Here is a 53,997-nt window from a genome sequence, read left to right on the forward strand (position 1 = left end):
GGCGGCGGGTTTGGCCAGCCCGGGCAGCGCGCCCGCCGCCGCGTCGGTCAGCACGATGGCGACGTCGAGGCCGTCGAACACCTCGTGCACGTGGGCGACGGCCTGCTCGATGCTGCGGTCAGGCGCGAACCGGAAGTTGACGGTCACCGCTGCGGCGTCGGGGATGACGTTGCCGGCGATGCCGCCGTCGATACGCACCGCCGACAGCCCTTCCCGGTACACGCAGCCGTCGATGTCGACGTTGCGGGGCTGGTAGCTGCTCAACCGGTCCAGCACCGCGCCGAGTTTGTGAATGGCGTTGTCGCCCAGCCAGGAACGCGCCGAGTGAGCGCGGGTGCCGGCGGCGCTGACGACGACACGGATGGTGCCCTGGCAACCCGCTTCGATGAATCCGCCCGAAGGTTCGCCGAGGATCGCGACGTCGGCCTGCAGCCAGTCGGGCAGCTCGCGCTCGATACGGCCGAGGCCGTTGGCGCTCGACTCGATCTCCTCGCAGTCGTACATCACCAGGGTGAGGTCGTGGCTGGGTTCGGCGATGGTGGCGGCCAGGTGCAGGAACACCGCATCGCCGGACTTCATGTCCGAGGTGCCGCAACCCCAGATCTCGCCGCCTTCCATGCGGCTCGGCAGGTTCTCGGCGGCGGGCACCGTATCGATGTGGCCGGCCAACATCACCCGCGACGGGCGGCCGAGGTGGGTCCGGGCCAGCACCGCATCGCCGTTGCGGATCACCTCGAAGTGCGGGGCCTGAATTCGCAGCGCGGTCTCGATCTCGTCGGCGATGCGTTGTTCGTGCCGCGATTCGCTGGGGATGTCCACCAAAGCAGCGGTCAGCGCGATCGGATCGGCTCGCAGGTCTAGCCCCATGGTGTCCGAGGCTAGTCCAGTAACCTTGGCCAACGTGACTGCAGCATCTGGCGTCGGCCTGGCCACCATCACCGCCGACGGGACCGTCCTGGACACCTGGTTTCCCGCCCCCGAGCTGAGCGCCGCCGGCGAGGCCGGCACGGTGAAGCTGACCGGCGAGGATGTTCCTGCCGAGTTCTCCGACGTGATCGGCTCCGACGCAGACCGCGGTGTCGAGGTGGTGGCGGTGCGTACCACGATCACCGACCTCGCGGACAAACCGGCCGACACGCACGACGTGTGGCTGCGGCTGCACCTGCTTTCCCACCGGCTGACCAAGCCGCACGAGGCCAACCTCGACGGCATCTTCGGCCTGCTGACCAACGTGGTGTGGACGAACTTCGGCCCGTGCGCGGTCGAGGGCTTCGAGTCCGTGCGGGCGAGGTTGCGTCGCCGCGGGGCCGTCGCCGTCTACGGCGTGGACAAGTTCCCGCGGATGGTCGACTACGTGCTGCCGTCGGGCGTCCGGATCGCCGATGCCGACCGGGTCCGTCTGGGCGCGCACCTGGCGGCGGGGACGACGGTCATGCACGAGGGCTTCGTGAACTTCAACGCAGGCACGCTGGGCACCTCGATGGTCGAGGGCCGGATCTCGGCCGGTGTCGTGGTCGACGACGGCTCCGACGTCGGTGGCGGCGCATCGATCATGGGCACGCTGTCCGGCGGCGGCAAAGAGGTGATCAAGGTGGGCAAGCGCTGCCTGCTGGGCGCCAACTCCGGCCTGGGCATCTCGCTCGGCGATGACTGCGTGATCGAGGCCGGGCTCTATGTCACCGGCGGCACCAAGGTCACCACGGCCGACGGGCAGACCACCAAGGCCATCGAACTCTCCGGGGCCAGCAACCTGCTGTTCCGCCGCAACTCGCTGTCAGGCGCGGTCGAGGTCGTCAAGCGCGACGGCACCGGCATCACGCTCAACGAGGCGCTGCACGCCAACTAATCCAGACAGCCGAACGTTGGCTTGTGTGTCAAAGTTCGAGGAAATCTGACACACAAGCCAACGTTCGAGCTGGCTCAGGCCGGCTCAGGTGCAGGGAATCCCACCCGGGCCACCGATCCAGTGACCAGGCGGGGATGGCCAGGGGCACCACTTCTTGACCTGCCCGGGCGGCAGGATAGGGCCCGGCTTCCAATCGACCCAGCCCGGACCCGGAACCCACGGAATGCGGGGGCCGGGGTCAGCCTGCGCTGAGGCCGCACCCAACCCGAGGGATCCGGCACCCAGCGCACCGGCGATCACTGCTGTTCCCGCGATCTTCTTGAGATTCACGTGTGGCCTCCAAACATCGGCAGGTTGACGTGCACTTTTCTAATCCCTCTATCGCCCAACGTACGCCTTTTGTTAACGCGCCGACGGAGCCGAGTATTTCGGGCGAACGCGGCATGTTGACCGGCAGACCCGCACGCTCGCGGGCTAACGGGCGGCCAGGATGCAGAACTCGTTGCCCTCGGGGTCGGCGAGCACGACCCAGGTCTGTTCGCCTTGCCCGACGTCGACGCTGCGGGCACCCAGGCCGATCAGTCGGTCGACCTCGGCCTGCTGATCGTCGGGAGTGAAGTCGAGGTGGACGCGGTTCTTGACCACCTTGTCGTCGGGCACCGCGGCGAACAGCCAGGTCGGTCCGGTGCCGGCGGGCGGGGTCAGCACCACATCGCCCTCGGCGTCGGTTTCCCACGGCCAGCCGAGCACCTCCGACCACCAGGCACCCAATGCCGCCGGGTCGTGCGCGTCGATGCAGATTTCGGAGAACCTCAACCCCATTGGGCCAGCTCCTTTTTCATCACCTTGCCCATCGCGTTGCGGGGCAGGCTGTCGACGAGCCGCACCTCACGCGGGCGCTTGTGTGCTGAAAGCTGTTGGGCGACAAACTCGATCAAGATGTCGGGGGCGGCACTACCGACGACGAACGCCACGATGCGCTGCCCGAGGTCATCGTCTGGCACGCCGACCACTGCCACCTCGTCGACACCGTCGTGGCCCAGCAGCACGGTTTCGATCTCACCGGCACCGATGCGGTATCCGCCGGATTTGATCAGGTCCACCGACTCACGGCCGACGATGCGGTGCATGCCGGCCGAGTCGATGACCGCGACGTCTCCGGTGCGGTACCAACCGTCCGCGTCGAACGCCTCCGCGGTGGCCTCCGGCCGGTTCAGATAACCGTCGAACACCATGGGGCCCTTGATCTGCAGCCGCCCGATGGATTCCCCGTCGTGCGGCACGGGGGCGCCTTCGTCGTCGACGAGCCGGGTCTCCACCCCGGCCAGTGGCAACCCCACCCAGCCGGGCCTGCGGTCCCCGTCCACCCGAGTGCTCAGGGTGATCAGCGACTCGGTGCTGCCATAGCGCTCCACCGGCGCATGCCCGGTCAACCGCACCAGCTCGTCGAACACCGGAACCGGAAGCGGCGCGCTGCCGGAGACCAGGAGTCGCGCCGTGGACAACGCCAGCGCGGAGTCGAGATCCTTGACCACCCGGGACCACACCGTCGGCACGCCGAAGTACAGCGTGCCCTGAGCCTCCGCGTAGGCAGCCGGGGTGGGTTTCCCGGTGTGTACGAAGCGGTTTCCGATCCGCAGCGATCCGAGCAGGCCGAGCACCAGGCCGTGCACATGGAACAGCGGAAGCCCGTGCACCAGGGTGTCGTCCGCGGTCCATTGCCAGGCGGCAGCCAGCGCATCGATATCGGCGGCGATCGCCTGGCGGCTGATCGGTACGCCCTTGGGCGCCCCGGTGGTACCGGAGGTGTACATGATGATCGCGGTCGATGCCGGCGACGGCTCGGGATAGCGGTGCCAGGACCGGGCGTGCAGCCGGACCGGGATGTGCGGCAATCCCTCGGTCTCCTCGGGCCGCTCCCCCAGCCAGGCCTGGGCACCCGAGTCGGTGAGGATGTGACGACGCTCGGCCGCGCCCACATCGGCGGGGACCGGGACGACGGGCACGCCCGCGATCAGGCAGCCGATGATGGCGAGGACGGTCGTCGCACTCGGTGTCGCCAGGACCGCGACGCGCTGCGCGACGGCGACGCGCTCGGCGACCGATGTGGCGGCACCGATCAGGTCGCTGCGGCTCAGGACGGCACCGTCGATGCGGACCGCGTCATCGATATCGGCACCGGCGGCGACGGCAGCGGGGTTCAGGGAAGCCAGCAACACGCATGTGAGGCTACCGGCGAACCGCCCACCGTTCGGCACGTGCGCTCGACAGGCGGCGAAGTTGTCGACACGCTGGTTCCCATGGGGACCACAGCGGAGCGCGACCGCGATGACGCCGGCCGGCCACGCAGTACACGTCCGCGCGATGCCCTCGGCAGGCCCTTGCCCTACGGAAGTGCGGGCGTTGCCCGGATTCCCGACGATCTGGAGCTCGCTCCGGCCGACACTCTGGCTTACGCCCAACGTCTGCTCGACCGTGGCCAGGCGTTCAGCGCACACGAGGTTCTCGAGGCGGCGTGGAAGAACGGCCCGGAGCACGAACGTTCGCTCTGGCAGGGGCTGGCGCAGCTGGCTGTCGGTATCACCCACGTACAGCGGGGCAACCGGGTCGGGGCCGCGGCACTGCTGCGGCGGGCATCGACGCGGCTGTCGGCCGTCGGTTCGCCCGCGCCGTACGACGTCGACGTGGCCGGCCTGGTCACCTACGCCGACGATCTCGCCGCACACCTCGACAACGACCTCGACCGCACCGCAGACGTCCCCGAACAGCGCCTACGTCCCCGTCTCGTCGGAAACCCGGCGGGATAATGGGGCGATGGGAACGATCCGGCAGACTGCCACCCGCGAGGTGTACCGGAACGACTGGCTGACGCTGCGCGAGGACGCCATCGTTCGCCCCGACGGCAGCACCGGCATCTACGCGGTGGTGGACAAACCGACCTATGCCCTGGTGATCCCGTGCGACGGCGATCGGTTCCACCTCGTCGAACAGTTCCGGTATCCACTGGGCCTGCGGCGCTGGGAGTTTCCCCAGGGCACCGCACCCGAACGGCAACACCTCGATCCGGAAGCCCTGGCTCACCGCGAGTTACGTGAGGAGACCGGGCTACGGGCCGAGCGCATGGAGCGTCTCGGCCAACTCGACGTGGCGGCGGGCATGAGCAGCCAGCGCGGCTGGGTGTTCCTGGCCACCGGGCTCAGCGAGGGGGCTCACGAACGCGAGCTCGAGGAGCAGGACATGCACAGCGCGTGGTTCTCCGGCGACGAGGTGGAACGCATGATGCGAGACGGTGAGATCACCGACGCCCAGACCATCGCCGCGTGGGCATTTCTCATGTTGCGCACGAGCGAAATTCGCGATTGACATCAACTGCGGTTGAGGTTCTACGGTCGAGCGCGTGACCCAATCAGAGGTAATCGTCGACCAGGTCGTTCTTCGGGACGGCTTCGTTCCGCTGATCGATATCAGCAGCGCCCGCAATGGCGACCAGCGCCAACGCCAGGCGGTGGCCGACGCCATCGGCCGGTGCTGTGAGACCAGCGGCTTCCTACTGCTCGTCGGCCACGGCGTGCCCGACGATGTAATCGCCGACGTCAAGCGCGAATTGCGCGAGTTCTTCTACCTACCGCAGGCCACCAAGGATCAGCTGAGGGCGGATCCCACCGACCCACTGGCCCGCGGATACAGCAGCGCGGGCAACCTGGCGGCCACGAATGACGGCGCCGATATCGAGGCGGAGCACCAAACACCGGACCAGGTAGAGAAATTCGTCCACTTCCCACTCGGCAACCCCGAAGAAGGCATGTACGGTCCGGGCTGGACCGACGAACGCGTCTTCATCGAAGAGCGCTGGCCCGACACCGGCTTCCGAGCCGCCTACGAACGCTATTACGCCGAGATGTCCACACTTGCCACTGAGTTGTCCCGGTTGTTCGCCCTGGCGCTCGGCCTGCGTGAGGACTGGTTCGACGGGTTGATCGACCGCCACAACTCCAACCTGATGGCCAATTACTACCCGGCTGATGACCAGCCCGCGGGACACGTCCGGCTGAGCCAGCACAGTGACTGGGGAAACCTCACGATCCTGCTCCAGGACGAGTCCCAGCGCGGGCTGCAGGTTCTCGATGACGACGGCGAATGGCTTGACGTGCCGTTGGTTTCGGGGGCGTTCGTCATCAACATAGGGGATCTGCTGGCGCGGTGGACCAACGACCGGTGGGTCAGCACGGTGCACCGGGTGGTGAGCACGGGAGCCCCCACCGCCGAACGGTTCAGCCTTCCGTTCTTCCATCAGCCCAACTTCGACGCCGTCATCGAATGCATCCCGACGTGCGCGACACCGGACAACCCGCCGCGCTACGAGCCGGTGGTTTCCGGGCCGTATCTGCTGAACAAGTTCAAGATCGCCTATGACCTGAAGCCTGAGTAGGGTTGCGGTTCAGCGCCGTTCGGCCAGGGCACGCAGGAAGAACATGAGGTTGGCGGGACGTTCGGCCAAGCGCCGGACGAAGTAGCCGTACCACTCGTCACCGAAGGGCACGTACACCCGGACGTGGTTGCCCGCCTCGGCCAGGCGGCGCTGTTCGGCATCGCGGATGTTGTAGAGCATCTGGTACTCGAAACCGTCTACCCCGCGACCGAATTCGCGGGCCAGGGCCGGCACCGCGTCGATGATCACCGGGTCGTGCGAGGCCACCATCGGGTAGCCCGATCCGGCCATCAGGACCCGTAGGCAGCGCAGATAGGAGTCGGTGACGTCGGCGGCGTCCCGGTAGGCCACCGAGGCCGGCTCGTCGTAGGCGCCCTTGCACAACCGGATGCGGGCTCCGGACGCCGCGAACTCGCGGCAGTCTGCTTCGGTCCGGTGTAGGTAGGCCTGCAGAACCGTGCCCAGCCAGTCGAACTCGGTGCGCAGGTCACGCACGATCGCCAGGGTCGAGTCGGTGGTGGTGTGGTCTTCGGCGTCCACCGTCACCCAAGCCCCCACCTCCCGAGCCTTGGCGCAGATGGTGTGCGCGTTCTCGTAGGCGATCTTCTCGCCGTCGCGGGGCAGCGCCTGGCCCAGGGCCGAGAGTTTCAACGAAACCTCGAGCGGTCGCACCGTCGTGTCGGCGTCGCCACGTCGCGCCAAGCCGTCGAGCAGGGCCAGGTACGCCTGCACAGTCCGCTCGGCGTCGTCGACACTGGACGTGTCCTCACCGAGATAGTCCACGGTGACGAACCGTCCCGAATCTCGCAGTGCACCAACGGTGTAGAGCGCATCGGGAATCGTCTCCCCGGCGACGAACCGGTCCACGACCTTTCGGGTGACCGGCAGACGCTCGGCCGTGCGGCGCAGCCGCGGCGATCGGGACGCGGCCAGGATCGCCGGGCGGCCAACCCGCTGAAAGATTCCCATCGTCAGGCCTCCATGTGCGGGTAGGTGTGGTTGGTGGGCGGCACGAAGGTCTCCTTGATGGAGCGGGCCGAGGTCCAGCGCAGCAGGTTCTGCGCCGAGCCGGCCTTGTCATTGGTGCCCGAGGCGCGCGACCCGCCGAACGGCTGCTGACCGACCACCGCACCGGTCGGCTTGTCGTTGACGTAGAAGTTGCCTGCCGCATTGCGCAGCCGGTCGGCGGCGGTGAGCACCGCCTCCCGATCATCGGCGATCACCGCGCCGGTCAGGGCGTAGCGCGCGCCGGTGTCGACGACGTCGAGGATCCGGTCGTATTCGGCGTCGGGATAGACGTGCACGGCCAGGATCGGACCGAAGTACTCGGTGGAGAACGCCTCGTCGGTCGGGTCGTCGGACAGCAGCACGGTGGGCCGCACGAAATAGCCTTCGCTGTCGTCGTATTCACCGCCTGCGACGATGGTGACACCCGCGGCGCCCTTGGCCCGCTCGATGGCGTCCACATTCTTGGTGAAGGCACGCTCGTCGATCACCGCGCCGCCGTAGTTGGTGAGGTCGGTGACGTCCCCGTAGGGCAGTTCGGAGGTGGCCGAGAGGAAGTCGTCACCCATCTGGTTCCACACCGACCGCGGGATGAAGGCCCGCGACGCCGCCGAGCATTTCTGCCCCTGATAGTCGAAGGCGCCGCGAATCAGGGCGGTGCGCAGCACATCCGGGCGGGCCGAGGCGTGTGCGACGACGAAGTCCTTGCCTCCGGTCTCGCCCACCAGCCGCGGATAGGTGTGGTAGCGGTCGATGTTGTTGCCGACCTCGCGCCACAGGTGCTGGAAGGTGGCGGTCGATCCGGTGAAGTGGATACCGGCCAGGCGCGGATCGGCCAGCGCCACATCCGAAACGGCGATCCCGTCGCCGGTCACCAGGTTGATCACCCCGGGCGGCAACCCGGCGGCCTCCAGTAGCTGCATGGTCAGATAGGCGGCGAATGTCTGCGTGGGCGACGGCTTCCACACCACGGTATTGCCCATCAGGGCGGGAGCGGTGGGCAGATTGCCCGCGATGGCGGTGAAGTTGAACGGCGTGATGGCGTAGACGAAGCCTTCCAGCGGCCGGTGGTCGGTGCGGTTCCAGACGCCGGGACTGCTGATCGGCTGCTGGGCCAGGATCTGGCGCGCGAAGGCGACGTTGAACCGCCAGAAGTCGATCAGCTCGCACGGGGCGTCGATTTCGGCCTGGTAGGCGGTCTTGGACTGCCCGAGCATGGTGGCCGCGGCGATCTTCTCCCGCCACGGCCCCGACAACAGGTCGGCCGCCCGCAGGAACACGGCCGCGCGCTCGTCGAACGGCAGCCGAGCCCAGTCGTGCTTGGCGGCCAGCGCGGCGTCGATGGCCGCCCTCGCGTCGGAGTGTTCGGCGTTGGTCAGGATCCCGAGCCGCGCTGAGTGGCGGTGCGGCTGCACCACGTCGATGCGGGAGCCGCCACCCATGGCGTGTTTGCCACCGATGACGTGAGGCAGGTCGATCGGGGCGCCGGCGAGGTCGCCGAGCGCGGTGGTCAGGCGGGCGCGTTCGCCCGAACCGGGTGCGTAGTCATGAACCGGCTCGTTGGCCGGCAACGGCACGTTGGTGATGGCATCCATGCCTCCAGAATCCCCGAAGTGACCCACACAACACTTGTCTGAACGGACAACACTCTACGCTCCTGCTAGTAGCATCCGACAACATGCGGGTAACCGGGGTCAGCCTGGGCCAACTACTGTTGGCCCTGGACGCCACGCTGGTCCGGCTGGTACAGGCGCCTCGTGGCCTGGACCTCCCGGTGGCCTCGGCCGCCCTCATCGATTCCGACGACGTGCGGCTGGGGCTGGCGCCGTCCGCCGGATCGGCCGACGTGTTCTTCCTGCTCGGGGTGTCCGAATCGGACGCGCTGCGCTGGGTCGAACAACAGAGCGCGCGTCGGCCGCNCGGCGGGTGCGCGCGCCGACGTGGACCGGGTGCTGGACAGCGCCGAACGCCATCCGGGGACGCTCGCCGCCGTCACCTCTCTGGCCGAGGCCCGCACCACGGTGCTGCTCGACGAAATCGTCACCGCGATCGCCGCCGACGAGAGGCTGATCGACCCTCGGGTGCGGACACTGCGGACCGACGAGCCGGTGCTGGCCGAAACCCTTGGCGTGTACCTGGATTGCTTCGGTGATGTCGCGACGGCCGCCCAGCACCTGCACGTGCACCCCAACACTGTGCGGTACCGAATCCGTCGGGTCGAGCAGTTGCTCGGCGCCTCGCTCAACGAGGCCGACGTGCGGCTGCTGCTGGCGTTGAGCCTGCGGGCCACCGCCTGAGGCCACCGAAATTGGTGCGCCGGGCCGCGGTGCGCGTCGCCCAGAATGGCAGCGGAGACCGTTCGACGTTCGGGAGGAGCCGCCATGCTGCTGCTGGGCATCCTGTGTTTTCTCATCGCCGCCGCGCTGGTCTACTTCGCCCTGCGCCCCGAGCTCGCTTTCCATCTCGATGAGGGCTGGAAGTTTCGCGGTAAGACCGAGCCGTCGGAGGCCTACATCGCGGTCAACGGTGTCGGCCGGATCATCGCGGCCATCGTCGCGGTGGTGGTGGGTATCGCCTGCATCGGGCAGTACTTCAGCGAGAAGAGCCAGGCGCGCGAGGAGAAGCAGCAGGCCGACCTCTATGCCGTGGCCGAGCAGCGGTGTGAATCCGAGGTGAAACCCAGGTTCAACGAGGCCATCAAGTGGGACAACGGGAAGATCGCCAATCCCGATGAGCTGCACGCGCTGGCGCAGACCCTCAACGTCGAGATCGAGATCAAGTCGAGTTCCGCACCCGGGCTCAACCGCACGAGCATCCCGACCAGCAACATGTTTGTGCGTGACCCGACGTTGCCGAAGTACCACGACACGCTGCTGTATTACAGCGGGTTGCCGTCGCATCTCAGGGTGATGGCAGAGCCCGTAGAGTGCTCCGTCGCTCCTCCGCGCTGACCGCCCGTGCTGTCCATCGTTCGGTTGACAGACGAATCAGCCGTGAAGTCGTCGCGCGCGGGCGCCCGGAGGAGCACCGTAGCGGTATGACTACCGCAGCGATTCAGCAAGAATCCGAGCATCCGTTTCTGAGTGGAAACTTCGCTCCGGTGCACGACGAGGTCACGGTCACCGACCTCAAGGTCACCGGAACCATTCCGGATTACCTCGATGGGCGTTACCTGCGTATCGGCCCCAATCCGTTGCGGGCGCCTGACCCGCGGCACTACCACTGGTTCCTCGGCGACGGAATGGCACACGGGATCCGGCTGCGCGACGGCATGGCGACTTGGTATCGCAACCGGTGGGTGCGCTCGTCGTCGGTGGCGCGCGAACTCGGCGAGCAGTGGGCGGGCGGTGCGCATTCGGCCGGCTTCGATTTCGCGACCAACACCAACATCATCGGGCATGCCGGTAAGACCTTGGCACTGACCGAGGCCGGTGTGCGGCCCTACGAGCTCACCGAGGAGCTCGATACCGTCGGCCCGACCGATTTCTGCGGAACCCTGTTCGGCGGCTACACCGCCCATCCCAAGCACGACCCGAAAACCGGTGAGCTGCACGCGGTCTCATACAACCCACTGCGCGGCAACCTGATGCGCTACACGGTGACCGGGGTGGACGGCCGGGTACGGCGCGCGGTCGACATCCCGCTGCCGGCGCAGACGATGATGCACGACTTCACGCTTACCGAGAAGTACGTGGTGATCTATGACCTGCCGGTGATCCTCGACCTGACCACCGCGGTCAAGCACGCTCCGGCGCGCGCGGTTGCCCGGCTGCTCACTCGATTGGCCACCCGCCACGCGACGCCGGGCTTCGTGCTGCGTGCGGCGATGCGCGGATCCGAACGCTCCGCACTGCCGCCGACGGGAATGCCCTATCGCTGGACACCCGAGCACGGTGCCCGCGTCGGGGTGATGCCGCGGGAGGGCTCGGCCGCAGACATCCGGTGGTTCGAGGTGGAGCCGTGCTACGTATTCCACGCGCTCAACGGCTATGACCTCACCGGCCCGGACGGTGCACAGATCGTGCTCGACGTGGTCCGCCACCCGTCGGTGTTCACCACCGGCGACCAGCTGTTCACCGACTCGATCACGTTGGACCGCTGGACGATTGACCTGGGTACGGGTCGAGTACACGAGCAGCGCCTGCACGACCAGGCGCAGGAGTTCCCGCGGGTGGACGAACGGCTGGTCGGCCGCGAGCACCGGTACGGCTACACCGTCGGCCTCGCCGCGGGACCGGGCGCCGCCCCGGGCGGCATCCTGCGCCACGATCTGCGCGAGGGCAGCGCCGAGCGGGTCGAGTTCGGGGCCGGCCGCGAACCCGGTGAGTTCGTCTTCGTCCCGTCGTCACCGGACGCCGACGAGAACGACGGTGTGGTGATGGGTTTCGTCTACGACCACGCCGAGAATCGCAGCGATCTCGTGTTGCTCGACGGACAGACCCTGGCACCCGTTGCGACCGTGCACATTCCGGTGCGGGTTCCCCATGGGTTCCACGGCAATTGGGTGCCATCGGACGGTTAGCATCGGCAGATGACCGAAAACGGTCCGTCCACCACCGGCAGGCCGGCTCTGCGCGAGCCGTCGGACTGGCACTGGATGTGGGAGGTCTACGTCTGCGGGTTGTGTGGCGCAGCGATCGTCGCGGTAGTGGTGCTGCACGACCGCTTCGGCGGGAACATCCCGGTGGCCTGCGGCGCGCTCGCGGCCATCATCGCGATCGTCCTGACCTTCGGACGCAATGTCATTCGCGTCGCCGATCCGATCGTCGGTCCCGTTCGGGTACGNCCGCGCGCGGCAAGACCGTGTTGGCCCCCGGGGTCGCCGACCGGCTGGTCAACGCGGTCCGCGCCCCGGCGGTGACGCTGTCGGTACGGGAGGCGGAGGTGCTGGCGCTGGTGTCCACGGGCGCCACCAATGCCGATATCGGCCGCGCCCTGCACATCAGCGAGGCCACGGTGAAGACGCATCTGCTGCGGGCGTTCCACAAACTCGGGGTGTCCGACCGCACCGCGGCGGTCACCACGGCGATGTCGCTGGGGTTGCTCGGGTAGCGCGCTTCTTGCCGCTAGGCCAGCCGTGCCACGGCGGCGGCGATCCGCTCGTCCGTCGCCGTCAACGCCACCCGCACATAGAGCGAACCGGTGGGACCGTAGAACTCCCCTGGCGCGACCAGGATCCCGCGCTCGGCCAACCACGTGAGGGTGTCGCGGCACGGTTCGCCGCGGGTGGCCCACAGGTACAGGCCGGCCTCGGAGTGCTCCACAGTGAATCCGGCCGCCTGCAGGGCGGGCAACAGCACCGCACGGCGCCGCGCATAGCGCTCACGCTGCACGGCCTCGTGCTCGTCGTCGTCGAGGGCGGCCACCATCGCGGCCTGCACCGCTGTCGGCACCATCATCCCGGCGTGCTTGCGCACCGCCAGCAACTCGGCCACCACGGCGGGATCCCCCGCGACGAAACCGGCGCGGTACCCGGCCAGTGACGAGGTCTTGGACAGGGAGTGCACCGCCAGCAGCCCGGTGTGGTCGCCGTCGCAGACCGCCGGGTGCAGCACGCTGAACGGCTCGGCCTCCCAGCTCAATCCCAGATAGCACTCGTCGGAGGCGATCAGCACGCCGCGGTCGCGAGCCCAGGACACCACCTTGCGCAGGTGGTCCACCCCGAGCACGCGGCCGGTGGGGTTGCTCGGCGAGTTCAGGTAGATCAGCGCCGGCACCTGCGGCCCGAGCTGGGTCAGCGAATCGGCACGCAGCACCTGGGCCCCCGCCAGCAGGGCACCCACCTCGTAGGTGGGATACGCCAGTTCCGGGACGACGACGGCGTCGCTCGGGCCGATCGCGAGCAACGTCGGCAGCCAGGCGATCAGCTCCTTGGTGCCGATCACCGGCAGCACGGCGTCCGGCGCCAGATCGGTGATGCCGTACCGGCGCCGCAGGGCGGCCTCGGCCGAAGCACGCAGCGCCGGGGTGCCTGCCGTCGTCGGATAGCCGGGGGCCGAACTGGCCGCGGCCAGGGCGTCGCGGATCACCGGCGCGACCGGGTCTACCGGAGTACCTACCNATGTCGCTGGGGTTGCTCGGGTAGCGCGCTTCTTGCCGCTAGGCCAGCCGTGCCACGGCGGCGGCGATCCGCTCGTCCGTCGCCGTCAACGCCACCCGCACATAGAGCGAACCGGTGGGACCGTAGAACTCCCCTGGCGCGACCAGGATCCCGCGCTCGGCCAACCACGTGAGGGTGTCGCGGCACGGTTCGCCGCGGGTGGCCCACAGGTACAGGCCGGCCTCGGAGTGCTCCACAGTGAATCCGGCCGCCTGCAGGGCGGGCAACAGCACCGCACGGCGCCGCGCATAGCGCTCACGCTGCACGGCCTCGTGCTCGTCGTCGTCGAGGGCGGCCACCATCGCGGCCTGCACCGCTGTCGGCACCATCATCCCGGCGTGCTTGCGCACCGCCAGCAACTCGGCCACCACGGCGGGATCCCCCGCGACGAAACCGGCGCGGTACCCGGCCAGTGACGAGGTCTTGGACAGGGAGTGCACCGCCAGCAGCCCGGTGTGGTCGCCGTCGCAGACCGCCGGGTGCAGCACGCTGAACGGCTCGGCCTCCCAGCTCAATCCCAGATAGCACTCGTCGGAGGCGATCAGCACGCCGCGGTCGCGAGCCCAGGACACCACCTTGCGCAGGTGGTCCACCCCGAGCACGCGGCCGGTGGGGTTGCTCGGCGAGTTCAGGTAGATCAGCGCCGGCACCTGCGGCCCGAGCTGGGTCAGCGAATCGGCACGCAGCACCTGGGCCCCCGCCAGCAGGGCACCCACCTCGTAGGTGGGATACGCCAGTTCCGGGACGACGACGGCGTCGCTCGGGCCGATCGCGAGCAACGTCGGCAGCCAGGCGATCAGCTCCTTGGTGCCGATCACCGGCAGCACGGCGTCCGGCGCCAGATCGGTGATGCCGTACCGGCGCCGCAGGGCGGCCTCGGCCGAAGCACGCAGCGCCGGGGTGCCTGCCGTCGTCGGATAGCCGGGGGCCGAACTGGCCGCGGCCAGGGCGTCGCGGATCACCGGCGCGACCGGGTCTACCGGAGTACCTACCGAAAGGTCGACGATCCCGTCGGGGTGCGAGCGCGCCAGGGCCGTGACGTCGGCCAGGGTGTCCCATGGGAACTCTGGCAGAACCGCCGAACGACGCTGTCGCACCACGTCAGTCTCGAAGCCGGATTCGACCGCGCTCAGTCCTCGGCCTTGGCCGGCAGATCCTTGATGACCTGCGGATCATTGTCGGTCTGGCCGACCTTGGAGGCACCGCCCGGCGAGCCCAGCTCCGCGAAGAAGTCGGCGTTGGCCTGCGCGTAGTTGCTCCACTGGTCCGGCACATCGTCTTCGTAGTAGATGGCCTCGACAGGGCAGACCGGTTCGCATGCGCCGCAGTCCACACACTCGTCGGGGTGGATGTACAACATGCGTCCGCCCTCGTAGATGCAATCGACGGGGCATTCCTCGATGCATGCCTTGTCTTTGACGTCGACGCAGGGTTCGGCAATGACGTACGTCACTGATGTCTCTCCTGTCCAGTGGGCTGCTGGGCTCGGTGGTCGGGACTCTGATGAGTTCGACGTCACAGTATGCGTTGCCCATACTTGGACGCTCGTCTCAGTGTGCCCTAACTTCACGCGCCGCCCATTTATGAGTGGCGCGTAGTAACTGATACTAAACGTTGCAGATACACCTCGCCTAGTCGCCACGTCGAATACCGAGCCACTCACGAGATTCAGTCAATTAGTTGCATAGGACCGTCGGTCCCACCTACTCTGCGGACATGGGGCTGGCGTATCCGAACCTTCTGTCACCGTTGGACCTTGGCTTCACCACGCTGCGCAACCGGGTGGTGATGGGCTCGATGCACACCGGCCTCGAGGACCGCGCCGGCGACACCGCGAAATTGGCCGAGTACTTCGCCGAGCGGGCCCGCGGCGGCGTCGGGCTGATCATCACCGGCGGCTACGCGCCGAACAAGACCGGATGGCTGCTGCCGTTCGCCTCGCAGCTGGTGTCCTCCGCTGAGGCCCGCCGCCACCGCCGCATCACCGGCGCCGTGCACGAGGCCGACGGCAAGATCCTGCTGCAGATCCTGCACGCCGGACGCTATGCCTATCACCCACTTTCGGTCAGCGCCTCGTCGATCAAGGCGCCGATCAACCCATTTCGTCCGCGCGCCTTGTCGCCCCGCGGCGTGCGATCCACCATCGATGACTTCGTCCGCTGCGCCCTGCTGGCCCGCGAGGCCGGTTACGACGGTGTCGAGATCATGGGCAGCGAGGGCTATCTGATCAACCAGTTCCTGGCGCCGCGCACCAACAAGCGAACCGACGCATGGGGTGGCACGCCGGAAAAGCGCAGGCGCTTCCCGGTCGAGATCGTGCGCCGGGTCCGCGAGGCCGTCGGCTCCGATTTCGTCATCTGCTATCGCATGTCGATGGCCGACTACGTCGAGGACGGCCAGAGCTGGGACGAAATCGTCGCACTGGCAACGGAAGTCGAGGCCGCCGGGGCGACCGTCATCAACTCCGGTTTCGGCTGGCACGAGGCCCGGGTGCCGACGATCGTCACGTCGGTGCCCAACAGCGCGTTCGTCGATATCAGCAGCGCGCTGGCCGAACACGTGAACATCCCGGTGGTGGCGTCCAACCGCATCAACATGCCGCAGACCGCCGAACAAATCCTCGCCGAGACGCACGTGCAGTTGATCTCGATGGCGCGGCCATTGTTGAGCGATCCGGACTGGGTGCTCAAGGCCGCCGAGGAGCGCACCGATGAGATCAACACGTGCATTGCCTGCAATCAGGCCTGCCTCGACCACGCNACCATGAGGTGGCGGACCGAAAAGTTGATCGATGAATGCACACGGTCGATGGCCCAGGTGCCCGCGGTCAGGTCGGTGGCTACTGCGACGGTCATGGTGTCTCCTTGGTTCGTGAGCCGGTCGGTCCGGCACCTTCACCACAGATTAACCGGACCGTGGTCCGATTCAATTCCCGAGTTTCGCGATTTTTCTGCCGATCTCCGAAATCAGGGCGCATCATGCTCTGATCCGCAATTTGCGTCACTGTCAATTCGACGATCGGATCCCCAGGTATGCGCATTCTCATCGCCGCCGTGGCATGTGCCGCAGCAACGGCCGGCCTCACCACGGCCCCCATCGCCGGTGCCTATCCGAATTGCGCTGCGGCCCGCGCCGCCGGCGCCGCTCCCCTCTACGCGGGCCAACCCGGCTACAGCTCGAAGCTGGACCGTGACGGCGACGGCGTCGCATGTGAGACCGGTGGCGGCGGGAGTGGGTCCGTATCGAGCAGCGGCGGCCTCCCGCTGTACGGCAGCCCTCCGGCGCCGGTCGCGACGGGCCCGGCCACTCAGGCCCCGTCAGCCCCCGCCGCCGCCGGCCTCGGCTACACCACGGTCGTCACGTGGACGGGCGCGGATTGCATCGACATCACCGCGCCGTCTGGTGCGGCGGGCACGCTGCAGACCGTGTCGCACTGCGGCGGCCGGGCCGAGTTGGTCAGCAATGGCGTCGGTGACCAGATGGTGGGTGCCGATCCGGTCATCGACGCCGGCAGTCTGTCCTGCGAGATTCTCGACGGGCGGTTGATGGACTCCGGTATCGCGGGCGACGGGCACGACGTCAACTGCCTGACCCGCGCGAGCGCGCTGTCGTAGCCCGCCGCAGGGCCGGCAGAGACGGGTCAGGCGGCCAGCGGCGAGTAATCGGTCGTGCGCTGGCGGGCCGGGCGGCCGATGCCCTCGGCGATCGCGACGAGTTCGGCCACCGTCTTGGCCGAGCCGTTCTCCGAGCCGGCCATCCGGGAGATGGTCTCCTCCATCAACGTGCCGCCGAGATCGTTGGCACCGCCGCGCAGCATCACCTGGGTGCGCTCGGTGCCGAGCTTGACCCACGACGTCTGGATGTGAGAGATCCTGCCGTGCAGCATGATTCGGGCCAGCGCGTGCACGGCCCGGTTGTCACGGTGCGTCGGCCCGGGACGCGCGCCTCCGGCCAGGTACAGCGGCGAGGACTGGTGCACGAACGGCAGCGGCACGAACTCGGTGAAGCCCCCGGTCCGGTCCTGGATCGACCGCAGCACGTTGAGGTGCCCGACCCAGTGCTTCGGGGTGTCCACGTGGCCGTACATCATCGTCGAGGATGACCGCAGCCCGACTTCGTGCGCGGTGGTCACCACGTTGATCCACTCCGACGTCGGCAGCTTGCCCTTGGTGAGCACCCAGCGCACCTCGTCGTCGAGGATCTCGGCGGCCGTGCCGGGAATGGTGTCCAGCCCGGCCTCACGCAGCGAGGTCAGCCACTCGCGCACCGACAGCCCGCTGCGGGTGACACCGTTGGCGATCTCCATGGGCGAGAAGGCGTGCACGTGCATCGACGGCACCCGTGCCTTGACCGCGCGCACCAGGTCGGCATAGCCGGTGACGGGCAGTTCCGGGTCGATGCCGCCCTGCATGCACACCTCGGTCGCCCCGGCGACGTGCGCCTCCCAGGCCCGGTCGGCGACCTCGTCGGTGGACAGCGAGTAGGCGTCGGCGTCACCCTTGCGCTGCGCGAACGCGCAGAACCGGCAACCGGTGTAGCAGATGTTGGTGAAGTTGATGTTGCGGTTGACGACGAACGTGACGTCATCGCCGACGGCGTCGCGACGCAGCGAATCGGCCAGTGCGGTAACGGCTTCCAGCGCGGGCCCGTCGGCGGTGGCCAGGGCGAGATACTCGTCGTCGCTGCAGCCACCCGGATCGCGTTCGGCGGATCGCAGCGCGGCCAGCACGTCGGTGTCGATACGTTCGGGCGCCCGCGCGGCCAGCTCGTGCACCTTGGCGCGGATCGACTCCCAATCGCCGAATGCGCTGTCCAGGTCACTGCGGGTCTCGGTGAGCCGGCCCTCGGAGTCGATCGCGGCGTGCAGATCGATGCGGCCCAGCGAACCGGCTTCGTCGGGTTCTTGCCACTGCAGGCCCACCGGGTTCACGTCGAGGGCGAATCCGGTGTCCGGATCGGCCAGCGCGTCGACATGGCCACGCACCCGCGGATCGATCCACGCCGCACCGGCCTGCACGTACTGCGGTTGCGCGGTGAGTCGCTGGACCAGGTCATAACCCGCCTCGGCGGTGACGTCGGCCAGATCGTCCAACGCGGGCCAGGGCCGCTCGGGGTTGACGTGATCGGGGGTCAACGGTGACACTCCACCCCAGTCGTCGACGCCGGCACCGATGAGGGCCAGGCACTCGTCACGCGACACCAGATTCGGCGGCGCCTGGATGCGCATCTTGGGGCCGAGCACCAGGCGCGTCACCGCGATCGTCGCCAGGAAATCGTCGATCCCGGCGTCGGGCGTCGACGCCATCGCCGTGTGGTCCTTGGCCCGGAAGTTCTGCACGATGACTTCCTGCACGTGCCCGAACTCTTTGTGCGACTTGCGAATCGCGTGCATGGTCTCGGCACGTTCGGTCAGCGTCTCGCCGATGCCCACCAGTAGGCCGGTGGTGAACGGAATCGAGAGCCGGCCGGCGTCGTCGAGGGTGCGCAGTCGCACCGCCGGATCCTTGTCCGGGCTGCCGTAGTGCGCCTCACCCTTGACCTCGAACAGGCGCCGTGAGGTGGTCTCCAGCATCATGCCCATCGACGGAGCCACCGGCTTGAGGCGAGACAGCTCCGACCAGCTCATCACGCCGGGGTTCAGGTGCGGCAGTAGCCCGGTCTCTTCGAGCACCCGGATGGCCATGGCCCGCACGTAATCCAGCGTGGAGTCGTACCCTCGCTCGTCGAGCCACTGCCGGGCCTCGTCCCAGCGAGCTTCCGGCCGGTCGCCGAGGGTGAAAAGCGCTTCCTTGCAACCGAGCTCGGCGCCGCGGCGGGCGACCTCGAGGATCTCGTCGGGCTCCATGTACATACCCATGCCCTGCGCGCGCAGCTTGCCGGGCACGGTGACGAAGGTGCAGTAGTGGCAGGTGTCGCGGCACAGGTGTGTCACCGGGATGAACACCTTGCGCGAATAGCTGACCGGAAGCCGTCCGGTGGCCCCGCGCCGGCCCGCGGATTCCAGTCCGGCGTCGCGCACCCGGGCGGCACTGGCACATAAGTCGGCCAGATCGTCGCCGCGGGCCGTCATCGCGATGGCGGCTTCGTCGACATTGAGCGCCACGCCGTCACGAGCCCGGCGCAAGACCCGCCGTAAGGCCCCCGGAGTGGTCGGCGCACTCGGCACCGTGGATCTCGGTGGGACGGCCGGGATGGGCAGATCGGCGCCGCGCTGGGGGTTCAGAGCCACTCCCGTGTAACCCCGTCGTTGTGCACAATCATCCACGCGTCTCACATTCTGAAATCAATGCGCCCGACATACCGGCCACAGTAGACCCAGCACGTCAACGGAGTGCGCGGCCCATCCGGGACACAGGCGATAAAGATGCGGCGATCAGGTTTCCGACCGCGTAAGTTATTTCCGTCGGGAAAGGAGAGACCGGAGGAGCCGTGATGTCCACATCTGTTCGTACGTATCTGGTGGCCGGCGCCGCCGCAGCCACTGCCACCGCCATCGCCCTCACCCCGGTACAGGCAGCCCCGGCCGATATCGCGGTCCCCGCGCAACCGACCTCCACCCAGCCGCAACTGACCCAGGCGATGGTCGACCTGCTGGCCGCGGCGAGCCGGATGACGGCCGCCGTCGCTCCCAGGATCTCGAGCCAGACCGGTGACGCACCCGCATCGGCTCTTGCCCCGGCGGCCACGGTCACCGGCGATGTCGGGGTGCAGAACGCCGCGAGCGATTGGCTGACGTCGGGATACGAGTTCATCCAGTACTGGGTGGATTATGGCGTCGAGCTCGCCGAATGGGCGGTCGACTGGGTTCCCTACGGCTATCTCATCGGTGACCAGATCGACATCTTCTACTGGGATCTGATCCGGCCGATCGCCAACGCCATCTTCTACCAAGCGGTCGTGCCGATCGTGAACGATCCGCTGAACCTCAGCGTGTGGTGGGACGGCATCGGCAGTGCGATCGGGACCTCGATCAACGCCGGCATCAACTTCGGCCTCGCCGAACTCGACTACTTCTTCGGCTGGATCCTGCCGCCGCTGCCGCCGCTGCCCGGGCTCGCCACCGAAGCCACCACCCTCGCGGCTACCCAGTCGTTGTTCCCGAACCTGCGCAACGTGATCGGCGATGTCGTGCTGCCGCCGGCGGACTTCGTGACCGATGCGGCGGTGAACACCATCAACGGCGCGTACGGCGTCGTGCACAACGCGGCCAACTTCGTGGTCGACGGCGCCGATGACGTGCTGAACGCCCTGCGCCTCGGTTTCGTCAGCCGGCAGCTCGACATCAACTACGACTTGATCAGCGCACTGTCCAGCCAAGGCGTCGGCCTCACCACTGATCTGATCCAGGTTCCGGACCGCTACCTCAACGACGTGCTGGCCAATGGTGAGGGTCTCCTCGAGGCCCTCGGCACCGAGGCCCGGTTCGTCAGCAACAGCATCACGAGCCATGGCAGCGCGGCGCTCAACGCGTTCGGCAAGTACGTCGACGATCAGATCGACTACTTCACGCCCAGGCTCGCGGCGACCGAAGCCACCACCACCGCCGAGCTGACGAAGGTGCCGACGTCGGTGCGCGCGTCGCTGCAGGAGACCGTGGACCCGACGACGACGGAAGAGACCGAGACCGCGCCGAAGCCGGCGAGCCCGCTCTCCGGCAGCAGTCGCCAGGTCAGGGCCGGCGAGGTCCAGGAGCGGGTTCAGGAAGGGATCCAGAACGCGGTCGACGGGGCGAAGAAGGCCGGCGACGAGGCCCGCGAAGCGGCCAAGACCGTGGTGAACAACCTGACGCCGAAGGCCACGAGCAAGGAAAAGGCCAAGGACACCAAGGACGCCAAGGACGCCAAGGACGCCGAAGACAAGGCCACCCCGGTGTCGTCGAAGAAGTCGACCGACTCGGCTGACTCGAAGCCTTCGACTGAGAAGCCGTCGAAGGAAACCAAGCCGTCCAAGCCCAAGCAGTCCAAGGACAGCGGCAGCGACAAGTCGGGTAGCGACAAGTCGGGTAGCGATAAGTCGGGCGGCGACAAGAAGTGAGTCAGCCGCGGTAATGCCGCCGCAGCATCGCCGCCGGTGGTAACGCGCCGGCGGCGATGAATATCAGCGACCCGTAGGCCATCAGGCCGTTCCCGGCGAAGATGAGGTCGCCCCCGGGCCCGCCGAAGGTCATGGCCACCACGGTGGCCAGCCAGGTCCACAGAGGCAACGCGGCGATCCGCATCGAATCGGTCCAGTGGATGGCCGCCCACACCAGCGCGGTATTGAGCGCACCGGCGGCCAGCGCGCTGACCGGAAACGGGATCGGCCCGAGGTATGAAGGCAGCAGCAGTGCGCCTACGACGGCAGAGATGACGCCGTCAATCGCGAGAAGTGCCAGGACGACGCCGCCCGGCACGGGGTCTGAGCGCGGGGTCAGGTCGGGATGCTGTCGAGCAGACCGACCAGCGAACCCACCACCCACTGGAAGTTGTCCGCGCGGTCCTGCCAGTGCTGCAGATTCGGATCCAGATCGGGGTCCATGCATGTCCCTTCGACGCCTCTTTGTCCGGAGCTTACCGTGTCCGGTTTCGGCTATTGCAGATTCAGCCCGGCCAGCAGGTCGGTTTCCCACCCGCGCTGGTCGCGCTCACCGGCGTTGCCCGAAACCAGCACGTAGTGCTCTTCGCCGAGGATGGGCAGCGCGAGATTGTTGGACAGCGCGAAGGCACCGCCGTGATCGGCGACGGTGACCTGGGTGGCGTGGGCGCGCATCGCCGCGACCTTGGCCGGCAGCTGGGCCGTGGCGTCGACGACGGCGTCGATGCGATCGTCGCTGTAACCGAACGGCACATCGCCGACGTCGATTCGGATCCAGTCCTCGGGCACGTCCCGGATCGCTTGCAGGCCGGCGCGCATCGCGCTGCTGGCCATGACGGTCCAATAGAACTTCGGGACGGCCCAGCCGCCGTCCGCGGCAGCGGACACGGCCGCGGTCGTCACGCGGTGGGCTTGTTTGTGGTCGGGATGCCCGTAGCCGCCGTCGGGGTCGTACGTGACGACGACGTGCGGCCGCAGCTCCTCGATGATCGCCACCAGCTCGCCGACGGCTTCCCCTAGGTCCGCGTCGATGAACCGGCGGTACCTGCGGGCGGGCGAACCATCCATGCCCGAATCGCGCCAATGACCGGGGCCGCCGAGAAACCGTGGGGCGCCGATGCCGAGGGCACGCAGCGCCGCGGTCAGCTCGCTGATGCGGTACCCGCCGAGTTGGTCGGCGTGGTCGACGGCCAGCTGTGCGTAGTGGTCACCGATCACCTCGCCCTCCTCGCCGAGGGTGCACGTCACCACGTGCACGTCGGCGCCGAGCGCGGCGTAATGCGCGATGGTGCCGCCGGTGGTGAGGGTTTCGTCGTCCGGATGGGCGTGGACAAACAGCAGGCGCGGGGCTTCGTTGGGCATCGCCAGTGACGATAGCCGCGCGCGGGCGGCCGCGCAGAAAGACACCCGTCGCCGAAAAACGGCACATACATTCACGGGGTGAACCGGCGGGAGCTCGAGTTCGGCTGCAGCGTCATCGTCATCGGATTGTTGGCCGGCCTGGCCGGGATGGCGACCACCCTGCTGCTGCACCTCGTCGAACACCTCACCTACGCCTACTCTTTCGGCTCGCTGCTCGACGGGGTCACCGGTAGCAGCCCGGCGCGGCGCGCGGTCGGACCGATGATCGGCGGGGCGCTGGCCGGGTTCGGCTGGTGGCTGCTGCGCCGGCACTATCAGGTAACGGCCCTGGCATCGGCGATCGCCGATGACCGGTCGGTCGCGCGACTCCCGCTGACGCTCGATGCCGTGCTGCAGGTCCTCGTGGTGGGCTCGGGCGCCTCGTTGGGCCGCGAGGGTGCACCGCGCCAGATGGCCGTCGTTCTCGGCGACACCGGAACGTCGCGGTGGTCACTGACGCCACACGACCGCCAGATCCTGCTTGCCTGTGCCGCCGGCGCGGGCCTGGGCGCGGTATACGCCGTACCGGTCGGTGGCGCACTGTTCGCGATCCGGATCATGCTGCACACCTGGCACCCGAGGGCCGTCGGCGCGGCCCTGATCACGTCGTCGCTCGCGGTCGCGGTCGCCGCTCCCGTGACACACGTCCGTGCGCCGCTCGACTGGCCGGAACCCGAGTTGTCCTATCTGCTCACCGCTTTCGCGTTGATTCTGGCGCCGCTGGCTGTGGCCGTCGGCACCGCCTTCAACCGGATCATGTCGATGGTCCGTCCGGCCACACCGGTCACCTCGTGGCTGATCATTCCCGGCGTCGCCGGGGCCGGCCTGCTGGTCGGCCTGGCGTCCGTGTGGTGGCCCGAGCTGCCGGGCAACGGTAAGAGCATCCTGACGGTAAGCCTGAACAGCACGCTGACGCTCGGCTCGGCGGCAGCCATCCTGCTGCTGAAGCCCCTTCTCACCGCGATCTTCCTCCGCGCGGGAGCGGTGGGCGGCATGCTGACCCCGGCGCTGGCCACCGGCGCCGCACTGGGCTCCATCATCGCGCTGGCGATCAATACCTGGACCGGGCAGATCGTCAGCATCGCCGCGGTGTCGTTGACGTGTGCCGCCGGAGTGCTCGCCGTGACGCAGCAGGCACCGATCTGGGCGGCGCTGTTCGTCTGGGAACTCGCTCGCCCGCCGTGGTGGGTTTTGCTGCCGTTCCTGGCCGCCGCACTGGCCGCGCACGGGCTCCAATCACTCGCCGAGCGGCGCAACCAGGTGGTGGTGGACGGGGCGATGTCGGCCGAGAGGCACAACGAAATCCGTCGTCTTAGGAAGTGACCGAGACTGCCACTTAGTTGCTAACGCAAGCAGTACGGCGAATACCGGGACCGGTGGTCCCATTAGTGTCGCACGCCGCTTTTAGGCAGGGTTGTTTTACAGATCACACAGCAATGTCCACTGTGTGCGCGCTAACTCCACGGCCGGCGCCGCGCCGACATTACCGCTGGGTAACGTAACCGCGCTTATCTCTGGAGCCTTCGCTGGCAATCTAGTGGCAGCCACTGTCAAAAATTTGCTACCAGGGCTGTCCAACCAAGCCAGTTATCGCTACCGAGGGTAGCGCAACCCTGTGATATGACCTGCCAAAATGGGCACTACCAGCTACGTTCTACAACGGCCAGCTTCATTTGCGGGGCGATGTACGCGTTCCGGCTAGCTGAAAATTACTTGAGAAAATTTGCAGACAGCTGAACTTACTTTGGGGTAACTTCTGCGCCGACCTTAGTTACGCTCCCGTAAGGAGATTCAATGCAACTCGCTGCCCGGTCGTATCTGGCCGCAGGAGTGGCACTCGTCGGTGCCAGCGCCATCGCAGTCAGCCCCGTGGCGCCATCCACCCCCCAGGTGCACGCGCCCGTCGTGCTGACCGCGGCCATCGACAATCCGGTGACCGTTTTTGCACCGGTGGCCACCGCGACGCAGGAACTGATCTCCAGCGTCATCGAACGCCAGACCAGCAATCCGGCCCCGATCCTGCGTCAACTCGGCGCCAATGCGGTGGCCGGCTACCAGTCCTTCATGTCCACTCCTCCGGCGTGGCTGGTCGCGTACGCACTCACCGACGTCGTCGTCGGCGCCCAGGAGTTCGGTCCCAACCTGAACAACTTCGGGACGGTCACGCAAGAGTCGTTGACCGCGCTCGCCACCATCCTGGGCGATATGGGCGAGGGATTGCCCGCGATGCTGCAGGCGGCCGGTGCTCAGCTCGCCGCGGGTAACCCCAACGGCGCGATCGACGCGATCATGCTGGCGGGTCTGCAGCCGGGCGTCGATCTGCTGATGAAGGTGCTGACGCCCGAGATGAACGCGATCGGCAAGTTGCTCGGCGTTCCGCAGCCGATCACCGACGCGGCGGCCAATGCCGTCATCGGCGTGGCACTCGGAGCGATCATCTCCACGGTCGGCATCGGATTCGACCTCGGCGACCCGCAGCCGGTGGTCAAGGGGTTCATCGCCGGTGTGCAGACCGTGCTGGACGGTGCGGCGTCCGGCGATCCGGCCACGTTCGTGAACGCCGTCCAGCACGGGGTCGCGAAGTTCGCCCTCGACGTCATCGGCCAGGCCGGCCAGATGCATGATTCGATCAACTACGCCGTCGACGGATTCGTCGATGCGCTCAAGCAGATCGCTCCCAAGCCGTTCACTCCTCCGGACGTCACCATCCCGACCGCCAAGGCGCTGGTTGCCCCGGCCCCGTCGGCACTGGCAGCCGGCTCCGTGGTCGACGAGCCGGCCACATCGGCTCCGGTTGCCAACGCGGACACCGCTTCTGATGCCGAAGCCATCGCCACCGAGGCAGACACCGCAACCGATACGCCGAAGGCCGAGGGCGACGACACCGGTGCAGCTGCGGGCGCCGTCACCAAGGTGTCGACCAAGGCCCCGGTGAAGGCTTCACCCAAGGCGCAGGTCAAGGCGGACAGCCCCGCCAAGACCGTTCGGGACCAGGTGAAGTCAGCCGTCAAGAAGGTGACCGGCGGGCTGAAGAAGGACAAGCCCGGCACCGAGAAGACCGGGGCGGAAAAGACCGGCGCCACAAAGAAGGCGGAATCCTCCAACGACTCCGCGAAGGGCTCCGACGCCGAGTAAACCCGCTGTACCTGGGCAGGCACCCTCCACCCCGAGGGCGCCTGCCCGCCCCTCATATAGGGGCATCCCAGTTCGCAAACACCCACTCCCGTAAGGAGATCCCATGCAACTTGCTGCTCGGTCGTATCTGACCGCGGGCGTGGCACTCGTCGGTGCCGGCGCCATCGCGGTCAGCCCCCTGGCGCCTCCCGCCCCCGATGTCCAGGTTCCGGCAATCGACGCGTCGTCCGCGGCGGTGAATCTCACCGCCGCCGCCAATCCCCTGCAGCTGTGGGCCGACGTCATCGGCGCCACCGTCGAGAACCTGGGCGGACTGGGCGAACAGTTCTCCGCGGATCCCGCCCCGATCTTGCGGCAGATCATTGCCAATCAGTTGCACAGTGCGAATATCCTGGCGACCTCCACGCAGAAGCTGGCTGAGGGCCTCGCCCTGGCACTCGACCCCAATTACTTCATGAGTTTTCCTGCGGCGCTCAAGCAGTCGTTCGAACTCATCGCCGCCGGTGATCTCCAGGGCGGTCTCTCCACTCTGCCAACGAGCATCCTCATGCTCGGCCTCCCACTCCTCGATTTCGTCGGCAATCAGTGGGCGCCGGGCGCTTGGTCGGTGATCGCTCAGCCGTTCACCAACTTGGCGAACCTGGTGACCAAGCTCCCCGAGGGAACGCCTGCACTGCTGTTGAACGGGCTCATCTCTCCCCTGGCGGCAACCGCGGCAGCCAGCGGGTACACCCTCGAGAACCTCGTGTCCGCAGCGACCGACGGCGACGCAATCGGATTCGTCAGTGCCTTGGTGAATTCTCCGGCCACGATCACCGGCGCTCTACTCAACGGGTTCGAGATCGACAACGGCGACGGCATGCCGCCCACCGTCTTCACCGGACTGCTGAACCCTCAGGACGGGTTCCTGCCTGGCGGAGCCATCTCGACCGTGCTGAACACCTTGTCTCAGATCGCGGACTCGCTGGCCACCCCGGGCGCGGACCGGGACAACCTCTTCGGCACGCCGCCCAGCCTGGCCGGGCCGGCGGCTTCCGCGGAGGTCGTCGCGGTGAGCTCGACGCTCGCGCCAACGGCCAAGACCGTGACGCTCGACGTCGCGCAGACCGTCGCGCAAACAAAAGAGCTCACCGCGCCGGCTGCTGCGTCGGAGGCCGCGCCGGCCGTCGACGTCGACGAAGCATCCGCCGAAAGTGACGACGCCGGAGCGGCCCCGGCGACGCCGACCAAGGTGTCCACCAAGGTTTCGGTGAAGTCCTCCCCCAAGGCACCGGCCAAGGTCGACAGCCCCGCCAAGGCGGTTCGGGATCAGGTGAAGTCGGCGGTCTCGAAGGTGACCGGCGGTCTGAAGAAGGACAAGGCCGGAAGCGAGAAGGCCGGCGCGGACAAGGCCGGAACCGCCAAGAAGGCGGATTCGTCCACCGGCTCCGCGAAGGACAGCGACTAACCATCCACCNGAAGGACAAGGCGGGAAGCGAGAAGGCCGGCGCGGAAAAGGCCGGAACCGCCAAGAAGGCGGATTCGTCCACCGGCTCCGCGAAGGACAGCGACTAACCATCCACCCCACCGGCGGGCCCCTCCACAGCGTCGTGGAGGGGCCCGCTGCTTTCTTGGGAATATCTCAGCCTCCACTCAGGCGAGCGCCGCACCGACGGCCGCTCCACGTCCGTTCGGCAAAACTGGCGTGTTCCGACATTTGCTTGCCATCACAACTTCTGAGCAAAACTCATCGACTAGGCCGTCACATTGTCTCCGGCCTCCAACCCACTACACATTCTTCCGCCGCGAGGCATGGCCCGAGGTCTCACGGAATGCCGCGCCGGCGCAATCGCGGACATGGCCGATCCCCGATCATTCCCAGGCATTTCCGTAACGCGAACGGGCTTTCAGCGAACGGAGTTCATTCGCCCGGCCGCGCCGGCCGGGAGTCGACGGCCTTACCAACGAACACTCTTTCGCTTCGCTAATCACCGGCATTGTGCAGCTAGTTCACCTCGCTCACCATCGCGTTAGCCGATCAACGAGCTTTGGATGCAAGTTTTCAAAAACGCGAATTTGTAAAGTTACTCTCAGGTAGCTTCAGCCTCGTCGGGGGATTGCATCGATCAGAGGAGAAGCAATGCAAGTCGCAGCCCGTCCCTATCTCACCGCCGGCGTCGCGTTCCTCGGGGCCAGTGCCATCGCGGTCAGTCCGGTGGCCCCGCCGATGCCGGACATCACGGTCCCCGCCATTGCTTCAGCCCACGTCGAGCTCTCCGCAGCAACCAGCCCGTTCGAGGCCTACCTGGCCCTGGTCACCAACACCGTCACCAACCTGCAAACCACTCTTGCCGCCGAATTCGAGGACCCGGTGCCGATCCTCCGGCAGGTGATCGCCAACCAGATCACCACCGTCACCAATCTCGGCGAAGGTCTGCAGGGCGCCGCCGAGGGTCTGGCCAACATCCTCGACCCGGCCAATCCGGTTGGAATCCCGGCGCAATTGCAGCAGGCTCTGACAGACCTGCTCGCAGGCAACATCACCGGTGCGGTGGCCAACGCCTGGGGAGCGATGCTCAGTCCCGTGTTGAACGCCGGACTTCCGTTGTTGGAGCCCATCACCGCCGCCATCCGGCAGCCGGTACAGAACCTGCTCAACGTCGTGGACACCCAACTCGCCGTCGTGCTCCCACTGCTCGGGGCGCTCAACGTCGGCTACGTCACGGTCAGCACCGCGGCGCAGGTCGGCCAGGACATCGTCGACTCGATCCGGGCCGGTGACCCACTCGGGGTCGCCAACGCCATGCTCGGCGGACCGGCCGTGATCACCGATGCGTTCCTCAACGGTGGCGATCTCGGCGGTGGCGTGTTCGGCCAGAGCCTCGGCCTGCTCTCGACCCTGCGGCAGGCTCGCGAGATGATCGCAGCGGCCATCACGCCCCCTGCCGAGGAGGAGGCGGGCGCGGCCGCAAATGCGACGCTGGCCTCCGCGGCGAAGGTCGTCACCTTGGATGTCAGCCCCCAGGCAGCGGCCGTACCGGCAACACCTGCGGCAACACCGGCGGCACCGCAGGCCGCTCCCGCCGCTGACGTTCCGGCTGAAACTGCCCCTGCCGCAGGGGAAACCGCGCCGACCAGCGTCACCACCCCCGTGGTGAAGGAAAGCCTGAAGGCCGAGCCCGGCAAGACCGGAGCCCTGACCGATCAGCGCACCAAGGCGGTCAAGCAGGTTCGCGACGGGGTACAGGGGGCCGTCAAGGGCATGACCGACGGACTGAAGAAGGCCGCCGAAGGACTGGGCGGCAAGAGCACCGACAAGAAGTCCGGCGGAGAATCGTCGTCGTCAGAATCGGGCGCAAGCTCAAGCGACGCAGCCTGATTCACCACCGGCAGTGGGCCTCCTCGTCGAGGGGGCCCACTGTTCTATTTGGTCTTCGTCCAGCCCCCGGCATCGCCGACGATGCCGACGGGCACGGCACCGGAAAGACTGACGTTCTGCACACTGGGCCCGGCCGCGACGATCGTCGTGTCCTGAAGGATCGGCAGCACCGTCGACATGTTCCACAGCCGGGGTTCGACAGTCTGGATCACTTCAGCGATGTTCTCCGAGCCATCCAGCGCCGCATCGATTTTCGGCTGGATGCTGTGATCACAGATGCCGGTGATATTGCTCGGCGCCTGCACCAGCTCATCCGAGTCGGGAGCCGGGACGGGCTGGGTGGACGTCGGCGTGGTGGCCGGCGGAGCGGGTGGGGCACTGGTGGGCTTGGGTGACGGCGAGGGTGTGACTCCCGGCACCGCGGTCGACACCGCTGTCGCCTGCAGAGCCCGGCAGCCGTACCGCGAGGCCAGGCTCGTCGCCAGGTCTCCCCCGGCCTGATGCCAGCCGACGACCGCGTCGACCCGGTTGTTGGTCAGCGCATCGCCGTAGAGCGCAACAGGATCCAGAGCCAGCACCGACGCCTCGATGCCGACGTTGCGCAACTGATCTGCCGCGGTGTTGGCCACGGCCACCGAGGTCGGATCGTTGGATGCCACACCAAGCACCAACGACAACGCCACGCCGTCTTTGGTGATGCGTTGCCGGCCGTTGTCGTTCGGCGGCTCCCCGGGCGCGGCCGGCTCCGCTGGTTCGATCAGATAGCCCGACCCGCGCAGCAGATCGAACGCGGCCTCACGCGACATCGCCGGCGGTGCTGTCGGTACGTAGCCAGGATCCGAGGGCGAGCGGACCTGGGCCTGCGCCAACGTCACCGTGTTGTCGTCACCCGCGCCCACCGAGGCCAGCAGGTCGACGTCGATCAACCCCAGGATCGCCTTGCGCACTTGGGCTTCGGCCAACTTCGGCTGCTGCCCACGCAGGGTCAGGTGCATCACCCGCGGAGTGACGATCCTGGCCGTGCGAACGTCGGGGATGGCGCTCAACTGCGCGAACGTGGCCGCGCCTCCGTGGACCTGCGCCACCTGAGTGTCGCCGTTACGGATGGAATCGGCCAGTGCCGCCGGGGCCCCGCCTCGACGGAACAGGATCAGATCGGGCTTGGCCGGCACGCTCCAGTAGCGGTCGTTACGGGCGAGGAGGATCTCATCCCGTTGCGGGTCAATGCTTTCCACCCGAAACTGGCCACCGGTGACCGGCATGGCCCGGGCCAGGCCCGCCCCGAAGCCGCCGGGAATGTCCTTGACGATATGGGCCGGGAGGATGTCGTTGAACAACTCGCGCCAGGCCGGATACGGCTGGGCGAACGTCACCACTGCCTGCTTGCCACCCTCCACTGACTGCACGCCGGTGATCAGGTCATAGCCGGCCGGATCGACAACGCCTGGCTGACTGACCATTTGGCGCCACAGATACCAGTAATCGTCGGCGGCAATCGGCGCATTGTCGGTCCATTGCGCCTCGGGCCGGATCTTGTAGGTGACGGTGAACGGGTTCTGGCTGGTCACCTCGGCCGATTCGAGCAGGGTCGGATCCATCTCCCAGCGCGAACCCGTCGGCGACTTCGGATCCGGCACCGGCCGGAACGAGCTCGGCAGCACCATCGAGGCGATCGCGGCGTTCACCGGGGACTGATCCGACAACAGGTGCGGGTTGAAGCCCGGGCCGATCGAGTCGATGGCCATGATGATCTGCGTCGCCTTCACCGGGGGCGGCGGCGTGGTCTCGGTGGTTTCCGTGCTCTGCGGAGCCGGCGGCGGACTGACCGTGCAGCCACTGAACAGGAGTGCCGGCACCGAAATGAGAACGCCGGCCATGAGGCGGGCGCGGTGGAGGGGTGTCGGCACGCTACTCAGAGTATCGACCCGCCCGGAAGCCCTTTGGGCCGCGCACCGACAGTGGATCCCGACCCCGCCATCCGCAAATGGCGTCCTGCAGCCATCGCGACTGTGAACCCACCGCGAAAGAACGCCGCGAAGGATCGGAATGGATACACAGTGGGCACCCAAATCTGTCCGATCGGGACACCCACCGCAAGATCGAATCTGGTTGCTGCCCGACATCGCAGGCCGGCACCAGCCAGTGTTCGGATCGATGCTGCAAACATGCCACAAACGGCGATCACGCCGCTTAACGGAGCGGCGAAGCCGCAGCAACCTCCCCAGTGGAGTTGAAACACCGATGGTTACAGAGAATTTGGCGAGAAACGACCAGTTGCCAAGCCGACCGGAGCGTCACCGCAAATAAGACAATTCCAACCCTTCCCACCCTTCAGCTAAAACCAACATAACCGGGGTCCGCGACTATCGGTTGCATGGCACAAATTGCCATAACGCCCGGGACGATCGGATCGTTTTTGTGTATGCAAAATCACAAATTCACCTGAGAGATTCTCAGATTGACGCTATCGTCAGTGACGTCAGTTTCGGCCCGGAGCAACCAGATCAGCAGGGGGAGGCACCATGCACGTCGGTGTGAAGCAATCGATGACAACCGCCACAGCGCTACTCGCGGCGGGCGCGATCACCATCGGCCCGGCCATCGGACCCGTCAGCGCACAAGCCCCGCAAGCGCTGCGAGCCGCGCACGTTGCGGATATCAGCCTCATGGCGACACCGGATCCGATTGCAGCACTCGAGGGTTTCACCGAATCCGGGCTGCGTCTCGTCCAAGGCATCGCTGGGCTACCGGTGGCCGCCGTCGCTGCTGCCCTCGCCGTCGCCGACGGGGATCCCCAGGCCTTCTACAACGCGATCCGTCAGGTCATCGATGCGCCGCTATGGGTCATCGACCCCGCCCTGGGAATCAACCAAACATCACTCACCGGCAAGGGCCTGGCGGCGCTGTTCCCCGACTACGCCAGCGATATCCAGGACTTCCGCAACAACGTGCTGTGGGCAGCGACCGATAGTTTCCGCTCAGCGATCGCCGACCTCCTCGGAGTCGAGGACACCAGCACTCCCCTCGACGTGCTCACGCCGCTCGCCGGTTTCGCCGCGGGCGCCATCGACTCCGGCTATCGACTGGCGGAAGGCCTCGTACTGGCCCCGTTCGCACCGCTCAAGGCGATCGTCGACATCGCCGGCGGCATGGAGCCCAACGTTGCCGTCTATCACATGCTCGACAGTTTCATCAGCGCTCCACTTTGGGTCGCCGACTCCTTCATGGGCACCGGCCCCACCCAGCAGGCCATCCCGATCGGACTGAAGGCGCTGTTGCCCAACCGGGCCGACAGTATTCAGGACTTCCGGAACGACGTGTTGTGGAAGGCGACGAACTCCGTCCGTGAAATCGTCCGCGAGGCGCTCGGCGTGGACCCGAGTGAGAATCCGAACAATCCGCAAAACACATTGGCCACCAGCGCTGTGAACAAGCCTCTCGCTCCGAAGACGTTGGTCACCCTCGACGTCAAACCGGCACCGCCGGCGCCGGAGAAGCTCACGACGGAGACCGTGGAGGTCAAGAAGCCCACGGCCGACGAGACGACGCCCCTGGTGAAGTCACGGAGTCAGCTTCGCGAGAGCCTCAACTTCAGCACGCACCAGACCGGAACCAAGGTGTCCGGGGACTCTGACACGTCGACGCCCACCAAACCCGCCACCGATCTCCAAACCACGGTCGATCAGCTCAAGGAGAAGTTCGGCTTCAAGGGTGGCAACGACAACCGGACCCCGGGCAAAACCACCACCGGCGGCAGCTCCACCGGCGCCGCCAACACGAACGACGACGCCGACAAGAACTCCGACTCCAAGAGCGACGCGGCCTGAGAACTGCTGCGCCAGTAGCGATAATGCGGAGGATATCGCTACTGGCGCAGCGGTGCGCTGAGACGAAGTCGACCTGTGCATTCTGAATAATTCGAACGTCTCAAGAATGTGAATGTTATTTGTCGGCGGCCCTTGTAGTTTCACGCCGGTCAGCCATGTCGGGCGGACCGCGAACAACAAGGAGAATTCCGTGCAACGTGCCTTACGGCCATACGCCGCCGCTGGTGTGGCGCTGGCGACCGCCAGCGTCATCGCCGCGACGCCGACCATCGCTCCCCCACCTCAGATCCAGTCGCACGCGGTGCAGATGACAGCGCTGGACGATCCTGTCGAGGTGTTCGCCCCGGTCTTCGACCAGGCCACTGCCCTGGTTCAGCTGATGATCGCGAACGAAACCGCCAACCCCGCACCGCTTCTCAACGCGGTCATCGCCCGAGCCGGCGCGGACGGCAAGACGCTCGGAGAGATCGCCACCGGACTGGGCAATGCGGCCTCACAGGTGGCTACCAACCTTCCGCCAGCCCTGCAGGCGGCCGCCGCACGTTACGCGGCGGGCGACCTCGTCGGCGGGTACGACGCCGTCGTCCCCGCGTTCATCGGGCCGTTCCTCGGATTGTTCAACCAAGTCGTGAAGCTGCAAAACATGCTTTCTGCCGACGCCGGAGTCATGCAGGCGCTGGTCCGGCCCTTGGTCTACCAGGTGGCGTGGAGCTTCGTGACGGTCCCCGCACTCGGTTTCGCCAACATCGCACGTACCAGTGTCGTGGCCATCCAGGCCGTCGGGACAGCGATCGCCTCCGGCAACCCCGAGGCCGCCGCCAATGCCGTCCAGCATGGCCTCGCCAACATCGGCTCCGCGATGGTGACGAACGCCAGCAGTGTCTATACGTCAATCCAGGCCGCGCGCACGCGTCTTGCCGCGCCGTTCAAGGCCGGCCTACCCACGGCCGCGGCGACGGTGGAAAGCAGCACGACACCGGCAGTGTCCGCCTCCCCCGAGGTCACGCCCGAGACCGCCGAATCCGCAACGGCGCCGGCAGAAGTGGCGACCGTCGTCGTCAAGCCCAAGGCGAAACCCAGCACGAAGGCCGTCAGTCACCTCGACGCCCGCAAGGCAGTCACCCGAGACACCGCCAAGAACCTCAGTGCCGGGATCAAGAAGGCGACCGACGGGCTGAAGAAGGCCGCCGAAGGCTTGGGCGCCAAGAAGGCCGAGAAGCCGAAAGCCGACTCCGACACGTAATACCCGGCATCCCCGGCGTCGTCCGCCCTGCGACAAGAGCATCGACACTGCGGTCAGATCGCGATATCGGCGGATTTCACGATCTGTCCGCAGAGTCGACGCTCCGCTGGCAGTGTCGATACTCGCTGAGATCTATCCCCGCGCTTTGGCCCGGGCCTTGGCCCGCGCCCGCAGCGAGGCGGTCAGCTCAACCTTGCGCACGCGGACGACCTCGGGGGTCACCTCCACGCACTCATCCTCGGCGCAGAACTCCATGGCCTGCTCCAGGCCGAGTTCCAGCGGCCGGGCCAGGGTTTCCATCACGTCGGCGGTCGACGACCGCATGTTGGTCAGCTTCTTCTCGCGGGTGACATTGATGTCGAGATCCTCGGCGCGCGGGTTGATCCCGACAACCTGACCCTCGTAGGTGTCCTGGCCCGGCTCGACGAAGAACTGGCCGCGGTCGGCCAGCTGGATCATCGCGAACGGGGTGATCGAACCGGCCCGGTCGCTCACCAGCGACCCGGTGTGGCGAGCCCGGATCTCCCCGGCCCACGGCCGGTAGCCCTCGAACACCGCGTTGGCGATGCCCGTGCCACGCGTCTCGGTCAGGAAATCGGTGCGGAAGCCGATCAGCCCGCGGCTGGGCACCACGAAGTCCATCCGGACCCACCCGGCGGCGTGGTTGGTCATCTGTTCCATCCGGCCCTTGCGGTTGGCCATCAGCTGGGTGATCGCGCCGACGAATTCCTCGGGGCAGTCGATGGTCAGCTCTTCGAACGGCTCGTGCAGCTTGCCGTCGATGTTCTTGGTGACCACCTGCGGCTTGCCCACGGTCAGTTCGAAACCCTCGCGGCGCATCTGCTCGACCAGGATGGCCAGCGCGAGCTCACCGCGGCCCTGCACCTCCCAGGCGTCGGGGCGGCCGATGTCGACGACCCGGATCGACACGTTGCCGACGAGTTCGGCGTCGAGGCGGTTCTTGACCATGCGGGCGGTGAGCTTGTGCCCGGACACCCGGCCGGCCAGCGGTGAGGTGTTGGTGCCGATGGTGACCGAGATGGCGGGCTCGTCGACCGTGATGCGCGGCAGCGCATGCGCGTGCTCGGGATCGGCCAGGGTGTCACCGATCATGATCTCGGGGATACCCGCCACCGCGACGATGTCGCCGGCGACGGCCTCCTCTGTCGGATTGCGATCCACGCCCTGCGTGGCGAGCAATTCGGTGATCTTGGCGTTGGTGATCACCGGCGCCCCGTCGACCTCACGCATCCAGGCGACCTGCTGGCCCTTCTTGAGCCGGCCGTTGTAGATGCGGATCAGCGCGAGGCGGCCGAGGAAGGCCGACGCATCGAGGTTGGTGACGAGCGCCTGCAGTGGAGCCTCCGGGTCGCCCGACGGCGGCGGGATGTGCTCCATCAGGACGTCGAACAGCGGGTCCAGATTCTCCCCGTCGGGGTTTTCGCCGTTGGCGGGCTGCGTGGTCGACGCGATGCCGGCCCGGCCGGACGCGTACAGCGTGGGCAGGTCGAGCGCCTTCTCGGCGGCCGCCTGGGCCTCTTCGTCGAGATCGGAGGCGACGTCGAGCAGCAGGTCGTGGCTTTCCTCGACCACCTCCGCGATGCGGGCGTCGGGACGGTCGGTCTTGTTGACCACCAGGATCACCGGCAGGTGCGCGGCCAGGGCCTTGCGCAGCACGAACCGGGTCTGCGGCAGCGGGCCCTCCGAGGCGTCGACCAGCAGGACCACGCCGTCGACCATGGACAGGCCGCGCTCCACCTCGCCACCGAAATCGGCGTGGCCGGGGGTGTCGATCACGTTGATCACCGTCATGGAGCCGTCCGCATGGTGGCGGTGCACCGCGGTGTTCTTGGCCAGGATGGTGATGCCCTTTTCCTTCTCAAGGTCACCGGAGTCCATCAGGCGCTCGACCGCGTCGTCGCCGCGGTGCGTCAAGGCACCGGACTGCCGCAGCATCGCGTCGACTAGGGTCGTCTTGCCGTGGTCGACGTGGGCGACGATGGCGACGTTGCGAAAGCTCGGGCGTGAATCCACCCCGACATTCTCGCAGGCTGGCCGGTCGATCACGAAAACGAGAGAGCCCCGTCACGTTGAAATCCGCCAAGATCGCCGGCTTGAAGCCCAAGAAGAAGTGCTGCCGGAGCAAGCCGCGCTGCAAACGCTGCCCCCTCGTCCTGCACAAGGTGCGCAAGGCCGAACACAACGGATTGCGTGGCAAAGAACTGGACAAGGTCTTCAAACGGGCCAGGAAAGCGTAGCTATCGCGAGTACCGTTTCAGGTATCCGTCACGTTGCGATGGGCGTGCTTGGAGGTGCCAGTCATGACGGTTTACGAAGCGCTCACAGTCGCATTGATCATGGTGCTCGCGGCGGGGACCACGGTGGCGATCTATGTGGGCATGGCCAACTGGATCGGCGCCTGCTACATGGTCCGGTGCAGCGAATGCCACCACCTCACCTTTGCGTCGGCGAACCAGCCGCAGGCCTCCTGTGCGCACTGCCGGCACCCGATGCTGCTGCACCCGCTGTACGCGACGCAGCACCCGGGCCACACGGTGCGGGTGCTCAACGACCGATTGCGGTATTAGCCCTCGCTGTTGCTCGTGTAGTGCGGCATCGCGTGGTCCCGGAGCTGCCGGCCGGTGACCTTCTCGGTGCGGATCCGCACGAAATGGTCGCGCCGCCCCTCGGCCCACGGCTGGACGAACGTGCCGGCGACCTCCACCTGCTCGTCCACGTCGGTGATCTGCTGCGCGTGCCCGACGACCGTCACGCTCCACCCGGTGTGTAGATCGGCGTCGAGCTCGTCGGCCTGGAACGCCACCACCTGATGGTCGATGGCGGCGGTCAGCTTGGCTCCGCCGGCCACCCGGATCACCACGTCGTCGCGCCATACCCGGAAGTTGACGGGCTGCACGGCAGGCAACGCGTCCTCGGTGAACACCAATCGCCCGACTCGCACGCGTTCCAGCAGGTCCAGGCACTGCCTACGGGTGAGGACGCCGAGTTCCTGTCCCTTCATGGGTCAACCTCCCTGTACGAGTTGCAGAGTTCCCACCGGGGTGGAGCGCCAGTGGCCGACGCTGATGTCGACGAGACGGGCGATCGCACGCTCGATGCCGTTCGCCAGCTCGTCCACGTCAGGGGACGCGTCATAGTCCCCGATGACCCCGAAGACCAGGCGGTCGGCATAACTCATGATGGCAATGCCGGTGCGCAGTTGCATCGCAAGCGGCGGAATCGGCAGAAGTCTGATGATCTCGCAGCCCATCACGCGCAACCTCGCCCGTGGGCCAGGCACATTCGTCGCCACCGTGACAACGCCACGCTGCGGCAGCCGTGTCAGCGCACGCACCGTCCACGCGGTGAGCGGGAACGGGATGGCGTTCGCCGCCGACGCCAGGATGTTGCCCGCTTCACGCTGCCCACTGCCCTTGGCCCGGGCCAGCCGGGCATGCACCGTGCGCAGTTGATGTACCGGGTCGGCCTTGTCCACCGGGAGGTACGGCAGCATCACCGATACGCGGTTGCCGGTGCGGTCGCGGGAGTCGTTGGGCCGCACGGAAACCGGAACCAGGGTGCGCAGTGCGTCGTGCCGCGGCTTCTCGCCGCGGCGAATCAACAGATTGCGGAAACTGTCGGTGATCGACGCCAGGGCAACGTCATTCACGGTGACGCCGAACTCCCGGCACACGGTGTCGACGTCGTCCAGCGACACCTCGGCGGTGGCATAACGGCGCATACTGGTCACCGATCCCGTCAGGGAGGTCGGCGCCGCCGGACGCAGTAGCCCGGTGACAATGCCGGCCGCGCCAAGGACCGCCTGCATTGCCGCGGCGGGCAGCCCCGTCGAGATACGCCAGGCCTTGCCGATCCAGTCGGCGGGATTGAAAGCTCCTGCACTCTGCACCGTCCGGGCCAGAGCGCTTCTCACCGTGCCGTCGTCGTCACACAGCCGGCTCAGCATCCGGGAGGCGGCGATCCCGTCTGCGATGCAGTGATGGACCTTCAGCAGGATCGCCCACCGGCCGTTCTCCAGACCGTCGACAACCCAGCACTCCCACAACGGCCGGTCGCGGTCGAGGCGACGCTCCATGACATCAGCGGCCCACCGGCACAGCGCCGCGTCGCCGCCGGGACGAGGTAGTGCGGCATACCGAATGTGATGCGACGCGTCGAAGTTCGGGTCCTCCACCCATCGCGGGGCACCGAGATCCAGCGGCTGGGTGTGCAAAAGTTGACGCAGGCGCGGCACCGTCTGGACCCGTTCCGCCAACCCGGCCGTGAGAGTGTCGGCCTGCGGCATCGGCCCATCCACGACGGCGATCGCGCCGATGGCCAGGCTCGCGTGCCGGTCGGAATCCTCCGCTTCGAGAAACCCCGCGTCCAGTGCCGTCAATTGCTCCATCGCCCCATCGTCCGCCGGTCCGCGCAAGGCGGGCAGGGTCTTAGGTCCCTAATACCGACGCCTGCGTCGATTCACCACCCCCGCCGCTGCGGCCGTGACCCGACCAGCTCGGACTTCTCGGCGACATCGCGGCCGCGGTAGACGATGTAGGGGCGGAACAGATAGCCGATCGGGGCGCTGAATACATGCACCAGCCGGGTGAACGGCCACAGGCAGAACAACACCAGCGCGATGATCACGTGGATGTGGAAGTACACCGGCGCCTGGACCATCAGATCGCCACGCGGCTGCAAGATCCAGATGGAACGGAACCAGGGCGACACGGTTTGGCGGTAGTCGTGCTCGGCGCCCTCGGGCGTCACCCCGATCGCCGTGCACGCGAAGCCAGCCACCATCGCGGCCACCAGCACCAGGTACATCGTCTTGTCGTTGGCGGTGGTGGCCATGAACACCGGACCGGTGGCACGGCGCCGGTAGATGAGCAGTGCGATACCGAGGAGGGCGGCGACGCCGGCGATGCCGCCGAGGATCACCGCCTGCAGGTGATAGACGTGGTCGCTCATCACCAGGTCCATCCACGATTCGGGGATGAACAGGCCGATCACGTGTCCGATGAACACCACCAGGATGCCGAAATGGAACATCGGGCTGGCGATGCGCAACAGGCGCGACTCATATAGTTGCGACGAGCGCGTCGTCCAGCCGAATTTGTCGTAGCGATAGCGCCACCAGGTGCCGACGGCGACGACCGCCAGCGTCACGTACGGCACGACGTCCCAGAAGATCTCCCAGCCCGACATCAGAGCACCTCCGCTTCCCGGCGGGGCGGAACGGTCAGCTGAAACGGCTGCAGCCCCACCGATTCCGCGGGCGGACCGCACCGCATCAGGCGCGATACATCGTCGACGGAGGCCAGGGACGGCAGGGTGGCGTCCACCGCCGCGACAACGGGCGCATACGGCGATCTCGACTCGGCCAACGCGCGGGCCACCACCCCGATCGGCACGCGGTACTTGGCGAGCAGCCGCCGGCCCGCATCCGGATCGACGGTGGCGGCGAACTCCAGCACCACCGGAAGATGATCGGGCGCTTCACCTTTCGGGATCTCCACGCCGGCGGCACGGTAGGCCTGGGTGAACTCGACCATGTCCGCGCCGCGGTTCCGGGTGTCCCCCGATGTCCAGTAGGTCAGCAACATGGTGCACCGCTTGTGCAGATCGAAGGTCTCGACGTACTCCTGCGCCAGATCCATGGTCGAGCGAAGGCTCAGCCCCACAACAGTTTCGCCGAGCAGCGCCCGTGGTTCGCCGGTGACGTGGTCCAGCAGGCGTGCGGCGGTCTGCAGCCGATCGGCATGGCCGTCGTCCGGATAGGCGAGCATCAGCGAGGCCGCCTGCCACACCAGACGGTCCTGCAGGACTTGATCGGATCGGTTCCTACGCTTCCTCACTGGTCACCCCTGACTAGTCCGGCGGGAACATGCCCGACGGAACGCCCCTGCCGTCCCAATTGAGCAGATTGACCCGCGATGGCCGTTCGGCGTTGGCCGCCATACCGCCGGTGGTCTGTCGGTGTTGCAGCGCGTGGAAGGTTTCCACCGCGACCGGCACCGGCCCGCCGCTGGCCTCACCGAACGGACCCGACTCGTACATTCCGGGACCGCCCTCGAAGGACAATGAGCAGCCGGGCTCCTCCGCGCCGGGGATGCCGTCCGAGCTGTAGGCGGTCGGAATGACGTAGCGCTCCTCGTATTTCGCCAGCGCCAGCAGGCGATACATCTCGTAGGTCTGCTCCTCGGTCATCCCGACCGCGGCCGGAATGTGCGGCTGGGTCTGCCTGCCGAGGTTGATGTCGCGCATGTAGGACCGCATCGCGGCGAGTCGGCGCAGCACCCCCTCGACGACGGCGGTGTCCCCCGCGGTGAACAACCCGGCCAGGTACTCGATCGGGATCCGCAGCGCCTCCAGCGCGCCGAACAGATTGCCGATGTCCTCGCCGTCATGTCCGTCGCGGCTGACCGCGTCGACCACCGGGGACAACGGCGGGATGTACCACACCATCGGCACGGTCCGGAACTCCGGATGCAGTGGCAGCGCAACACCATACGTGTGGATGAGCTTGTATATCGGAGAGCGTTGCGCCGCCTCGATCCACTCGTCGGAGATGCCCTCGGCGCGGGCCCCGGCGATCACTTCCGGATCGGCCGGGTCGAGCAGGATCTGCCGCTGCGCCTCGTAGAGATCCTTGTCGTCGGGCACCGACGCGGCGTCCAGCACCTTGTCGACGTCGTAGAGCACCAGCCCGAGGTAGCGCAGCCGGCCCACACAGGTCTCGGAGCACACCGTCGGCAGTCCGACCTCGATCCGCGGGTAGCACAGCGTGCACTTCTCGGCCTTGCCGGTCTTGTGGTTGAAATAGACCTTCTTGTAAGGGCATCCGGAGACGCACATCCGCCAGCCGCGGCAGCGGTCCTGATCGACCAGCACGATGCCGTCCTCGGACCGCTTGTACATCGCACCCGACGGGCAGGACGCCACGCACGCCGGGTTCAGACAGTGCTCGCAGATGCGGGGCAGATAGAACATGAAGGTCTGCTCGAGTTCGAGCTTGATCTGCTCGCTGACCTGTTTGAGGACCGGATCCCCCGGCACGATCTCCGGCGAGCCCGCCAAGTCGTCGTCCCAGTTCGCCGACCACGACACCTTCATCGGCTTACCGGTGATCAGGCTGCGCGGCGGCGCGGTCGGGATGTGCTCACCGAGCGGTGCCGTCGTCAGGTTCTCGTAGTCGTAGGTCCACGGTTCGTAGTAGTCCTCGATCGACGGCAGCTTCGGGTTCGCGAAGATCCTGGCCAGCTTGGCGATTCGGCCACCATCGCGCAACCGCAACCGACCGCGACGGTCCAGCCGCCAACCCCCACGCCATTTCTCCTGATCCTGATAAGTGCGCGGATAACCCTGCCCCGGACGGGTTTCGACGTTGTTGAACCAGACGTACTCGGTGCCGGCCCGGTTGGTCCACGCCTGCTTGCAGGTCACCGAACAGGTCTGACACCCGATGCACTTGTCGAGGTTCATCACCATCGCCATCTGGGCCATGACCTTCACTGGTACATCACCTCCTGAGAACGACGCCGAACCACCGTCACCTCGTCGCGCTGGTTTCCGGTGGGGCCGAGATAGTTGAAGGCGAACGAATGCTGGGCGTACCCGCCGGCGAGGTGACTCGGCTTGACCAACAGCCGGGTCAGCGAATTGTGGATCCCGCCACGGGTTCCCGTGGCCTCGCTCAGCGGCACGTCGATGGTGCGTTCCTGGGCGTGGTAGACGTACACCACCCCCTCGGGCATCCGGTGGCTGACCACCGCCCGGCACACCAGGACGCCGTTGCGGTTGACCGCCTCGATCCAGTCGTTGTCGTTCACCTCGATCTTCGCGGCGTCGGCGGGGCTCATCCACATGGTCGGGCCGCCCCGCGACAGCGACAGCATGAACAGGTTGTCCTGATACTCCGAGTGGATCGACCACTTGGAGTGCGGGGTCAGATACCGCACGGTCAGGCCGATTCCGTCGCGCCCGAGCGCGGATTCGCCGAACAATCTGGCCATGTCCAACGGTGGCCGGTAAATCGGCAACTGCTCGCCGAGTTCCTCCAACCAATCGTGGTCGACGTAGAAGTGCATGCGCCCGGTGAGCGTATGGAACGGCTTGAGCTCCTCGATGTTCACCGTGAACGGCGCATACCGGCGGCCCCCGGTCTCACTGCCCGACCACTCCGGGCTGGTGATCACCGGCACCGGCCGGGCCTGGGTGTCGGCGTAGGTGATCCGGCGTTCCTCGTTGCCGATGGCCAGATGGATGAGCTTGCGGCCGGTACGCCGCTCGAGTTCGCGGAATCCCTCCACCGCCAGCCGGCCGTTGGACGTGCCCGACAGCGCCAGGATCACGTCGCACATTCGCTCGGCGGTGGTGATCGCCGGGCGCCCTTGGCCCGCACCGGAATCCATCACCCCGAACTTCGCGGCGAGTTCGCCGACCTCCTGCTCCGGATGCGTCGTGATGCCCTTGGTGGTCAGGCCCAAGGTGTCCACGAGGGGACCCAGGGTGGACCATTTGTCCGCGATAGTGGTGTAGTCGCGTTCCACCACCACCAACGGGCCCATCGTCTTTCCCGGCACCGGCGTTTCCCCGGTGGCCCGCCAATCGTGTTCGGTGCCGCCCGGGTAGGCCATGGCCCCGGGTGTGTCGTGCTGCAGCGTGCCCATCACCACATCGGTGCGGGTGCCCAGGTGCCGGGCGGCCAACGCGCTGAAGGTCCGCGCGATCGCACCGAAAGCCTCGAAGTCCGAACGGGTTTCCCACGGCGGGTCGACGGCCGGGCTGAAGGCGTGGATGTACGGATGCATGTCGGTGCTGGACAGGTCCGCCTTCTCGTACCAGGTCGCCGCGGGCAGCACCACGTCCGAGAGCAGTGTCGTCGACGTCATCCGGAAGTCGATCGACATCAACAGGTCGAGCTTGCCTTCGGGGATGTCGTCGGTCCAGGCCACGTCGCCCGGCCGCAGGTCCTCGGCGGTGGGCTCGGCCTGCACGTTGGACGTCGTGCCCAGCAGATGCCGCAGGAAGTACTCGTTGCCCTTGCTGGAGGAGCCCAGCAGATTGGCCCGCCAGACGTTGAGCACCCGCGGCCAGTTGGCCGGATCGTCCGGGTCGGTGACCGCGAGTTTCAGCCCGCCGCCGGCCAATTGCTCGGCCACATACTCGGGCACCTCCCGCCCCGCCGCCTTGGCCTCGTCGGCCACATCCAGACTGGAGCGATCGAACTGCGGATAGAACGGCGTCCACCCCATGGCGACCGCGGAACTGAGCACGTCCATGGTGTGCTTGTCCCGGAACCGGCCCCGCCCCACCGGGCTGGACAGCGCGTCGGCGCGGTACCCGTCGTAGCGCCACTGGTCGGTGTGGACATACCAGTAGGACGTGCCGGCCATCTGCCGCGGCGGGCGCGACCAGTCGGTGCCCATCGCCATCGCCGCCCAACCGGTGACGGGACGACACTTCTCCTGGCCCACGTAGTGCGCCCAGCCGCCCCCGTTGCGCCCCATCGAACCGGTGAGCAACAGCAGCGCCAGCACTGCGCGGTAGGTGGCGTCGCCGTGGAACCACTGGCAAATGCCCGCGCCCATGATGATCATCGACCGGCCGCCGGATTCCTCGGCGTTGCGGGCGAATTCACGCGCCACCCGGATCGCCTGGGCGGCGGACACCCCGGTGATCTGCTCCTGCCAGGCCGGGGTGTAGGGCCGGGTGGCGTCGTCATACCCGGTGGGCCAGTCACCGGGCAGGCCGGGCCGGTGCACACCGTACTGGGCCAGCATCAGGTCGAACACCGTGCACACCAGGTGGTCCCCGACGCGTCGTACCGGCACACCGCGGCGCAGCGTCGCGCCGCTGCCGTCGGCGGTGTCGAAGCGCGGCAGGGTGATCTCGACGGTTTCGAAGATGTCCCCCGACACGGTCAGCGCGGGGACCAGATCTTCCAGGTCGAGGTTCCACTTGCCCAGGCCGTCGTTGCCGTAGCGGAATCCCAGCGAGCCCTGTGGGACCGCGACACTGTTACTGGCCCCGTCGAGCAGGACGGGCTTGAACGCGGCGTTCTCCTGTTCTGCGATGACTCCGCCGAGATCGGCTGCGGTGAGGTTCTTCCCGGGCACCAGCACGCCGTCGCGCTCTTCGAGTTTGACCAGGAACGGCAGATCGGTGAACTTGCGGACATAGTCGACGAAGTACGGAACCCGGTTCTGCACGAAGCACTGATCGAGGATGACGTGGCCCATCGCCATGGCCAGCGCGCCGTCGGTGCCGGCCGCACACGGCATCCACTCGTCGGCGAATTTGGTGTTGTCGGCGTAATCCGGGCTGACCGTGACCACTTTGGTGCCCCGGTAGCGAACCTCGGCCATCCAGTGCGCATCGGGGGTGCGGGTGACCGGGACGTTGGAGCCCCACATCATCAGATACGAGGCGTCCCACCAGTCGCCGGACTCGGGCACGTCGGTCTGATCGCCGAACACCTGCGGTGATGCCACCGGGAGGTCGGCGTACCAGTCGTAGAACGAGGTCATCACCCCGCCGAGGAGTTCGACGAACCGTGACCCCGCGGCGAACGACACCATCGACATCGCCGGGATCGGCGAGAATCCGGCCACCCGGTCCGGCCCATAGGTCTTGATGGTGTGCACGTGTGCGGCCGCGATCATCTCGGTCGCCTCGGCCCACCCCACGCGGACCAGACCGCCCTTTCCACGGGCCCGGTGATAGCGCCTGCGGCGCTCGGGATCGCTCTGAATGTCGGCCCACGCCAGCACCGGATCCTTCAGGCGCGCCTTGGCCTCCCGGTACATCTCGACCAGCACACCGCGGGCATACGGGTAGCGGACCCGCGTCGGCGAGTAGGTGTACCAGGAGAACGCCGCGCCGCGCGGGCAGCCCCGTGGCTCGTACTCGGGACGATCCGGGCCCACCGAGGGATAGTCGGTCTCCTGGGTTTCCCAGGTGATGATCCCGTCCTTGACGTAGATCTTCCAAGAACACGACCCGGTGCAGTTCACCCCGTGGGTCGACCGCACCACCTTGTCGTGACTCCAGCGGTCGCGGTAGAAGACATCGCCCTGACGGCCGCCCTGCCGGGTGACCGTTCTGAGGTCGCCGGAGAACTCACCGGCGGTGAAGAACCGGCCGCTGCGCTCCAGCAACTCCTCGATCGATCCGCCGATGTGGGGCTTGGTCATTGACGCGCCTCCTTGGCCGGTTCGGGCTCGCGGGCGTGCAGTCGCAATGCGGTGTAACCGAAGGCCACGACCGCCGTCGCCACCAGGAGGACGAGCCCGACCGAGTAGTCATGGTCGACGGCGTCGTACGTCGCACCCATCACCAACGGCGGGAAGTAACCACCCAAACCGCCTGCGGCGGCCACGATCCCGGTCACCGAGCCCACTTCCTTGGCCGGTGAACGGCGGGCCACCCAGGCGAACACGCCGCCGGTGCCGATGCCGAGGAAGATCGCCAGACCGATGAACGTCGCCGCGGACCAGACATCGGGTGGCGGCTGGAACATCGCGATGAAGGCGAGCGCCGCCGTGCCGGCGAACGAGGTCAGCACCACGTGCTTGGGCGGGATGCGGTCCGACAGCGCCCCGCCGATCGGCCGGGCCAGCACCGCGGCCAGCGCGAATCCCGCTGTGCGACTTCCGGCCTCGACGGACGAGAACTCATAGACGTTCTTGATGTAGGTGGGCAGGTAGTTGCTGAACGCCACGAAACCACCGAAGACCACCGCATACAAGAAGGACATCTCCCAGGTGACCGGAAGCTTGAGGGCCGATCTGAGTTTGGGCACCACCGGGTCGGTGTTCGGCTGGAATGCCGGCGAATTGCGCATCACCACAACGCACAACACCGCGGTGAGCGCCAGCGCGGCGGCGATGATGAGGTGGGTGGGAAACAATCCGAACCACCGGACGAATCTCGGTGTGAAGAAAGCCGACAACGCCGTGCCGACCATGCCCATACCGAACACTCCGGTGGCGTAGCCGCGCCGGGAGGGTGCGTACCAGTTGTTGGCGAACGGGATCCCGACGGCGAACACGGTGCCCGCGATGCCCAGGAAGAACCCACAGACCAACAACATTGGATACGACCTGGCCTCGCCGGCCGCCCCGACCGCCAACACCGGCACGATGGAGGCCAAGGTCACCGCGAGGAACATGGTGCGGCCGCCATACCGGTCGGTCAACGCGCCGACGGCGATCCGGCCGAGCGATCCCACCAGAATCGGAGTGGCGACCAGCATCGAGGCCTGCGTGCTGCTGAGTTTCATGTCGCCGGCGTACGTCGTCGAGAGCGGGCCGATCATGTTCCAGGCCCAGAAGTTGATGGCCGAGACCCAGGTGGCCAGGACGAGATTCATACTCTGACCCGGGAGTGGCGCGTTGACCGTGCTCACCACAACAGGAAAACACCATGTTCCTGCGGTCGCGTCATTTTGCCGGAAACGTTGCGGGCGGTTTCATGGAACGTAATCCGCAACGTCGACATGCCGAAATTAATCCCTTTGCGCCGCAATAGTTAACTCCGGTGGCGACAGCAATGTCATCACAGATGACGGCAGCGGCGCCTGTGCCCGCACCTCAGCCGATCGGGCCGGATGCCAGCACACCTGGCGAAATAAACTGTGGCAGCCGCATGCGCGGACGCTAATCCGGCCGGGCGCCCTCGCGCAGCACGTCGGCCAGGTCCGGGAGCCAGGCCCGGTCGGCCGGCACCCACGGCAGGTCGTCGAGTTCGTCGATGGCTACCCACCGCAACTCCCGGTGGTCATGTGGTTGCGGGCTCCCCGCCGTCAGCCTGACCCGGTAGGCGCGCAGGGTCATGCCGGAGTTCAGTGTGACATCCACGCCCAGGCGGGCGCCCACCGTCACCTCCACGCCCAGTTCCTCGCGGAGCTCCCGCACGAGCGCGTCGGCGTCGCTTTCGTAGGCCGCCACCTTGCCACCGGGCAATTCCCACAGTCCCGCCAGCTCCGGCGGCCGGTTGCGCTGGGCGACCAGCAGTCGGTCCGCCGAGAACACGGCACCGGCCACGACGATCTGTTCTTCCATCGCGCCCGACGGTATACGGTCGGGCATATGGCCGTGTTATCGAACGATCAGGTCGACGCCGCACTGCCCGATCTGCCGGGCTGGGAGCGCGCGGCGGGCGCCCTGCGCAGATCCACCAAATTCCCGACATTCCTCGACGGCATCGACGCGGTCCGCCGTGTCGCTGAGTTCGCCGAGGAGAAAGACCACCATCCGGATATCGATATCCGCTGGCGCACAGTCACATTCGCCTTGGTGACGCATTCCGCCGGCGGGATCACCGAGAAGGACGTTCAGATGGCCAAGGAGATCAACCGGATTCTGTCCGATCAGCTCGGCTAACCGCGATCCACACCAGCGTCGCCAGGGTGGCGACGATGTAGATCAGCCCGGCCCAGGCCAGGTACCAGGGCCGGCCGATCACCCAGATCGTCGGCTGCGCGAAGCTGAGCAGCCACGGCACCCCGATCAGGGTCAGTGCCAGCCAGCCCCAGCCCAGAACCCGGGCACCCAGCCGGTCGGCCAACGGCCCGTGCAACAACCAGATCATCAACGGGATCAGCCAGACCCAGTGGTGCGTCCAGGAAATCGGTGACAGGAGCAATCCGAACAGGCTGACGATCACGATGGCGCCGAGCCGGTCGGCACTGCCGCCGACGGCCCGCCAGGCCAGCACCGCGAGGACGGCCGTGACGGCGATACCGAGCAGGACGGCCGGTCCGTATCCGGCGTCGTGCCCGAGGATTCGCGATATCCCGCCGCGCCAGGACTGGTTGAACGACGTTCCGATCGGCCCGATCCGGTCGGCATCGCCGAGGAGCTCGGTGAAGTACCGGCGCGCCTGGTCGCCGATCACCAGCGCCGAGACCGCGATGGTGCCGAAGAACACCACCGCCGAGAACACCGCGGTCCCCCAGCGGCGGGCGCCGACGAAGTACAGCCCCGATACCGCGGGCGTCAGTTTCACCCCCGCGGCCAAGCCGACCAACAGGCCCGACAGCCACCACCGGTTGCTGTAGACGGCGTAGAGCACGGCCAGCACGAGCACGACGTTGACCTGCCCGTAGTCGAACGTGCTGCGCAGCGGTTCGGTCCAGATGCCGACGGCGGTCCACAGCATCGCGACGCGCCGGTCGTCCTGGCCCAGCAGTCGCTGACTGATCCGCACCACGCCGTACAACGCCGCGATGATGCCGATCTGCCAGCAGAACGCGACCAAGCCGAACGGCAGCAGATGCAACGGGTAGAACACCACCGCGGCGAACGGCGGATACGTGAAAGGCAGTGGGAAATCCGGTGTCTGGTCGGCGTAGACGTAGTCATACAGCGCCCCGGGCCCGTCCAGCGTGGCGGCGCCGCCGACATAGACGTGCAGGTCGACGAAGTTGGCGCCGTTGGGAACGAGGTACGTCCAGGCCAGTCGTGCCGCAATGCTGAGGACCAGCAACGTCGGCGCCAAACGGTAGAGCCGCGCGGTTGCTGAGACTGGGGTGGCCGGTTCGGTGTTAACGGTCACGACTTTAGCGACCCGCTTCTCCTGCCCCGTTGCGCGGTTTGTATGCCCGGTGTTCGTCCGGCCCGGGCCGTTTGTATGCCAGGTGTTCGTCCGGCCCGCGGGTTGTCACGCCCGCGGGTTGTCACGCCAGCGTGTTGTCACGCCAGCGTGGCTCTGGACGCCGAGCGTCACGCTGGAGTGACCACGCCCGCCAATCCTCACTCACCTTGTCACGCCAGCGTGGCTCTGGACGCCGAGCGCCACTCCAGCGTGACATTCACGGTGGCGGCGGAGGTGCCGGCGGCAACCACGACAACTCGGGCAACGGCGGCTACCGCATCACGCGCCAGGCACTGGCCGGTAACGAATTCGGACGGTGCAGTAACGGTTGAATAACCGCCACACGTGTCCCTTGAGTAACACCAGTAACTGGATAGTTTCGTGCTCAGTCGTTCAAGCAACCGATTGGGAGAACCATGATCTTCACCTGGAAAGCACTTGCCACCNGGCCACGGGCCCCGCATCGCTGATCCCGTCGGCCGAGGTGACGATCCCACAGGTGCCCGGGATGCCGATCCCGCTGCCCCAGAAGGTCAACATCCCGGGCGACCTGGCCTCGCTCGCTCCGGTCGCGGCCCAAACCGCCCTGCCTGCCACCGCTGCGGCGGCCCCGGCCGCTGCAGCCGCAGCTCCGGCAGTGGCAGCTCCCGCGGCTGCGGCTCCCGGAATCAGCAACCCGGGTGTCGCGGCGCTGGCACCGCTGTTGACCGCCGGCCTGCCCTGATACCCGAACTGGTCTGACCGCCCGAAACGATTGGGAAAGCCATGTCACCGCGTAAGTCCCTGAAGATGATGTTCGGCACCGCAGCGGCAATCGGGTCCACCACCCTGTTGCTGTTCAGCACCGCCGTCGCCAATGCCGATCCGGCACCGCTGCCGATCGACAACCTGCAGGCACCTGGCCTGCCGGCGATGGAGAACCTCAGCCCGATCATCCAGCAGGCTGCGGCCGACCCGGGTGGCGCGGTGCAGCTGCTGATGGCAGCCGCGCAAGCCTTCGCCGCCAACAAATCGGAAACGGCTGAATCCCGNCCCCGGCCCCGGCGCCGGCCCCTGACTTCGGGCCCAACGCCCCGACGACGCAGGACTTCATGTATCCGTCGATCAGCAACGGATGCCTGAAGGACGGCGGAAACGTTCTGGCGACGGCGATCTCGGTCGCCGGCCCGGCCACGATCCCGCTGCCCGGCCCCAAGCCCGGCCAGACCGCATACGTGTTCACCGCGATCGGCACCCCGGGGCCGGCCGCCGAGCAGAAGCTTCCGCTCAACGCCACCTGGGTGAACCTGACCACCGGCAAGTCCGGCAGCGTGACGCTGCAACCGCGCTCGGACATCAACCCCGAAGGCCCGACCACGCTGACCGCGATCGCCGACACCGGCTCCGGCAGCATCATGACGACGATCTTCGGCCAGGTCACCACGACCGAGAAGCAGTGCCAGTTCATGCCCACCATCGGATCCACGGTGGTGCCCTGACCAACACCAAATGAATGGGGAAACGAAATTCCCGGTCGCTGGCCACATGGCCGGCGACCGGGAATTTTGTCTAGGGCTGTTTCGGTCTGTACTGGGCTGAAAGCTGGGGCCTAGTAGGCCATGAACAGAATCATCTCCCGGTCGTACTCGCGGCCGGGGTGCTGCTGGGCCAGGTGCGCCTGGGCCTTCTCGACGAGATCGTCCTCATCGGTGCCGCTGATCGCTTCGCCACACGGGCAGTTCAGATGTGTCTTCGCCATATGTTCACCATTGCATAGGTATCCCAGGTTTCAACCCCGAGTGTGCACACAGATCGCGGATCGGCGGCGAAATGCGCTCTCACCGCACGCTCGACGGCCCCTATGCCTTGGCGGCCTTGGCTTCCTTGGCCGCGGCCTTCATCTGCTTCTTGTACGTGCGCACCTTCTGCAACGAGCCGGGGTCGACCACATCGGCCACCGACATGTACGAGCCGGCCTTGCCGTAATCCCCCGCGGCCTCACGCCAACCCGCCGGCGTCACCCCGTACTGCTTTCCCAACAGCGCCAAGAAAATCCGGGCCTTCTGATCACCGAACCCGGGCAGGCGCTTGAGCCGCCGCAACACCTCTTTACCGTCGGGATCGCCATCGGTCCACAGCGCCGTCACGTCACCGTCGTATTCGTCGACGACGGCCCGCGCGAGGTCCTGCACCCGCTTGGACATCGACCCGGGGAACCGGTGAATCGCCGGGGTCACCGCACACAGCGCGGCGAACTTCTCCGGGTCGTATTCGGCGATCTGGACGGCGTCGACGCCACCGATGCGGTCGGCGATCTTCTTCGGCCCGGCGAACGCGACCTCCATCGGGATCTGCTGATCAAGCATCATCCCGACCAGCAAGGCGAACGGGTTGTCCTCCAGCAACGCATCGGCGGCCGGGTCTTGAACGAGCTGCAGTTTTCCCACGCCGCCAGTCTAGGACGGCGCGCTGCCGGATCGGCCGTCGTCGCAGGGAGTGAGAGGTTTTGACGCTTGCGTCGGTGAAGTGTGCGAATGTGTACGCGATAACCGGTGGATATGCCCATAGGAGATGGACATGCGTCGTGTGGTTGCTCCCCTCATCGCGGCGGTCGCGGCCGCTCTTGCCTTGGCCGCCCCGGCCAATGCGATCCCCGACCAGGGCACGCCGGAATTCGACAACTACATGCAAGGGCTCGACCGCAATGGGTTCCATCTGAATCCGGATACCGCGTGGCGCGTTGCCCATCAGGCCTGCATGGGCGGCATACCCGGATACATCAGCTGGGAGCTGGCCGCACAAGGAGTCATCGGCCCCGGTTCGGAGCAGCGGGTCTACGACGTGGCGCGAAAGTACGCCTGCCCCGTTCAATAGGTGGGCTAGCTGCGGTTTCGCCGCACAGCCATCTAAGGTTGGCCCACGATGTCCGGCGAAGTTGCTATCGCGCTGGCCCTGGCGCTGATGCTGGCGGCGGTCGCCGCCGTCGTGGTGGTGCGCACCCGAAAGGTGGTGGCCACTCCCACCGAACGCGCCGTCCACGCCGCGCTGCACACCGCGGCGCAGGCCGCCCGTGCGCTCCGGCAGGGCCTCGACACCGAATCCGCGCAGACCGCGGCGCCCTATCTGCGCGAGCTCACCGGCACCGCGGGACTGGCCCTGTTCGACGCCGACGCCGCCCTGCTGGCCCGCGATCACGACGACGAGGCGATTTGGCAGTCCGAAACCGTCGACGTCTGCGCCGACACGGCGCGCGAGTCGATCAGCGCCGGTCGCCGCGTGCTGCGCACCGCGCGGTCGACGGCCGTGGTGGCCCAGCCACTGCTGACCGAGGGCGGCGAGGTGCTCGGCGCGCTGGTGGTGCTGGCACCGGCCAGCCCGGGCCCGGGCATGCTCGGCGCGGTCGGCGAGGTGGCCCGGTATGCCGCCAGCCAGATCGAGCTGGCCGAGCTCGACGCGTCGCGCGCGCGGCTCGACCGCGCCGAGGTGCTGGCGCTGCGCGCTCAGATCAGCCCACACTTCATTTACAACGCACTCAACACCATCGCGTCGTTCGTGCGCACCGATCCTGACCGGGCCCGCGAATTGATCCTGGAGTTCGCCGATTTCACCCGTTACTCGTTCCGCGCGGCCGGGCAGTACACCACGCTGGCCGACGAGCTGCGCAACATCGACCGCTACCTCACCCTGGAGCGGGCCCGCTTCGGCAACAATCTGCGGGTGCGTCTGCAGGTGGCTCCCGAGGTACTCAATGTCGTGGTGCCGTTCCTGGCGCTGCAACCCCTGGTGGAGAACGCGGTACGGCACGGGCTGGCCGGGCAGGGCGGCGGGTCGGTCGAGATCGTGGCACGCGACGCGGGTACCGAATGCGTGATCACCGTCGAGGACGACGGCGCGGGCATGGATCCCGACATCCTGCGAGCCGGGCCCGGCGACGCACTGGCCGATCGCACCGGCGAGTCCGCCCATGTGGGGCTGACCAATGTGGACCATCGGCTGCGCGCGGCCTTCGGCAACGACTACGGTCTGGTGGTCGAGACAGCGGTCGGCGCGGGCACCAAAGTGGTGATGCGCGTACCGAAGTTCCGTTCGGGGGTACGAGCCAGCGGAGGTGCGTTCGCGTGAGTACGAGCCTGACGGTGCTCGCCGTCGACGACGAGGCACCCGCACTCGACGAGCTGGCCTACCTGCTGGGCCGGCACCCTGATGTCGGCCACGTCCACACCGCGTCCGATGCCACCTCGGCGCTGCGCGAACTCAATCAGCACGCGATCGACGCGGTGTTTCTCGACATCAACATGCCCGGTCTGTCGGGCATCGAATTGGCCGGGGTGCTCGCCAATTACGCCAACCGCCCGGCCGTGGTGTTCGTGACCGCCCACGAGGACAAGGCCGTGGCGGCCTTCGACGTGGGCGCCGTCGACTATCTGCTCAAGCCGATCCGGCAGAACCGGCTCGACGAAGCAGTGCGCCGGGTGGCCGCGGGTGCTCAGGCCGCCCCTGCCGCCGGAGCTGCCCCGCAGGAAGACCAGGACTCCGACGTCATACCCGCCGAGCTGGGCGGCATCACCCACCTGGTGCCCCGCGACAGCATCGGCTGGGTGGAGGCCGAGGGCGACTACGCCCGGCTGCATTCGGCGACGGGTTCCCACCTGGTGCGAATCCCGTTGAGCACCTTGGAAACCCGCTGGCGTGACCACGGCTTCCAACGCATCCACCGGTCGTACCTGGTGTCCCTGCGGCAGGTCACCGGCTTGCGCACGGCCGACGGCGCGGTGCTGGTGCGGCTGCGCGCCAACGGCACCTCGCCGGCGGTGGAACTGCCCGTGAGCCGCCGCCAGGCGCGCGAACTGCGCGACCGGCTGGTCCGCGATCCGATGCGCAATCTCAAGCCTGCGGGCACCGATGAGTGACCTGCCGACACCGCAGCGCCAGCGTGTGGTGCTGGCCCACCGCCGCGGCGCCCGCATGGTGCGCACCCGCATCGAGGTCGCCGAGCAGAC

Annotated in this window: 43 protein-coding genes and 6 pseudogenes; 24 read left to right on the forward strand and 25 right to left on the reverse strand. The window is 67.2% G+C overall.

The genetic code is table 11. The features are described 5' to 3' along the window. Positions 1-867, reverse strand: an 867-nt coding sequence (gene dapE, locus BN4332_RS12945) for a succinyl-diaminopimelate desuccinylase (protein ID WP_066898807.1), incomplete at its 3' end; no start/stop codon positions are given. A 34-nt stretch (positions 868-901) separates the two neighbouring features. Between dapE and dapD the strand changes: the two genes are divergently transcribed. Then, positions 902-1,846: a 2,3,4,5-tetrahydropyridine-2,6-dicarboxylate N-succinyltransferase gene (gene dapD / locus BN4332_RS12950; protein ID WP_066898842.1), complete on the forward strand. Its 945-nt coding sequence runs from the start codon at positions 902-904 to the stop codon at positions 1,844-1,846. A 474-nt stretch (positions 1,847-2,320) separates the two neighbouring features. Here the strand turns inward: dapD and BN4332_RS12960 are convergent, their stop codons facing one another. Both BN4332_RS12960 and BN4332_RS12965 read right to left on the reverse strand, forming a co-directional pair. Continuing rightward, a complete protein-coding gene (locus BN4332_RS12960; RefSeq protein WP_066898808.1) occupies positions 2,321-2,668 on the reverse strand; it encodes a VOC family protein in 348 nt (115 codons plus the stop codon). Beyond that, positions 2,659-4,065 (reverse strand): acyl-CoA synthetase, encoded by a 1,407-nt coding sequence (locus tag BN4332_RS12965; RefSeq protein ID WP_066898843.1) that lies wholly within the window; start codon positions 4,063-4,065, stop codon positions 2,659-2,661. The genes BN4332_RS12960 and BN4332_RS12965 overlap by 10 nt, the downstream gene beginning before the upstream one ends. Positions 4,066-4,146: 81 nt before the next feature. On the opposite strand from BN4332_RS12965, the gene BN4332_RS12970 reads away from it, so the two are divergent. From BN4332_RS12970 to BN4332_RS12980, 3 genes are read left to right on the forward strand one after another with little or no spacing between them, the layout of a single operon-like run. Next, positions 4,147-4,653, forward strand: coding sequence for a DUF309 domain-containing protein (locus BN4332_RS12970; RefSeq protein ID WP_066898844.1), 507 nt, complete (start codon positions 4,147-4,149; stop codon positions 4,651-4,653). Positions 4,654-4,660: 7 nt separating this feature from the next. Beyond that, a complete protein-coding gene (locus tag BN4332_RS12975; protein WP_066898809.1) occupies positions 4,661-5,209 on the forward strand; it encodes an NUDIX domain-containing protein in 549 nt (182 codons plus the stop codon). Positions 5,210-5,243: 34 nt separating this feature from the next. Then, the gene (locus tag BN4332_RS12980; protein WP_066898810.1) at positions 5,244-6,275 is read left to right on the forward strand and encodes an isopenicillin N synthase family dioxygenase; all 1,032 of its coding nucleotides are present in this window, start codon (positions 5,244-5,246) and stop codon (positions 6,273-6,275) included. A gap of 9 nt (positions 6,276-6,284) precedes the next feature. Here BN4332_RS12980 and BN4332_RS12985 read toward each other — a convergent pair whose 3' ends face one another. Together BN4332_RS12985 and pruA are read right to left on the reverse strand one after the other, a co-directional pair. Continuing rightward, positions 6,285-7,244: a proline dehydrogenase family protein gene (locus BN4332_RS12985; RefSeq protein ID WP_066898811.1), complete on the reverse strand. Its 960-nt coding sequence runs from the start codon at positions 7,242-7,244 to the stop codon at positions 6,285-6,287. A 2-nt stretch (positions 7,245-7,246) separates the two neighbouring features. Further along, entirely contained in the window at positions 7,247-8,875 is a 1,629-nt protein-coding gene (pruA, locus tag BN4332_RS12990) for an L-glutamate gamma-semialdehyde dehydrogenase (RefSeq protein ID WP_066898812.1), read from the reverse strand. Between the two features lie 333 nt (positions 8,876-9,208). Here pruA and BN4332_RS34340 point away from each other — a divergent pair. The 4 genes and pseudogenes from BN4332_RS34340 to BN4332_RS13015 all read left to right on the forward strand — a co-directional run. Then, a pseudogene (locus BN4332_RS34340) lies at positions 9,209-9,577 on the forward strand (helix-turn-helix domain-containing protein); the annotation flags it as partial. An 84-nt stretch (positions 9,578-9,661) separates the two neighbouring features. Continuing rightward, a complete protein-coding gene (locus BN4332_RS13000; protein WP_066898814.1) occupies positions 9,662-10,231 on the forward strand; it encodes a DUF6199 family natural product biosynthesis protein in 570 nt (189 codons plus the stop codon). 86 nt (positions 10,232-10,317) lie between these two features. Next, entirely contained in the window at positions 10,318-11,802 is a 1,485-nt protein-coding gene (locus BN4332_RS13005) for a carotenoid oxygenase family protein (RefSeq protein WP_066898815.1), read from the forward strand. 266 nt (positions 11,803-12,068) lie between these two features. After that, positions 12,069-12,332, forward strand: a pseudogene (locus BN4332_RS13015) (response regulator transcription factor); the annotation flags it as partial. Between the two features lie 14 nt (positions 12,333-12,346). On the opposite strand, the pseudogene dapC (BN4332_RS13020) reads toward BN4332_RS13015, so the two are convergent. The 3 genes and pseudogenes from dapC (BN4332_RS13020) to fdxA all read right to left on the reverse strand — a co-directional run. Continuing rightward, a pseudogene (gene dapC / locus BN4332_RS13020) lies at positions 12,347-13,339 on the reverse strand (succinyldiaminopimelate transaminase); the annotation flags it as partial. 40 nt (positions 13,340-13,379) lie between these two features. After that, the gene (gene dapC, locus BN4332_RS13025; RefSeq protein WP_066898816.1) at positions 13,380-14,480 is read right to left on the reverse strand and encodes a succinyldiaminopimelate transaminase; all 1,101 of its coding nucleotides are present in this window, start codon (positions 14,478-14,480) and stop codon (positions 13,380-13,382) included. A 29-nt stretch (positions 14,481-14,509) separates the two neighbouring features. Then, positions 14,510-14,833 (reverse strand): ferredoxin, encoded by a 324-nt coding sequence (gene fdxA, locus BN4332_RS13030; protein ID WP_066898817.1) that lies wholly within the window; start codon positions 14,831-14,833, stop codon positions 14,510-14,512. 263 nt (positions 14,834-15,096) lie between these two features. Between fdxA and BN4332_RS13035 the strand changes: the two are divergent. Next, positions 15,097-16,150 (forward strand): annotated as a pseudogene (locus tag BN4332_RS13035) (2,4-dienoyl-CoA reductase FMN-binding domain-containing protein); the annotation flags it as partial. Here the strand turns inward: BN4332_RS13035 and BN4332_RS35485 are convergent. After that, positions 16,143-16,235 (reverse strand): annotated as a pseudogene (locus BN4332_RS35485) (YceI family protein); the annotation flags it as partial. The pseudogenes BN4332_RS13035 and BN4332_RS35485 overlap by 8 nt on opposite strands. 177 nt (positions 16,236-16,412) lie before the next feature. Here BN4332_RS35485 and BN4332_RS13045 point away from each other — a divergent pair. Next, the gene (locus BN4332_RS13045; protein ID WP_074133054.1) at positions 16,413-16,994 is read left to right on the forward strand and encodes an excalibur calcium-binding domain-containing protein; all 582 of its coding nucleotides are present in this window, start codon (positions 16,413-16,415) and stop codon (positions 16,992-16,994) included. A gap of 26 nt (positions 16,995-17,020) precedes the next feature. On the opposite strand, the gene BN4332_RS13050 is transcribed toward BN4332_RS13045, so the two are convergent. Further along, positions 17,021-19,609 carry a bifunctional FO biosynthesis protein CofGH gene (locus BN4332_RS13050; RefSeq protein WP_066898818.1) on the reverse strand — a complete coding sequence of 863 codons (2,589 nt, stop codon included), beginning with the start codon at positions 19,607-19,609 and terminating at the stop codon, positions 17,021-17,023. A 203-nt stretch (positions 19,610-19,812) separates the two neighbouring features. On the opposite strand from BN4332_RS13050, the gene BN4332_RS13055 reads away from it, so the two are divergent. Next, on the forward strand, positions 19,813-21,414 hold the full coding sequence (locus BN4332_RS13055; protein ID WP_160110843.1) for a hypothetical protein: 1,602 nt from the start codon (positions 19,813-19,815) through the stop codon (positions 21,412-21,414). Position 21,415: 1 nt separating this feature from the next. Here BN4332_RS13055 and BN4332_RS13060 read toward each other — a convergent pair whose 3' ends face one another. After that, positions 21,416-21,838 carry a hypothetical protein gene (locus BN4332_RS13060; RefSeq protein ID WP_066898820.1) on the reverse strand — a complete coding sequence of 141 codons (423 nt, stop codon included), beginning with the start codon at positions 21,836-21,838 and terminating at the stop codon, positions 21,416-21,418. A 110-nt stretch (positions 21,839-21,948) separates the two neighbouring features. Further along, complete coding sequence (gene mshB, locus BN4332_RS13065; RefSeq protein ID WP_066898821.1) at positions 21,949-22,815, reverse strand: N-acetyl-1-D-myo-inositol-2-amino-2-deoxy-alpha-D-glucopyranoside deacetylase; 867 nt, start codon at positions 22,813-22,815, stop codon at positions 21,949-21,951. A gap of 78 nt (positions 22,816-22,893) precedes the next feature. Here mshB and BN4332_RS13070 point away from each other — a divergent pair, with 78 nt between their 5' ends. The 4 genes from BN4332_RS13070 (at position 22,894) to BN4332_RS13085 (ending at position 29,347) form a co-directional block, all read left to right on the forward strand. After that, positions 22,894-24,177 carry a chloride channel protein gene (locus BN4332_RS13070; protein ID WP_066898822.1) on the forward strand — a complete coding sequence of 428 codons (1,284 nt, stop codon included), beginning with the start codon at positions 22,894-22,896 and terminating at the stop codon, positions 24,175-24,177. A 471-nt stretch (positions 24,178-24,648) separates the two neighbouring features. Then, positions 24,649-25,989 carry a hypothetical protein gene (locus tag BN4332_RS13075; RefSeq protein ID WP_066898823.1) on the forward strand — a complete coding sequence of 447 codons (1,341 nt, stop codon included), beginning with the start codon at positions 24,649-24,651 and terminating at the stop codon, positions 25,987-25,989. Between the two features lie 103 nt (positions 25,990-26,092). Further along, complete coding sequence (locus tag BN4332_RS13080; RefSeq protein ID WP_160110844.1) at positions 26,093-27,436, forward strand: hypothetical protein; 1,344 nt, start codon at positions 26,093-26,095, stop codon at positions 27,434-27,436. A gap of 672 nt (positions 27,437-28,108) precedes the next feature. Next, the gene (locus BN4332_RS13085; protein ID WP_066898825.1) at positions 28,109-29,347 is read left to right on the forward strand and encodes a hypothetical protein; all 1,239 of its coding nucleotides are present in this window, start codon (positions 28,109-28,111) and stop codon (positions 29,345-29,347) included. 44 nt (positions 29,348-29,391) lie between these two features. Here BN4332_RS13085 and BN4332_RS13090 read toward each other — a convergent pair whose 3' ends face one another. After that, a complete protein-coding gene (locus tag BN4332_RS13090; RefSeq protein WP_066898826.1) occupies positions 29,392-31,224 on the reverse strand; it encodes an ABC transporter family substrate-binding protein in 1,833 nt (610 codons plus the stop codon). A gap of 669 nt (positions 31,225-31,893) precedes the next feature. On the opposite strand from BN4332_RS13090, the gene BN4332_RS13095 reads away from it, so the two are divergent. Both BN4332_RS13095 and BN4332_RS13100 read left to right on the forward strand, forming a co-directional pair. Continuing rightward, the gene (locus BN4332_RS13095) at positions 31,894-33,174 is read left to right on the forward strand and encodes a hypothetical protein (protein ID WP_160110845.1); all 1,281 of its coding nucleotides are present in this window, start codon (positions 31,894-31,896) and stop codon (positions 33,172-33,174) included. A 190-nt stretch (positions 33,175-33,364) separates the two neighbouring features. Next, entirely contained in the window at positions 33,365-34,417 is a 1,053-nt protein-coding gene (locus BN4332_RS13100; RefSeq protein WP_160110846.1) for a hypothetical protein, read from the forward strand. 132 nt (positions 34,418-34,549) lie between these two features. Here BN4332_RS13100 and typA read toward each other — a convergent pair whose 3' ends face one another. Beyond that, positions 34,550-36,451 carry a translational GTPase TypA gene (typA, locus tag BN4332_RS13105; protein WP_066898829.1) on the reverse strand — a complete coding sequence of 634 codons (1,902 nt, stop codon included), beginning with the start codon at positions 36,449-36,451 and terminating at the stop codon, positions 34,550-34,552. Positions 36,452-36,738: 287 nt separating this feature from the next. Between typA and BN4332_RS13115 the strand changes: the two genes are divergently transcribed. After that, positions 36,739-37,005, forward strand: coding sequence for a hypothetical protein (locus tag BN4332_RS13115; protein WP_066898830.1), 267 nt, complete (start codon positions 36,739-36,741; stop codon positions 37,003-37,005). Here BN4332_RS13115 and BN4332_RS13120 read toward each other — a convergent pair. The 8 genes from BN4332_RS13120 to BN4332_RS13155 form a co-directional block, all read right to left on the reverse strand. Then, positions 37,002-37,439 (reverse strand): pyridoxamine 5'-phosphate oxidase family protein, encoded by a 438-nt coding sequence (locus BN4332_RS13120; RefSeq protein WP_066898831.1) that lies wholly within the window; start codon positions 37,437-37,439, stop codon positions 37,002-37,004. The genes BN4332_RS13115 and BN4332_RS13120 overlap by 4 nt on opposite strands. A 3-nt stretch (positions 37,440-37,442) precedes the next feature. Continuing rightward, positions 37,443-38,825, reverse strand: coding sequence for a WS/DGAT/MGAT family O-acyltransferase (locus tag BN4332_RS13125; RefSeq protein ID WP_066898832.1), 1,383 nt, complete (start codon positions 38,823-38,825; stop codon positions 37,443-37,445). Positions 38,826-38,896: 71 nt separating this feature from the next. Continuing rightward, on the reverse strand, positions 38,897-39,625 hold the full coding sequence (gene narI / locus BN4332_RS13130) for a respiratory nitrate reductase subunit gamma (RefSeq protein ID WP_066898833.1): 729 nt from the start codon (positions 39,623-39,625) through the stop codon (positions 38,897-38,899). Further along, positions 39,625-40,206, reverse strand: a complete 582-nt coding sequence (narJ, locus tag BN4332_RS13135; protein WP_096867079.1) for a nitrate reductase molybdenum cofactor assembly chaperone — start codon at positions 40,204-40,206, stop codon at positions 39,625-39,627. Before narJ ends, narI begins: the two co-directional genes overlap by 1 nt. 82 nt (positions 40,207-40,288) lie before the next feature. Then, positions 40,289-41,932 carry a nitrate reductase subunit beta gene (gene narH, locus BN4332_RS13140; RefSeq protein WP_066898835.1) on the reverse strand — a complete coding sequence of 548 codons (1,644 nt, stop codon included), beginning with the start codon at positions 41,930-41,932 and terminating at the stop codon, positions 40,289-40,291. Continuing rightward, positions 41,929-45,615, reverse strand: coding sequence for a nitrate reductase subunit alpha (locus BN4332_RS13145; RefSeq protein ID WP_066898836.1), 3,687 nt, complete (start codon positions 45,613-45,615; stop codon positions 41,929-41,931). Before BN4332_RS13145 ends, narH begins: the two co-directional genes overlap by 4 nt. Further along, positions 45,612-46,793 (reverse strand): nitrate/nitrite transporter, encoded by a 1,182-nt coding sequence (locus tag BN4332_RS13150; protein ID WP_096866892.1) that lies wholly within the window; start codon positions 46,791-46,793, stop codon positions 45,612-45,614. Before BN4332_RS13150 ends, BN4332_RS13145 begins: the two co-directional genes overlap by 4 nt. Before the next feature lie 286 nt (positions 46,794-47,079). Next, on the reverse strand, positions 47,080-47,484 hold the full coding sequence (locus BN4332_RS13155; protein ID WP_066898846.1) for a (deoxy)nucleoside triphosphate pyrophosphohydrolase: 405 nt from the start codon (positions 47,482-47,484) through the stop codon (positions 47,080-47,082). A 27-nt stretch (positions 47,485-47,511) separates the two neighbouring features. Between BN4332_RS13155 and BN4332_RS13160 the strand changes: the two genes are divergently transcribed. Beyond that, on the forward strand, positions 47,512-47,805 hold the full coding sequence (locus tag BN4332_RS13160; RefSeq protein WP_066898837.1) for a 4a-hydroxytetrahydrobiopterin dehydratase: 294 nt from the start codon (positions 47,512-47,514) through the stop codon (positions 47,803-47,805). Here the strand turns inward: BN4332_RS13160 and BN4332_RS13165 are convergent. Then, complete coding sequence (locus tag BN4332_RS13165) at positions 47,774-48,979, reverse strand: mannosyltransferase (RefSeq protein WP_074133055.1); 1,206 nt, start codon at positions 48,977-48,979, stop codon at positions 47,774-47,776. The genes BN4332_RS13160 and BN4332_RS13165 overlap by 32 nt on opposite strands. Before the next feature lie 523 nt (positions 48,980-49,502). Here BN4332_RS13165 and BN4332_RS13170 point away from each other — a divergent pair. Together BN4332_RS13170 and BN4332_RS13175 are read left to right on the forward strand one after the other, a co-directional pair. Further along, entirely contained in the window at positions 49,503-49,742 is a 240-nt protein-coding gene (locus BN4332_RS13170) for a hypothetical protein (protein ID WP_235654083.1), read from the forward strand. A gap of 41 nt (positions 49,743-49,783) precedes the next feature. Then, positions 49,784-50,496 (forward strand): annotated as a pseudogene (locus tag BN4332_RS13175) (Rv1157c family protein). Positions 50,497-50,606: 110 nt separating this feature from the next. Here BN4332_RS13175 and BN4332_RS13180 read toward each other — a convergent pair. Together BN4332_RS13180 and BN4332_RS13185 are read right to left on the reverse strand one after the other, a co-directional pair. Further along, positions 50,607-50,756: a DUF1059 domain-containing protein gene (locus BN4332_RS13180; RefSeq protein ID WP_003882209.1), complete on the reverse strand. Its 150-nt coding sequence runs from the start codon at positions 50,754-50,756 to the stop codon at positions 50,607-50,609. Positions 50,757-50,856: 100 nt separating this feature from the next. Continuing rightward, positions 50,857-51,444, reverse strand: a complete 588-nt coding sequence (locus BN4332_RS13185; RefSeq protein WP_066898838.1) for an HhH-GPD-type base excision DNA repair protein — start codon at positions 51,442-51,444, stop codon at positions 50,857-50,859. Positions 51,445-51,568: 124 nt separating this feature from the next. On the opposite strand from BN4332_RS13185, the gene BN4332_RS13190 reads away from it, so the two are divergent. The 3 genes from BN4332_RS13190 to BN4332_RS13200 are packed head-to-tail and all read left to right on the forward strand — an operon-like array spanning position 51,569 to position 53,907. Further along, positions 51,569-51,871, forward strand: coding sequence for a DUF732 domain-containing protein (locus tag BN4332_RS13190; protein WP_066898839.1), 303 nt, complete (start codon positions 51,569-51,571; stop codon positions 51,869-51,871). A 48-nt stretch (positions 51,872-51,919) separates the two neighbouring features. Then, the gene (locus tag BN4332_RS13195; protein WP_066898840.1) at positions 51,920-53,119 is read left to right on the forward strand and encodes a sensor histidine kinase; all 1,200 of its coding nucleotides are present in this window, start codon (positions 51,920-51,922) and stop codon (positions 53,117-53,119) included. Further along, on the forward strand, positions 53,116-53,907 hold the full coding sequence (locus tag BN4332_RS13200) for a LytR/AlgR family response regulator transcription factor (RefSeq protein WP_066898841.1): 792 nt from the start codon (positions 53,116-53,118) through the stop codon (positions 53,905-53,907). Before BN4332_RS13195 ends, BN4332_RS13200 begins: the two co-directional genes overlap by 4 nt. Positions 53,908-53,997 lie beyond the last annotated feature (90 nt).

It is taken from the genome of Mycolicibacterium houstonense (genome assembly GCF_900078665.2).
Classification (GTDB): domain Bacteria; phylum Actinomycetota; class Actinomycetes; order Mycobacteriales; family Mycobacteriaceae; genus Mycobacterium; species Mycobacterium houstonense.

Coding starts and splice junctions, on each gene's coding strand:
- BN4332_RS13045 (WP_074133054.1), top strand. CDS start 16,413: ATGCGCATTCTCATCGCCGCCGTGGCATGTGCCGCAGCAACGGCCGGC.
- BN4332_RS13160 (WP_066898837.1), top strand. CDS start 47,512: ATGGCCGTGTTATCGAACGATCAGGTCGACGCCGCACTGCCCGATCTG.
- BN4332_RS13180 (WP_003882209.1), bottom strand. CDS start 50,756: ATGGCGAAGACACATCTGAACTGCCCGTGTGGCGAAGCGATCAGCGGC.
- BN4332_RS13145 (WP_066898836.1), bottom strand. CDS start 45,615: ATGACCAAGCCCCACATCGGCGGATCGATCGAGGAGTTGCTGGAGCGC.
- narI (WP_066898833.1), bottom strand. CDS start 39,625: ATGTCGGGCTGGGAGATCTTCTGGGACGTCGTGCCGTACGTGACGCTG.
- BN4332_RS13055 (WP_160110843.1), top strand. CDS start 19,813: ATGTCCACATCTGTTCGTACGTATCTGGTGGCCGGCGCCGCCGCAGCC.
- BN4332_RS13155 (WP_066898846.1), bottom strand. CDS start 47,484: ATGGAAGAACAGATCGTCGTGGCCGGTGCCGTGTTCTCGGCGGACCGA.
- BN4332_RS13120 (WP_066898831.1), bottom strand. CDS start 37,439: ATGAAGGGACAGGAACTCGGCGTCCTCACCCGTAGGCAGTGCCTGGAC.
- pruA (WP_066898812.1), bottom strand. CDS start 8,875: ATGGATGCCATCACCAACGTGCCGTTGCCGGCCAACGAGCCGGTTCAT.
- BN4332_RS13085 (WP_066898825.1), top strand. CDS start 28,109: ATGCAAGTCGCAGCCCGTCCCTATCTCACCGCCGGCGTCGCGTTCCTC.
- BN4332_RS13190 (WP_066898839.1), top strand. CDS start 51,569: ATGGACATGCGTCGTGTGGTTGCTCCCCTCATCGCGGCGGTCGCGGCC.
- BN4332_RS13195 (WP_066898840.1), top strand. CDS start 51,920: ATGTCCGGCGAAGTTGCTATCGCGCTGGCCCTGGCGCTGATGCTGGCG.
- narJ (WP_096867079.1), bottom strand. CDS start 40,206: ATGCTCGCCTATCCGGACGACGGCCATGCCGATCGGCTGCAGACCGCC.
- BN4332_RS13080 (WP_160110844.1), top strand. CDS start 26,093: ATGCAACTTGCTGCTCGGTCGTATCTGACCGCGGGCGTGGCACTCGTC.
- BN4332_RS13000 (WP_066898814.1), top strand. CDS start 9,662: ATGCTGCTGCTGGGCATCCTGTGTTTTCTCATCGCCGCCGCGCTGGTC.
- BN4332_RS13095 (WP_160110845.1), top strand. CDS start 31,894: ATGACAACCGCCACAGCGCTACTCGCGGCGGGCGCGATCACCATCGGC.
- BN4332_RS13005 (WP_066898815.1), top strand. CDS start 10,318: ATGACTACCGCAGCGATTCAGCAAGAATCCGAGCATCCGTTTCTGAGT.
- BN4332_RS12975 (WP_066898809.1), top strand. CDS start 4,661: ATGGGAACGATCCGGCAGACTGCCACCCGCGAGGTGTACCGGAACGAC.
- BN4332_RS13075 (WP_066898823.1), top strand. CDS start 24,649: ATGCAACTCGCTGCCCGGTCGTATCTGGCCGCAGGAGTGGCACTCGTC.
- BN4332_RS13090 (WP_066898826.1), bottom strand. CDS start 31,224: ATGGCCGGCGTTCTCATTTCGGTGCCGGCACTCCTGTTCAGTGGCTGC.
- BN4332_RS13115 (WP_066898830.1), top strand. CDS start 36,739: ATGACGGTTTACGAAGCGCTCACAGTCGCATTGATCATGGTGCTCGCG.
- BN4332_RS13125 (WP_066898832.1), bottom strand. CDS start 38,825: ATGGAGCAATTGACGGCACTGGACGCGGGGTTTCTCGAAGCGGAGGAT.
- mshB (WP_066898821.1), bottom strand. CDS start 22,815: ATGCCCAACGAAGCCCCGCGCCTGCTGTTTGTCCACGCCCATCCGGAC.
- BN4332_RS13150 (WP_096866892.1), bottom strand. CDS start 46,793: ATGAATCTCGTCCTGGCCACCTGGGTCTCGGCCATCAACTTCTGGGCC.
- BN4332_RS12985 (WP_066898811.1), bottom strand. CDS start 7,244: ATGGGAATCTTTCAGCGGGTTGGCCGCCCGGCGATCCTGGCCGCGTCC.
- BN4332_RS12970 (WP_066898844.1), top strand. CDS start 4,147: ATGGGGACCACAGCGGAGCGCGACCGCGATGACGCCGGCCGGCCACGC.
- BN4332_RS12960 (WP_066898808.1), bottom strand. CDS start 2,668: ATGGGGTTGAGGTTCTCCGAAATCTGCATCGACGCGCACGACCCGGCG.